Raw genomic sequence first — 56,983 nt, forward strand, 5'->3', positions numbered from 1 at the left:
CACACTCAAGCCAGCTTTCAAACACCTCTAAAAGAAAAACCCCGCCAAAATATGACGGGGTTTGTCAGCGGTCTGAAAGCCCCGGTCAATTTGCCGGGGCTTTTTTCGTTTACGGGTTTTGCTACAATGTCAGTTCCCGTGCCTCGCCCAGCAGCCAGTCACGAAACAGCTTCACCTGACCGCGCAGTTCCCGGTTTTTTGGATGCACCAGATAGTATCCCGAAGGAACGACCAGAACCTGTTCGGGGAACAGATGGACCAGCTTGCCTTCCATCACGTCTTCTTCGGCCAGCAATGGATTGGCCATTACCACACCCTGTCCGTGAATCGCGGCCTCGATTGCCATGGATGTCTGATCGATTTCAATGCGCTTGATTGCGGCAATCTCGCTTGGGTTCATCCTGGCAAACTGGCCAAGCCATTCTTCCCACCAGTCATGCAGAATGTCGTTTAACAAAGTCGCACGCGCCAGATCGGCTGGATGCTCAAACCCCATGCGGTCGCGATAGGCCGGCGAACAGAATGCCGCCGCCTGACCGCGATAGATCAGGACGGATTCAAGTTTGTCGTCATTGCCGTCAAAATACCGCACGGCAATATCGACCGGATCGCGATCAAAATCCGTAAATTGCACCGACGACCCGACATGAAGTGACGTTGACGGATAATCGATCAGGAACCGCGCCATCCGTTTGGAAAACCATTTCGCGGCAAAACTTGGCGGCATGACCACACGCACCGTATGTTCGCGCTGCCCGCGCAAATGCTGACTGGCATCGATGATCTGCAGCAAGGCGGGTGATATGCGCGCGGCATAATCAAGCCCGTCGGCTGTCGGTTTCACCTGCCGGACCGAGCGAACAAACAGTTCCACCCCTAGCCAGTCTTCAAGCTTTCTGATCTGCTGCCCGACGGCACCCGGCGTCACATTCAGCTCTTCCGCTGCACGAGAAAAACTATTCAATCGAATAGATGCCTCGAACGCACGCAAGGAATTGAGCGGCGGATATGAACTCATGATGCAAATTTTCTATTCCATAATCCAGATAACATGATTTGTACGCCGTTTGGACCGGACCTACAATCGCGACATGACCCCCACGAAAGTTCCGGCCATGAAGAACAACGCATACCTCGTCTTTGGCTTTCTTGCCCTGTGCTGGGGCATGACCTTTCTGTTCAACAAAACGGCAAGCAGCCTGATATCGCCAATGCAGGTCGTGACCGTGCGGGTCATCATGGGCTTTCTGCCGGTTCTGGCATTTGCGATGGTGTGCAAGGTACTGCATTGGCAACATCTGCGCCATATGCATCATTTCATCGTCATGTCACTTCTCGCGGCCACCGTCTATTACCTTGCCTTTGCCAAGGGCATCTCGCTTCTGCCATCCAGCGTTGCCGGGATGCTAAGCGGTGTGATCCCGATGTTTTCCTTTATCGCGGCGGCGATTTTCCTGCGCAGCGAACCGGTCAATATCCGATCCATCATCGGATTGCTGTTTGGCTTTGCTGGAGTTCTGATCATCGCAAAACCATGGGAATCCGGCGCGTTCGGTATTGATCTGATGGGGGGTGTTTATGTCGCCATCGGGTCGGGCTGTGTCGGGCTTTCATTTGTTTATGTTCGCAAATTCCTAAGCCCGCTTGGCATTTCGCCAATTGCACTTTGCACTTATCAGCTTGGTATTTCGGCGGTAACGCTTCTGCTGATTTGCGATTTTTCCGGTATGGATGCGATCTTTACCAACTGGAAAATCGCCACCGGCCTTTTCATCGGCCTTGGCATGTTTGGAACCGGCATTGCCTATATGTGTTATTACTTCCTGATCGGTAAACTGGGCGCTGTCAAAACCGCCGGGGTCACCTATATCCCGCCGGTCATCGGCCTTCTGACCGGCAGTCTGATTTTGGACGAACCGGTTTCCGCAACCGATATCGTTGCGACCGCAATGATCCTGTCGGGTGTCTTCATAATCCAGTCGGGCAGAACGCCGCCGTCATCTGCAAACACGACATCACCGAATGTCCGCGCACACAACCTGCCCGAACGTGCCTGAGACTCTTCGTCTCGTGGACGGCACCCCCGCGTTGATCACGGGGGTGCCCTTTTGAGTGGCTATTTTTCCGATGCAGCTTTGACAAAGGCCGTGATCAGCGGATGATTTTCACCGCGCAGGGCGGATCGTTCCGGCTGAAATGCCGTGCCGATAAAGAAACGATGATTGCGCAACTCCACCGCACGTGGATCACCATCTGCATCCCAGGCACTGATCTGCAATGCCTGCCCTGCCAGCAGCCCCGCATAATCACGATTAAACCCATAACTGCACCGATAGGTTTCAATCAGATGATCCGATCCGCAATAATCACGGATCAGGCTACCCACGGCCAGATCAATTCCGCCATCCTGATCAATCAATGCACAGGTTAGCGGCGCGATCAGCGGCAATTCCGCATCCGGATCAATTTCGGCATTCGCGGCATTGGAAAGCCCCAGAACATTACGCGCATATTCCAGAACCGCATGCTGATAGCCACCGCACGTGCCCAGAAAGGCAATATCGTTTTCACGCGCAAAGCGGATGGCGGCAAGGGCACCTTCAAGACTTTCATACGGACTGGCCGGAACACACCACATCCCGTCATAGCCAGACAGTATCTGCCCCGCACCACCATCAAAACACGGCGTTGCGATCCAGTCATATTCAACGGGAATACCGATTTCGGCAGCCGCGATTCCAATGGCCTTGGGGATAGCCTGATGGGCAGTAACGGCGGGATTATAATCCCCGACAAGGGCGATACGGATGGTCATTTTAGTTCCTCGTTTCAGGTGACATTACGAGGGGAGTAGCCCAAACCGCCAAAGAAAAACGGCCCGCGAAATCACGAGCCGGGTTTCGAGCGTCAGATAGCGCTGCCTTTGACAAGCTTACTACAAGTTTCCAGCGCGCGCCATATCTTCAAGTGCGATTTTTACCGCCTGTGCACGGTTGGACACATGCAGTTTGCGGTAAATGTTTTTCAGGTGATATTTCACCGTAATTTCGCGCAGATCAAGATGCCGCGCGATATCCTTGTTCGGCCGCCCTTCGGCCAAAAGCGCAAGAACTTCACGCTCCCGCGGTGTCAACCGGCTGAAATCGCCTTCGTTGCCAAATCCGCCAGCCATGCGCGGTTCGCCGTCGCTACCGCCGCCAAATCCGTCCCCCATGTCATTAAGGATAGAGGATGGCAGATATTTTTCGCCCGCCAGAACCAACTGGATCGCATTGGCAAGTGCCTGCCCGCGCAGTGTTTTGGGGATAAAGCCGTGTGCGCCATTTTCGATGGCATGACGTACATCTTCGCTGCGATAGGCACCGGAAAGCAAAACGACCGAGGTTGTTTTGGATGCCTTTTCAAGTGTGCGTTTAAGTCCCTCAAGCCCGTTCATGCCGGGCATGCGCAAATCCAGAAGCACCAGATCGAAATCATTCTGAGCTTCAATATGCTCCAGTGCCGGGTCAAGCGCCCCGGCTTCGACCACTTCACAACCTTCGAAATATTGCTGGAATAGCAGTGATAATGCTTCACGAACCAGATCGTGATCGTCTGCCAACAGGATACGCAAAGCCTTTACCCTTCTTTACCTGACCCACAACCATGCCCGAACATTAACAAGCAAAAAAACGCGTGGCTGCAACCAGAAATCTTTCTTGATCCGGGAACAGAATACGAAACCGGCTAATGGTTTGCAAATCCGAACTTTTTCTTATTTCGGGGAAACAACTATTCCTCGAGCACTTCGGCACGTGCGATTGGGCGTAACGCTTCGAGTTTACGGTTAAGTTCGCTGACCGTCATATCGATATTGTGCCGTCCGAAATCGGCCAGAATCACCGAAATCACCCCGTTTTCCTGAGGATTTGTAACAACATCGCCGATGACTTTTGCAGCATAGGCCTGACTTTCGGCCTCGGTCATACCCATTTTATCGCCGGCCCAAACGGCAAGCATTTTATAAAGGTGGGCCTCGATGCGGAAATTCTGTTCAAGATCAAAGCTGTATTTTGCCTCAAAACCGCGTTCGCGTTCGGTCAAATTCGTCATGTGCGCACTCCTCCATCTGATTTGTTTTTTGGCGGGACGTTTCCCCGTTGTCCTTTATTTATGGACTGTACCACGTCATGCCACCGTGGTGCTGTGATACTTTTGAATTTGACAAATGCCGGTCCATGTCGCTTTGATCTGGGTCATGTGTACATTTATCATTCTGCGCCGCCCCGACCATGAATGGCCGGTGATTATCGGCGCCAATCGCGACGAAATGAACAACCGCCCATGGAAGGCCCCTGCCCGCCATTGGGAGGATCGCCCCGATGTTATCGCCGGACTGGATGAAACCGGCGGCGGAACATGGCTTGGCATCAACGAAGATGGCGTGGTGGCAGCGGTCCTGAACCGGTTTGGCACACTTGGCCCCGCCGACGACAAGCGGTCCCGCGGGGAATTGCCGCTTGAAGCACTTGATCATGCCGATGCCATTGATGCCGCCCAGGCACTTGCCGAACTTGATGGCACAGCCTATCGACCGTTCAATATGGTGATTGCCGATAACCGCGATGCTTACTGGCTGGCCAATCGGGGGGATGGCAAAATTGAAATCACCGATATTCCCGAAGGATTGTCGATGATCACCGCCCATGACCTGAATGACAAGACCAACAGCGAACGCACCAAACGCAACCTTCCGCGTTTTTTAACGGCACCGCCCCCCAATCCCGAAGCCGATGACTGGTTTGCCTGGCAGGCGCTTCTGGCCGATACCGGCTTGATGGAACCCGATCCAGAACATCATGACATCCGTGCTGATGCCATGCTGGTGCGCAGCAATATCGGGTTCGAGACGATCTGTTCTTCCCTGATCGGCCTTCCGGCCATTCCGACTCAGAAAAACGAACTGCCGCGCCGACCGGTCTGGCTGTTCGCCAATGGCCAACCAGACAGGGTTCCGTTTCACCCGGTTGAGATTTAGGCACCCCACTAATTTCGCCTCGCAACGCCCGGATTTGGCGGGCCATTTGCGCTGCAACAACCTGTCAGACGGACAGTTGCAAAATCCTATTATCAAGTCTGCGTAAATAGACCTACACGGCAATTGAGTTTCTGCGTCAGCACTGCTATACGGGGGGCGCGATTTTCAGGGTGCTCGGGGACACTCCCCGCGAGCAAAGATGTGAAAGATCCCGCCAATGTCCAGAAAGCAGCCCATCTACGAGGGTAAAGCCAAGGTTTTGTACGAAGGTACCGAGCCCGGAACCATCATCCAGTATTTCAAGGACGATGCCACGGCGTTCAACGCACAGAAGCGCGGCACCATTGCCGGCAAAGGCGTCCTGAACAACATGATTACCGAATTCGTCATGACCCGTCTGGCGGAAATCGGTATCCCGACGCATTTCATTCGCCGCATCAACATGCGCGAACAGCTTTGCAAGAAATGCGAAATCGTTCCGATCGAAGTCGTGGTGCGCAATATTGTCGCCGGTTCGATGGCAAAACGTCTTGGCCTTGAAGAAGGCGAACGTCTGCCGCGCCCGATTGTCGAATTTTATTACAAAGACGACGCCCTTGGCGATCCGCTGGTTTCTGACGAGCATATCCTTGCCCTTGGCTGGGCAAGTGCCGAAGAGCTCGAAGAAATCGTTGGCATGACCCTTCGCGTCAATGATTACCTGTGCGGTCTTATGCGCGGCATCGGCATCAAACTGGTCGATTTCAAACTTGAATTTGGCCGGGTGTGGGAAGGCGACTTCATGCATCTGGTTCTCGCCGATGAATTCAGCCCGGACAACTGCCGCCTTTGGGACGCCGTCACCAACGAAAAGATGGACAAGGACCGGTTCCGCCGCGATCTTGGCGGGGTCGAAGAAGCCTATCAGGAAGTGGCGCGCCGTCTCGGCGTCCTGCCTGAGTCCGCAGATATAGAATCGCTGAACAAAGACAAATAATCCAAAGGCCGCGCTTGCGCGGCCTTTTCTTATCGACGCCGGAACCTTCGGAACCGGTACATTATTGTTTGCAAACAAGTATCGCCGTATGGCGAGTGCGCACTCAAAGGAGCTTCTCGTGAAAGCACGTGTCCACGTCACCCTGAAGAACGGTGTTCTTGACCCGCAGGGTAAAGCCGTTCACCACGCCCTTCAGGGTCTTGGTTTTGCCGGTGTCAATGATGTCCGTCAGGGCAAGTTCATCGAACTCGAACTGGATGGCAGCGACGTCGAAAAGGCACGCGCCGAGGTCAGGGAAATGTGCGAGAAGCTTCTCGCCAATACCGTGATCGAAGATTACAGCATCGAGCTGGCCTAACTGCCCGGGCGGGGCTTTGCCGTTGCAGGGCCTTTGTCTGTCGCGATCAAGTAACGGATATTAATCGAGAGACGGTATTTCATGAAATCCGCTGTCATCCTCTTCCCCGGCATTAACCGGGAGAATGACGCCATTGCAGCACTCGAACAGGCCACCGGCACCAAGCCAACCGTGGTTTGGCATGGCGAAACCGAACTGCCAAAGACCGACATCATCATGGTCCCGGGCGGTTTTTCCTATGGCGACTATCTGCGTTGTGGCGCCATGGCGGCCAAATCCCCGATCATGCGTGCGGTTGCCGAACGCGCCAAAGCCGGTGTGACCATCCTTGGCGTTTGTAACGGTTTCCAGATTCTGACAGAAGCAGGCCTGTTGCCCGGTGCGCTGATGCGCAATGCCAGCCTGAAATTCATCTGCAAGAACACGCATCTGAAGATCGAAAATACCAATACGCGCTTCACCAACCATTACAAAACCGGCGACGTTGTCGATTATCCGGTAGCCCATCATGACGGCAACTTCTTTGCCGATAGCGAAACGCTTGACCGCCTTGAAGGCGAAGGTCGCGTTGTTCTGCGCTATTGCGATGCCAATGGTGTTGTTGATCCGGCAACCAACCTGAACGGGTCGCAGCGCAATATTGCCGGCATCATCAACGAGGCGGGCAATGTCCTTGGCATGATGCCGCACCCGGAAAATGCGATTGATCCGCTCCATGGTGGCACCGATGGCCGCAATCTGTTCAAAAGCTTGGTGGAGGCAGCATCGTGAGTGCTAACGATTTCAACACCCCGATCACGCCGGAACTGGTCAAGGAACACGGGCTGAACGAGGAAGAGTACAAACTCGTCCTCGAAATCATGGGCCGCGAGCCCAATATCAACGAGCTTGGCATTTTTTCGGTAATGTGGTCGGAGCATTGCTCCTACAAATCATCGAAAAAATGGCTCAAAACCCTTCCGACCAAGGCAGACTGGGTCATTCAGGGGCCGGGCGAAAATGCCGGTGTTATTGACATTGGTGATGGTCAGGCCGCCGTTTTCAAGATGGAAAGCCATAACCACCCGTCCTTTATCGAACCCTATCAGGGTGCGGCAACCGGCGTTGGCGGCATCATGCGTGACGTATTCACCATGGGTGCCCGTCCGGTTGCAAATCTTAATGCGCTTCGCTTTGGCGAGCCGGATCACCCGAAAACCCGCCACCTGCTAAGCGGTGTGGTCGAAGGCATCGGCGGTTACGGCAATTGCATGGGTGTCCCGACCATCGGTGGGGAAACCAATTTCCATGCTTCCTATAACGGCAATATCCTGGTCAATGCGATGACCGTGGGTCTGGCCGATGCAGACAACATCTTCTATTCGGCAGCAGCCGGTATCGGAAACCCGGTTGTCTATGTCGGTTCGAAAACCGGCCGTGACGGTATCCATGGCGCGACCATGGCCTCGGCCGAGTTCGATGACGACAGCGATGAAAAGCGTCCTACCGTTCAGGTCGGCGATCCGTTCACCGAAAAGCTTCTGCTGGAAGCCTGCCTTGAACTGATGGCGACCGACATGATCGTCGCCATTCAGGATATGGGGGCGGCCGGTCTGACATCCTCCTCGTTCGAAATGGCGTCCAAGGGCGGCGTTGGTGTCGAACTGTGGCTCGATAAAGTCCCGATGCGCGAAGAAGGCATGACGCCCTACGAACTGATGCTTTCAGAATCGCAGGAACGCATGCTGATGGTCCTGAAACCCGGTTGCGAAGACGCCGCCAAGGCGATCTTTGACAAATGGGAACTCGACTTTGCCGTCATCGGTATCCTGACCGATACCAAACGCATGGTTCTGAAATGGCATGGCGAGGTTGCCGGTGATCTTCCGATCGATCCGCTGGCCGAAGCATCGCCGGAATATGACCGTCCGTGGGAACCGACCCCGAAGCAGGATCGTATCGATCCGGCCAGCATTTCGGGCAAGGTCAGCCATGTCGATGCGCTGAAAACCCTGATGGCGTCGCCGGATCTGGCATCGCGTCGCTGGATCTGGGAACAGTATGACCATCTGGTCATGGGCAACACGATTGTCCGTCCGGGGGGTGATGCCGGTGTCGTGCGCGTTTCAGGCACGAACAAGGGCATTGCAGCCACCACCGACTGCACCCCGCGCTATGTCATGGCCGATCCGGTCGAAGGCGGTAAACAGGCCGTTGCCGAAGCCTATCGCAATCTGGTTGCAACCGGTGCCAAACCGCTTGCGATCACGGACAATATGAATTTCGGCAACCCGGAACGCCCGCGCATCATGGGTCAGTTTGTTGGCGCATGTCAGGGAATTGCCGAGGCCTGCATCGCACTCGACTTCCCGGTCGTTTCGGGCAACGTGTCGCTGTATAACGAAACCAATGGCGTCGGTATCATGCCGACCCCGGCAATTGGCGGCGTCGGGGTGATTTCCGATCTGGGCCATCATGCCACCATCGCCATCAAACGCGATGACAGTGCATTGATCATGATCGGTGCCGCGACCGGTGAACTTGGCCAGTCACTGTATCTTAAAACCATTGAGGGCCGCGAAGAAGGCGCCCCGCCGCCGGTCGACCTGAATGCGGAAAAACGTGCCGGTACGCTGGTGCGCGAACTGATCGAGCTTGGTCTGGTACGTACCTGCCATGATATCGCCGATGGCGGTCTTCTGGTCGCGGTTGCCGAAATGTGCCTTGCCGGCAATATTGGTGCTGACCTGCACCTGCCCGAAGCCGGCAGCGAAGTCGCATGGCTGTTTGGCGAGGATCAGGGCCGTTACGTGATCGCTACCCGCGATCCGGACAAGGTCCTGAATGCCGCTAGCAGCGCCAATGTCGCCGCCGTCATCATCGGTCAGGCCGGTGGCGACGCGGTCACCATCGATGGTGGTGCCAAGGTATCCCTTGCCGAGCTGCGCGAACTGAACGAAGGCTGGATGCCGAACTTCATGGCAGAAGCCGTCCAGTAAGCCGTCTACACTACAAGCACAAAACCCCGTCAGAGAAATCTGGCGGGGTTTTGTGCTTTGGCCCGGTTCGGTTCAAATTAACGCAAATCGGCCGCCAGCCCCCGCAAAGTGGCCGCCGTTTGGGTGTCGGCTGGCAACAGGGTTTCGATGGCAAGTTCGGACAATGTGACTTCGACCGGAGTGCCAAAGACCGTGGTTGTGCTGACAAAACGCAATTCACCGGCGTCACTTTGCAAAACCAGCGGCACGACAAGGCCGGACAGATCCCCTGCCCCGTCAGCGGCACCGGGTTCGCCTGCATTTGCGGGCGCACGGTAACGGCTGACCTCGTCATAAAGGCCGCGCAGTTTCACATCGGCCGTCACTGCAATCTGGCGACGCAATCGATCCAGCAAATGGTTGCGCCATTCGACGTAATTCACGACCCGAGGTGCAAGCCCGTTTGGATGGAGGCTCAGCCGCAGGATATTGACCGGCAGCCTAAGAAATTCCGGGTCAACCCCGCCAATCAACAGGGGCACAATCCGGTTCGCCGCCACCATGTTCCAGTGCCGGTCCATTGCCAGCGCCGGATAGGGTTCATGTGCGGTAAGGATTCGATCCACCGCCGCCCGGATTGCAGCCGACTGTTCGGTGCCAAGATCATGTTCGGCATAGATGGGTGCAAATCCCCCGGCAATCAGCATTGCATTGCGTTCGCGCAGCGGCACATCAAGACATTCGGACAGATGCAAAACCATGTCGCGGCTGGGCCGGGCGCGACCGGTTTCAAGAAAGCTCAGATGCCGGGTCGATATGGCGGCCTCGCTTGCAAGGTCAAGCTGGCTCATACGACGCTGCTTGCGCCAGACCTTAAGCACATTGCCAAACAGATCGGGTTTTATCGCGCTCATCAGATCACCGTCATTATTGATGACGTAATCCTAACACCGATCAATTCGAACCAACATTACCTGTCAGGTAATCGTATTCTTTCCCACTTTTCGGCAAGGTTCGCGAACAACAATCAACCGAAAGGTCAAAAAGATGTCTATTGATGTGCCAAACAAAATGCTGAAAACCGTCCTGATGCTTGACGCGGTAGCCTGCCTTCTCTTCGGCCTGCTGCTGTGTATCGGCAATGCTTTCCTTGCGGGCCTGCTGGGCCTGCCTGCCAATTTGCTGTTTTATGCCGAGATCATCCTGTTTCCCTGTGCCATTTTGATGTTTGCCACCGGATGGCAAGCCCGTCCAAATGGCTTTTTTGTCCGGTTGATCGTTATGGGCAATCTGGGCTGGGTCCTTGCCAGTCTTGCGGTGCTGATTGCCCCTGTTGGCGTTCCTACAGCCATCGGATATGGCTTTGTCATCGTACAGGCACTGGGCGTTATGGGCATCGCGGCACTGGAATATCGCTTTGCAGCATCGCATTCCTTGTCGGCAGCATCCTGACGCCCCATGTCTTCTTTACGGTACAGAAGCATCATCAGGGGCCAGAATGACATTTCCGGCAAGATTATTTGCCCTATTGATACTCGTCGTCGGCATGGCCTTCGCGGTCCTGATGCCGGCGACGCAAAGCCATGCCGAAACCATTTATGTCGACGAAGCCAATCCGCCTTTTATGTATCGTGCCGGGAACGAAGCCGCGGGCATTTACCCGGCCCTGATCCGTGCGATTTTCAGACATGCCTGCATAAATGTCGATGTCGTTGCCGTCCCTTGGAAACGCGCCATTGAAAACCTTGATGCCAACAAGGGCGGTGTTGCCGGGATATACAAGAATCTTGAACGCCAGAAGAAATACGTCTTTTCCGAGCCGATCCATGTAGAACAGCTGATGCTGTATCAACGCCAGAGCACATTCAACAATCCAACCGATATTGATGCCCTGCGCGGCCAAACCGTTGGTGTCATTCGCGGATGGAGCTACGGGGATCAGATTGATGACGCGCGCAAACGCGGCGTGTTTAGCGCATCCGAAGCCACCGGGGACGAACAGAATTTTCAGATGCTGGCACTTGGCCGGGTCGATACCGTCATCGCGATTGGCGAGGCCGGGGATGTCTGGGTCAAACGGCTGGGACTAAGCGACAAGGTCGTCCGCAGCAAAACCCCGATCCGAGAAAACCCGACCTATATCGTATTCAACCGTGCATCATCGACAATATCGACGGTGACGATGATCAATCGATCCATCGAAGAACTGCGCGAAAACGGCACCCTGCAACGCATCGCTCAAGAAGTTTTGCAGGGTGCCAGCAATTATTAGGCGAAAGTCGGGCGACCTAACGGAAGCTGATTTTCGGGAACAGGCTTTTCTTCGGTGCGGTTTTCGGTCCGACGCGTTCGTCAATTGCCGCGGCGATCTTGTCGGCAATCGCGGCATAGGCCTTGGAATGTTCGCCGTCCGGATCGGTATGAATAATCGGTTTGCCCTCGTCCGCACCCAGACGGATTTTAAGGTCCAGCGGGATTTCGCCAAGGAATGGAACGCCCAGTTCATCGGCGGCCTTGCGTGCACCACCATGATCAAAGACATGATCGACATGGCCGCATTCCGGGCATTTGTAATAGCTCATATTCTCGATCAGGCCGAGCACCGGCACATTGACCTTACGGAACATATTAAGTCCCTTGCGCGCATCCAAAAGGGCAATGTCCTGCGGGGTGGAAACGATAACCGCCCCCGTGACCGGCACGCGCTGCGCCATCGAAAGCTGGATATCGCCGGTCCCCGGTGGCATGTCGACGACCAGAACATCGAGTTCGCCCCAATCGCTGTCGCGCAGAAGCTGTTCGAGCGCGCCCATCGCCATCGGTCCACGCCAGATCACCGGCTGTTCTTCATCGACCATAAACCCGATAGACATGATCCTGATGCCAAAGGCCGACGGCGGCACCATTTTGCCTTCCTTGTCGGAATGGGTTGGTTTGGCATCACGAAGGCCCATCATCCGTGGCAGGCTGGGGCCATAGATATCGGCATCGAGAAGACCGACCTTAAGCCCCTTGGCCGCCAGTGAAAGCGCCAGATTGACCGAAGTGGTGGATTTCCCCACCCCGCCCTTACCCGACGCAACCGTGACGATCGAGCGGACACCCGTCATTTCGAGCGGCTTTTGCCCTGCACCTTGCGGACGTTGCCCTGCTTGCGGTGCGCCCTGTTGCGCCCCATGTGTATGATCATGAGAATGGGGATGCGAATGACCACCTTGGGCCGGGGCAGAAGCCCCTTTGGGACGCTCTGCGGTAAGGGCCACACGAGCTGTTGTGACCCCGTTCACATTGGCAACGGCACGTTCGGCCGCAAGACGCAGATCTTCAAGAGAAGCCCCGCGTTGCGGGTCAACAGCGATTATGACGTTCACGGTTTCGTCATGAATATCAATGCCTTGTACCATACCCTTTTCAACGATAGTCTTGCCGTCAGCCGGATCGATAACACTTGAAAGGGCTTCAGTAATGCGTTCCCGGTTGGGCGAGGTCATATTGCAGTCTCCGAAAAATGGCTTAAGTCCGTGATCGTACAGAACCTGCAGGCGCGTATCGTTGTTTTGCAGGACAAGCTGTCATATAAGGCCTTAGGGCGTGGCCCCATTAATTACATGCAACTCTGCTTCGATAAAAGGATTGAGACGGTTCTTGATGCGCAAATAGGTCAGATGACCGCGATAAGCAAGTGAACAGGCATGTTATTGATGGGCTCATGTCCCAAGCTCGGTAAGCATAAATAAACACCGAACGGCAAGAAGAGGAAGACACTCGATGCCTTGGAATTCACAAGGGGGCGGCGGCCCCTGGGGTGGTGGCGGAAACAATGGCGGCGGCCGCAATCCTTGGGGACAGCGTCCTCAGGGTGGCGGCGGCGGTGGTAACACGCCCCCCGATTTTGATGAAATGATTCGTAAAGGCCAGGAACGCTTGAAGCGGCTGTTCCCCGGTGGTGGTGGCTATAAAGGCTTTGTCCTGATCGGTATTGCCATAATCGGGTTGTGGCTTTTGACAGGCTTCTATCGCGTCCAGCCGGGCGAACAGGGTGTTACACTTCTGTTTGGCAAATGGGTTGGCACGACCGGTCCGGGTCTGAATTATTTCCTGCCCGCCCCGATTGGCGAAGTCATCAAGCCGAACGTCGAACGCACCAACCAGATTGAAATCGGTTACCGTGGCAATGGCACCGGCACCGGTGGTGCCCGTGATGTCCCGGAAGAAAGCCTGATGCTGACCGGTGATCAGAACATTATCGACATTGATTATGTCGTTCAGTGGCGCATCAGCGATGCGGGTGCCTACTTGTTCAATGTTCGCGATCCGGAAAACACCATCAAGCTTGCAGCTGAAAGTTCGATCCGCGAAGTCATCGGCAAAACCAGTCTGGAAGAAGCCCTGACGGTTGGTCGTGTGCGCGTTGAAGAGCAGACACGCACCCTGCTGCAATCGATCATGGATGGCTATGCTTCGGGTATTTTCATTGCAGAAGTGAAAATGCAGAAGGTTGATCCGCCGCGTGACGTTATTGATGCGTTCAACGACGTGCAGCGTGCCCGTCAGGACCGTGATCGTTCCCAGAACGAAGCACTGGCATACCGTAACGACATCATCCCGCGTGCAAAAGGTGAAGCAGAACGTCTGGTTCTTGAAGCCCGCGCTTACAAGGATCAGGTTGTGAAGAATGCCCAGGGTGAAGCAGAACGCTTTATCTCGGTTTATAATTCCTACCTGACCGCGAAGGATGTCACCACGCGTCGTCTGTATCTTGAAACCATGCAGGATGTTCTGAAGAACTCCAACAAGGTCATTCTCGATCAGAAGGGTGAAGGTGCCAATGGCGTCGTTCCTTACCTGCCATTGCCCGAAATCCAGAAACGCTCGAACGCAGGAGGCAACAACTAATGGCAAGTCCTAAACTTATTGCCACCGGCGTCGTTGTCGTCATCGCGGCCGTGGTTGCATCCATGTGCATGTTTACCGTCCGTCAGGACCAGCAGGCACTGGTGCTTCAGTTCGGTAATCCGGTTCATGCGATTTCCGAACCGGGTCTGCATTTCAAACTGCCGATCCAGAATGTGGAATATTACGAACGCCGCATTCTTGAACTTGATCCGCCGGTGCAGCAGGTTCTTCTGTCGGACCAGAAACGTGTCAATGTCGACAGTTTTGCCCGCTGGAAAATCGTTGATCCGTTGCAGTTCCGTCAGCGCGCAACCAACTCGGCGAACTTTGTTCAGCTGTTTGGCCAGCGTCTGAACTCGGTCATTCGTGGCGAACTTGCACAAGCCCCGCTTGTCGCCCTGCTGTCGGACAACCGGTCACAGATCATGGAGAAAATCCAGGCGACCCTGATCGAACCGGCCAAGGAATTCGGTGTCGAACTGATCGATGTCCGTATCGGTCGTACCGACCTTCCGCAGGAAACGTCGCAGGCGGTGTATAACCGTATGCGTTCTTCGCGTATCGCCGAAGCCGCACAGCTTCGCGCCGAGGGTGAAGAGCTTAAGGCGAAAATTCAGGCCGAAGCAGATCGTGAACGGGTTGGCATTCTTGCCGAAGCCCGCCGTCAGGCCGAAGTCCTGCGCGGTGAAGGCGATGGCGAGCGAAACATCGTTCTGGGTGAAGCCTATGGCAAGGATGCCGGCTTCTTCGAGTTCTATCGTTCGCTTGAAGCCTACCGCGAGGCTCTTTCGGATGGCTCGACCATGGTGATTTCACCAGATTCCGAGTTCTTCCAGTACTTTAATAACTCCACGCCTGGCGCAACGCGCTAGACAAACGGGTGCTGGACAAAGCACTAGGGCGACCGGCATAGTGTGCCGGTCGCCCTTTTTTGTTTGAAAATAATGTCCTGTTGATAGTTATATCGCACACAGGTTCATAGAAACGCCGGAACGTCCACGCCCATGAAGGAACTCGCCACAGCTATTCTCCTGGCCATCGCGCTGGAGGGAATGTTTTATTCGCTGTTCCCGGGCGGGGCGAAACGTGTGATGGAGCTAATGCAGGAAATCCCCGAATCCCAGCTTCGGATCGGTGGCCTTGTTGCCGCGATTGCCGCCATTGCTGCGATCTGGGGTATGCGGGTCTGGCTTTGAGGGCAAAGTTTCAAGGCATTTCGCGCTTATTTGCGCCTTCTTGTGTGAAAACACAGAAAAACCCGAGCTCTTCCTTGATTTTTCTCAAGCCTGCCAAATTTCTGACAAACTCGGCGCTAACTTGGCTAGTTAAGCGGTGCATGAACTATCCAAAAGAACAGCATCGCGTGCTGCAAAAATTCAATACCGTGAACGCGGCAACGAACAGGATCAGACACATGCTAAAAGCATTATACAACCCGGCGCGAAGCAGATTTACGGCTGCGCTGGTGATTGTTCTTCTTGGCGTGACCAGCGTCTCGCAGATTGCGAACGCTCGCCCCGCTCCTGAAAGTTTCGCAGACCTGGCCGAAAAGCTTCTGCCCAGTGTGGTAAATATCTCGACCAGTCAGATGGTGGCCGAACGTCAGGGACCGGACTTCCAGTTCCCTCCCGGCTCGCCGTTTGAGGATCTTTTCAAGGACTTTATGGATCGCAACGGACAAGGCGGGCAAGGTCAGGGCCAGACTCCGCAACAGCGCCGTGCGACCGCACTTGGTTCGGGCTTTATCATTTCGGCTGACGGTTACATCGTGACCAACAACCATGTGATCGATGGTGCCGACGAAATCACGGTGCGCCTGCATGATGGCGATACCCTTCCGGCAAAACTGATTGGCCGCGACCCGAAAACGGATGTCGCACTTCTGAAAGTCGAACCGGAAGAAGACCTGCCCTTCGTCAATTGGGGAGACTCCGATCATTCCCGCATTGGTGACTGGGCCATGGCGATCGGTAACCCGTTTGGCCTTGGTGGCACGGTGACAGCCGGGATCATTTCCGCGCGCAACCGCGACATCAATCAGGGTCCGTATGATGATTTCATTCAGACGGATGCATCGATCAACCGTGGCAACTCGGGCGGGCCTTTGTTTAACCTTGATGGCGATGTTATAGGTATCAACAGTGCAATCTATTCGCCGTCGGGCGGTTCGGTTGGTATCGGCTTTGCCATTCCCTCGGCAATTGCACAGTCGGTTGTTGATCAGCTCAAGGAATATGGCCGGACCCGTCGTGGCTGGCTGGGTGTCCACATCCAGACCGTGACCGACGATATCGCAGACTCGGTCGGACTTGATAAATCGACCGGCGCAATGGTTGCCGGTGTATCCGATGATGGCCCGGCAAAAGCAGCTGGCATCAAACAGGGCGACGTCATCCTGTCGTTTGACGGCAAGGAAGTCGAAAGCATGCGCCGCCTGCCACGTATCGTTGCCGAAACCAAAATCGGCAAGGATGTCGATGTTGTGATATGGCGTGACGGAGAAAAGAAAACCGTTCAGGTTGAACTTGGCGAACTTGAAGAAGACGTTGTCGCAACATCTGCGGAACCGGGCGAAGAACAGGCACCGGTCGCAATTGCCGAAGCCGAAATCAAGCCGCTGGGCATGAAGATTGCCAATGTCGATGATGAACTGCGCCGCCGCTATAACCTGGCCGAAGGCACCGAGGGTGTCATCGTGACCGAAGTCAATGGTGATAGCTATGCCGCCGAAAAGGGTGTTCGCCCGGGCGACATCATTATCGAGGCATCGCACAGCTCGGTTTCCACGGTCGAGGAAGTTTCAGACGCGGTCAAAAAGGCAATGGATGATGACAAACGCACCATCCTGATGCTGATTGAAACCTCGGCGGGACCTCGTTATTTCGGCCTGACGCTGAATAAGGAAGATTAAGACCTTCGGGTTTTACTCTCCCAAAATCAAAGAGGGCGGCCTTTGCGGGTCGCCCTCTTTGCATTCCGGCTTATGATTGCCGCTATCAGCTCGAAAAATCGGATTTTGCATATCCTTGCAGATACAGCAATGCGGTCAGATCACCATGATTGATGCAGATGCGCGCCTGTTCCTGAACCGATGGTTTGGCATGAAACGCCACACCAGTCCCGGCCAGTGAAATCATCTGAAGATCATTGGCACCATCGCCAACCGCAATGGCGTCCTCAACCCCGACACCCTGCTGGGCGGACAGTTTTTCAAGCGCATCGACCTTTGCCTGACGGTCAAGCACCGGTTTCTGAACCTTGCCCGTCAATGTGCCGTCTTTGGTAATCAGCACATTGGCCTGATCAAAATCAAAACCCAGTTCACGACGCACGGCACCGGTAAAGAAATCAAACCCGCCCGACACAAGGGCAGCGTAGGCACCATTGGCCTTCATGGTCGCCACCAGCGTTTTGGCCCCGCCGGTATATTCAACGGTCTTCCATGCCTCAGCCAGCATGTCGGTCGACATGCCATCCAGCAACCCGACCCGTTCATCTAGGGCGGCCTCGAAATCCAGTTCACCATTCATCGCACGCGCGGTTATCGCCGCAACCCGGTCCTTGACCCCGGCAAAGGCCGCCAGCTCATCAAGCGTTTCACCGGTGACCATGGTGCTGTCCATATCGGCAATCAGCAATTTCTTGCGGCGCGTTTTGGCAGTCTGGGTCACCGCATCGACACCAAGAGCGGCATCGCGAAGAGCCGTATCGGCAATATCGAGGCTGAGCCCGCCAAAGCCGATATCGCAGGCCTCACCCGCCGCCAGCCACGAAACATCCCCGACACGCGCCCCAGCCCCGGCCAGAACGGTTTTGGCGCGCGCGACAATATCGTCACCTAGCGCGTTCGAATTGGGGGCAGCGATCAGGGTCAGGACCAGATCCATGGATTGCGGGCTCCTTGACGGGACACAGGTAAATCAGATTTTCGTCTTTATCCGTATTGCGGGACGCGATGACAAGAAAAGTTTGATACATAACCGTTACAGACCGATATTCTGTCAAGCCGGGTTTCAAACAAGGGAGGTTAAGGAATGTCAGAAAACACAACAAGCAACGAGCGTAAGAAGACAAAATCTGCTTCCGAAGCTACCTGCGATATTGTCGATCAGCTTGCCATGGCGGAGATTGCGAATATCTTGTTTGAGCCCCAGCAAATCAAATTTTTCATACGACCGGCAAACCTAGAAGAATGAATAACAAGACCTTCCAACCCGTCCTGATCGTTGCTGGACCGACCGCCAGCGGCAAGTCCGCCTTGGCACTTGATCTGGCGGATGCGTTTGACGGTGTGGTGATCAATGCCGACAGCATGCAGGTTTATAAAGAACTGCGTGTGTTGAGCGCGCGGCCCGATGACCGCGAGATCGCGCGCGCGCCGCATCGGCTTTATGGCGTGCTATCCGGGCGCGAAGCATGTTCGGCCGGAAAATGGCGCGATATGGCGATGGCGGAAATTGCCGAATGTCATGCAAGCGGCAAGCTTTCGATCATTACCGGGGGTACGGGCATGTATCTGAATGCCCTGACCGAGGGGATCGCGCCGATTCCCGATATTCCTGCCGGGATTCGTGCCCAAGTGACAGCCAAGCTTGAAAAAGACGGGCATCAGGCCTTTTTTGAAGCATTTGCCAAACGCGATCCCGACACCGCCGCCACCCTTGATCCGTCAAATACCCAGCGCCTGATTCGTGCGGCCGAAGTTCTGGCGGGCACGGGGCGCGGGGTGGCGGCATGGCACCGCGAACCAATGGTAACCCCGCCCGACAGAATGGTTTTCAAAAAGCTGTGTTACATGCCACCGCGCGACATTCTTTATGATCGCTGCAACCGGCGTTTCGATTTGATGATCGAACAGGGCGCGATTGAGGAAGTCAGGAGGCTTTTGGCTGAAAACCTGCCGGAAACAGCGCCCGTGATGAAGGCCGTCGGCGTGCGCGAGATTGCAGCCTACCTTGCCGGCGAGATCGATCTTGAGACCGCCAAAGAGAAATCACAGCGCGAAACCCGGCGTTATGCCAAGCGTCAATTAACGTGGTTTCGCCATCAGATGAGTGACAAGGAGATCATCGACACGCAATATTCGGAAAGTTTGGCAGACAAATTGCGTAATGATGTTCACCAATTTCTGTTGACCACGCCAAAGTGAGGCGATAGGTTGGCCCTACCGCCGTCGAAATGGCGGAAAACCGCCGTTTCGGCGGATTTTTCAACTCCAGTTCAAGGGTAATTGGATCATGTATCAACCACGCGGTTATCACGCGACACGTTGTTGTCGCTAAGGAAGAGGCTCGAAAAACATGGCAGAACGTATTTTAAGCGGTTCGGAAGTAGTGTTGCAGGCCCTGGTCGATCAGGGTGTGGAAGTCGTGTTCGGCTATCCCGGCGGCGCCGTCCTACCGCTATATGACGAGATATTTAAGCAAAACAGGATTCGTCATATCCTAGTACGCCATGAACAAGCAGCCGTGCATGCCGCCGAAGGTTACGCACGTTCGACCGGAAAGGTCGGCGTTGTTCTGGTAACCAGTGGTCCGGGTGCAACGAATGCCGTTACCGGCCTTACCGACGCGTTGATGGATTCGATTCCCATCGTCTGCCTGACCGGCCAGGTACCGACCCACCTGATCGGCAATGACGCCTTTCAGGAAGCCGACACCACCGGCATCACCCGCCCCTGCACCAAGCATAACTATCTGGTCAAGGATAGTGCGAAGCTTGCACGCACGATGCATGAAGCATTCCACGTTGCGTCAAGCGGCCGCCCGGGTCCGGTCGTGATCGACCTGCCGAAAGATATTCTGGTTGCCAAGGCACCGTATCTCGAACCGTCACAGGTTCAGCACCGCACCTATAACCCGGTTGTCAAAGGCGACCGTGGTCAGATCGAGGAAGCACTCGAACTGCTGGCATCGGCGAAAAAGCCGATCCTGTATTGCGGTGGTGGCGTCATCAATTCCGGCAGCCAGGCCTGCAAGGTCCTGACGGAATTCACCCGTCTGACCGGTATTCCGATCACGCTGACGCTGATGGGGCTTGGTGCCTATCCGGCTTCGGATAAACAGTATCTTGGCATGCTGGGCATGCATGGTACGTACGAAGCGAACATGGCCATGCACGATTGCGATGTGATGATTGCGGTTGGTGCACGATTTGATGACCGCGTGACCGGCAACCTTGATTTCTTCTCGCCGGGTTCGCAGAAAGTCCAGATCGATATTGATCAAAGCTCGATCAACAAAAACGTTCCGGTCGATATCGGGATTGTCGGCGATGTCGGTCATGTCCTTGAAGACATGATGAAAATCTGGAAAGCCAAACAGCACAAGATCGAAGCCAAGGCGCTTGATAGCTGGTGGGACGAGATCGAAGGCTGGCGGGGCAAGCATTGCCTGTCCTACAAGCAGCCCAAGGATATCATCAAGCCGCAGCATGTGATCCGTCGCGTTCATGCACTCACGCGTGATCGCAAGACATACATTACCACCGATGTCGGCCAGCACCAGATGTGGGCGGCCCAGCATTTCGGCTTTGAACATCCGCATGAATGGATGACGTCGGGCGGGCTTGGCACCATGGGTTATGGCATGCCAGCGGCCCTTGGCGTTCAGGTTGCCCACCCGGATGCCACCGTTGTCTGCTTTACCGGTGATGCATCGATCATGATGAATATTCAGGAATGCGCGACGCTGACCCAGTATCGCCTGCCGGTGAAAACCGTCATCCTGAACAACCGTTACATGGGCATGGTCCGCCAATGGCAGCAATTGCTGCACGGGTCGCGCTATTCGGAAAGTTACAGCGAATCCCTTCCGGATTTCGTGAAACTGTCCGAGGCATTCGGCTTTACCGGTCTTACCTGCAACAACCCGGCCGATCTGGACGATACGCTTAAGCAGATGCTTGAGATTGATGGTCCGGTGATCCTTGATGTGGCCGTGGATGACAAGGAAAACTGCTATCCGATGATTCCGTCGGGCAAGCCGCATAATGAAATGCTGCTTGGCGCGGAAACCACCGGTGACGAAGCCATTGATTCCGACGAAGGGATGGTTCTGGTCTGATCCGCGAAACCCGTTCGCGTCAAGACATCATCAAAACCAAAATCAAAGGCCGGGCCGGGCTGCACATTGAATGCGCCCGCCCGCGCCCTAGCGGAGCAAGACCCGTGAGAGAAACCGAAATTTCGAAACACACGATATCCGTTCTGGTGGATAACGAAGCAGGCGTTCTGGCCCGTGTCATCGGCCTGTTTTCGGGCCGTGGCTATAACATCGAAAGCCTGACCGTGGCAGAGGTTGACGCCAGTTCCCACCAGTCGCGCATCACTGTTGTCACCTCGGGTACGCCCATGGTGATCGAACAGATCAAGGCACAGCTTTCACGTCTGGTGCCGGTTCACAAGGTCAGTGATCTGACCCTTTCGGGACCGTGCGTTGAACGTGAACTTGCCCTGATCAAGGTGATTGCATCGGGTGAAAAGCGCGTCGAGTCCCTGCGTATTGCCGATATCTTCAAGGCCCGCGCAGTCGATGCGACCAACAGTTCCTTCGTCTTCGAAATCATCGGAAGCCCGGAAAAAATTGACGCTTTCATCAAATTGATGGAGCCGTTGGGGCTTTCGGAAACTTCGCGCACGGGTGTCGCAGCAATTTCGCGCGGCACGCTGACGATGTGAGTTCGCCTGGGGTGCCTTGGCAGTCCCGCTTTAACAATTTGATCCATCCGCCACGCAAAGAAAAATCGCGTGGTCCAACGTCCAGAGGTATCGAAAGATGCGTGTTTATTACGACCGCGATGCAGATGTTAATCTGATCAAGACCAAAAAAGTTGCCATCATCGGTTACGGTTCGCAGGGCCATGCCCATGCACTGAACCTTCATGATTCCGGTGTCAAAGACGTTGTTGTCGGCCTTCGTGAAGGTTCCAGCTCGCGCAAAAAGGCTGAAAATGCCGGCCTGAAAACCATGACCCCGGCCGAAGCCGCCGCATGGGCAGATGTTGTCATGATCCTGACCCCGGATGAACATCAGGCTGCGATCTATGCCAACGAACTGCGCGACAACCTGAAAGACGGTGCCGCCCTTCTGTTCGCACACGGCCTTAACGTTCATTTCGGCCTGATCGAGCCGCGTGCTGATCTTGACGTCATGATGATCGCACCTAAAGGCCCGGGCCACACGGTTCGTTCCGAATACAAACGTGGCGGTGGTGTGCCTTGCCTCGTTGCCATCGAACAGAACGCGTCGGGCAACGCGCTTGAACTCGCACTTTCCTATGCATCGGCAATCGGTGGCGGCCGTTCGGGCGTGATCGAAACCAGCTTCCGCGAAGAATGCGAAACCGACCTGTTCGGCGAACAGGCTGTTCTTTGTGGCGGCCTGACCCAGCTGATCAAATACGGTTTTGAGACTCTGACCGAAGCCGGTTATGCACCGGAAATGGCCTATTTCGAATGCCTGCACGAAGTGAAGCTGATCGTCGATCTGATGTATGAAGGCGGCATGGCTAACATGCGTTACTCGATCTCGAACACCGCGGAATACGGCGACTATGTCACCGGCCCGCGCGTGATCGACGCATCGGTCAAAGAACGCATGAAAGAAGTTCTTGCCGACATTCAGGAAGGCAAATTCGTTCGTGACTTCGTTCAGGAAATGCATTGCGGCCAGCCGATGTTCAAGGCAACCCGTCGCCTGAACGCCGAACACGAAATCGAAGAAGTCGGCACCAAACTGCGCGCGATGATGCCGTGGATTGCGGCCAACCAGCTCGTCGACAAAGAAAAGAACTAAGCTTTACGCTTTGTTTTGCAAAACGGCCGTCCCGATGGGCGGCCGTTTTTGTTTGTCCACACACAACAGTCATGATGTGTTTGGGGTGGATTTTACAGGCCGATCCGCGTAATCCTGACCTTTAAAACTTTAACTCAACCATGAGCATTCTGAATGTCGGACTTTATCGATATCGCCCCGGAAGTCGCCGAAGCCCTTGCGGTGGGCAAGCCGGTTGTAGCCCTTGAATCCACCATCATCTCGCACGGGATGCCCTATCCGCAGAACCTTGAAACCGCGCAAGCGGTTGAGCAGGATGTGCGTGATAATGGCGCGATCCCGGCCACCATCGCGGTGATTGGCGGGCGTTGCAAAATCGGCCTGTCGCCGTCGGAACTGGAATATTTTGCCAAGAGCACCGACATTCTGAAACTGTCGCGCCGTGATATTCCTTATTGCATCGCCAAAAAACGCGATGGTGCCACCACCGTTTCAGCAACCATGATTCTGGCGGAAAAGGCCGGTATCAAGGTCTTTGCCACCGGCGGCATTGGCGGGGTTCACCGCGAACTGGCGGCAAGTTTCGATATCTCGGCCGATCTGACCGAACTTGGCAAAACCAGCGTTGCCGTCGTCTGCGCCGGTGCCAAGGCGATCCTTGATATTCCGATGACGCTTGAACATCTTGAAACGCTGGGTGTGCCGGTGATTGCATATGGCACCGATGAATTCCCGGCCTTCTATACCGTCAAGAGCGGCCAGAAAGCCCCGATCCGCCTTGATAGCCCGATCGAGATTGCCGAATTCCTGAAATCGAAATGGGACTTTGGTCTTGAAGGGGGTGCTGTGATCGGCAACCCGCCGCCTGCGGACAAGGCACTGGAGCTTGATGCGATCGAACATGCGATTGACAGCGCGCTGATCGAAGCCAAGGGCCTTAACATCCATGGTCGCGAAGTCACGCCCTTCCTTCTGGAACGCGTGACCCAGCATACCAAGGGCAAAAGCCTTGAAGCCAATATTGCGCTGGTGCGCAACAATGCGGTCCTTGGCGCAAAAATCGCGGTTGCGCTGGCGGGTTAAAGCCCGACCTGTTTCGATTTAAAAGGCAGTCATCGGGCTGCCTTTTTGTTTATTCCGGTGCTTTGGCAACCGGTCCGGAATAGGCCGGATCAAGGCGGGTATCTGCCACCGGCTCGCCCCAGATATTCTTGCAGGGTAAAACCCCGGCCCAGACCGGCAGACTGTAATCCTCCTCGTCATCGACAGGATCACCGGTGCGGACCTTGGCCGATACCTCGTTCAGGTCAAAACCAAGGAACATGGTGGCCTTGAGCTCCTGTTCACTGGGGTGACGGATCTGGTCCCAGCGGCCTTTGGACAACTTTTCAACAAACAGCCGGGAATGTTCCATTTTGCCTTCCGGATCGGCCACGATTTCGCCCCTGCCGTAAATTACCACCGAACGGTAATTGGCCGAGTGATGAAAGGCCGAACGTGCCATGACCAGACCATCCAGATGGGTGATGCACAGGCAGGCTTCCTCGCCATTGGCGATGGCGGCCAGAATGCGGTTCTTGGATGCACTATGGATATAAATCCGTTCGCCCACGCGCCAATGCGCGGTCGGGATCATCGACGGGCGACCATTCACAACTGTTCCGACATGGCAGATCAGGGCATCATCGATAATGCCATGCACAAGTTTACGGTCGTAACTCGCACGTTTGGGGCCGCGCACGATTTTGGTTGATGGATAGACTTCGTATTGGTCGGGAAGGTCGATGGTATCCGGCATTTTCTATTTCTCTGTAACTTCTGGTGGCGCGACGGGCTGGCGTCATCATCGGCATAATTGGACTTTATCAAAGGTCCGTTATAATAATTTTGATAGGACCAATTTTACTGACCCTGATTTTCGATAGGGCACAATGCGCAGCGACTTTACCTGGATCTATCCCAGCCATGCAGCCACGGCAGGCGATGAGAACGGCGATACGGCTTATCGCCGGCTTTATCTTGGCATCCGCCAGGCCATTCTGGACGGGCGACTGCATCCGGGTGAAAAGCTGCCTGCCAGCCGTGATCTGGCCAAAAGCCTTGGCATTTCGCGCAATACGGTGGTGACGAGTTTCGATCTACTGGTATCCGAAGGTTATCTTGAAACCCGGATCGGGGCCGGAAGCTTCGTTGCCAGTAGTCTGCCCGACCGGGAAATGACGGCAACCATCCTGCCCGCATCGGCCGATCAGGCCCGTAAATCCGCAAACCTTCCACGGCTTAGCCAAAGTGCGACCCGCATGCTGGCCTATGACCGGCGCTTTCCACGGTTTCGCGTGGCGCGTCCGTTTAACCCGGCAACCCCCGATCTTGATGCCTTTCCATTTGATCTTTGGGCCCGGTTACTGCGCCGAAGCTGGCGGGCCCCCACCCTTGACCTCACCATGCCGGTTGATCCGCTGGGCATGCCTTCATTGCGCGACGAGGTTGCCAAGTGGCTTCGCCAGTCCCGCGGGGTCAAATGCGATGCCGATCAGGTGATGATTGTTTCAGGCGCCCAGCAGGCGCTCGACCTGATTGCGCGTGCGCTTGTTGATCCGGGTGACGTGATCGCGACCGAGGACCCGGGTTATGAAGGTATTCGCGGGGTCCTTGCCGCCAGTGGTGCGACGTTGCTTCCGATCCCGGTCGATGAAGATGGATTGCAGGTCGACAGGCTTGATCAGGGTCCCCCGGCGCGCATTGTGGTCACGACGCCATCGCGCAATTATCCACTGGGCACGACATTGTCGCTTGCCCGTCGTCTTGCCCTTTTGGCATGGGCGGATGCCCATGATGCGTGGATCGTCGAAGACGATTATGACAGCGATTATCGCTATGACGGGCCGCCGTTATCGTCCCTTCAGGGGTTGGACCGGCAAAATCGCGTGCTTTATGTCGGCACGTTTTCGCGCGTCCTATTTCCCGGTATCCGGCTTGGATATCTGGTTTTGCCACCCGCCCTGATCCCGGTATTTCGCGGGATGCGCGGCTTTGCCGATGGCGTGCCCGCCCCAACGGCACAGGCCGCATTGGCCGCATTTTTTGCCGAGGGGCACTTTGGCGGCCATGTCCGCAAGATGCGGCTGAGTTATGGTGAGCGCCGGGCGCATCTGCGTGACCTGATCGAGACACGCGCCAGCGATATTTTGCAGGTCCTGCCATCGGATGGGGGATTGCATCTTTGCACGCGCCTTATCGGTGACCAGGACGATGCGGAATTGCAGGACCAGATGGTCAAGGCGCAGCTCGACTGCCGGGCGCTTTCATCCTACTATCATGATAAATCGACACAAAATCGCAGCAACCTGCCCCACGGACTGGTGCTTGGATTTGCCGGATGGAAAAAGAATGTGATTTCGCAAAGTTTCGATGAACTGATCAATCTGGTCCGCCGTACATGATGATGTACCCCGAGCCAGAGAGAGCGCATCGACATCCCTCTATGCTGTCACAGTCGATGTGCTCTCTCACCCTTTTGCCCCCTCCCTCCCCCAAGGTACGAGTTCCCGGATGCCTTCTGCTTCTGCCGCACCGATTGCCATCATGTGGTTTCGCAATGACCTTCGTCTTGCCGACAACCCGGCATTGAACGCCAGCGTAAAGTGGGCTCAGCAAAATAACGGCATCGTGCTTCCGGTATTTATCCTTGATCGGGTGATTGATGCCCAATTGGGCGGGGCGACGCGCTGGTGGCTGGAAAAAACCCTGACGCGTCTTGATGAAAGCCTTGCAACAGTGGCCGGAAAAAAGGCCCCCTGTCTGCGGGTTTTCAGATCGGATGCGCGGGACGTTTTCAATCAGTTGCAAACTGATCACAAAATCGGCGCGCTTTTCTGGAACCGGCTTTATGACAAGGCGTCCATCGCGCGCGATGCTGATATCAAATCATCCTTGCGCGATCAGAATATCGAATGCGAAAGCTTCAATGGTCAATTGCTGTATGAACCATGGGAAGTCAAAACCGGGGCCGGATCGGACTTCAAGGTTTTCAGTCCGTTCTGGCGGGCGTGTTTGAAACTGCCACCCCCGGCAGAACCCAAAAAAGCCCCTGAAAGCATCCCGCTTGGCGATCTGCAACTGAGCGATGAAGCAGATATTGCCGGGCTTGATCTGTCGCCCAAGCCGTTTGACTGGGCCACCGGCTTTGCCGATCGGTTCACGCCGGGTGAACAGGGCGCGATGGATCAGCTACATGACTTTATTGATGGCAGGCTTTCTGATTACGCCGACCTGCGCGACCGACCCGATCATCGGGTGACGTCGGAACTGTCCCCGCATCTGCGGTTTGGCGAGATCAGCCCGCGGCAGGTGTGGCACGCGGCAAACCATTACGCCGACGCCCATCCCGGCCAAGGCAAAACCGCATCAAAATTCATGGCCGAACTGGGTTGGCGGGAATTTGCCCATCACATCCTGTTTCATGCCAGGGATTTGAAATCCGTGCCGCTTCAGGGGCAATTCACCGATTTCCCGTGGGATGATGATCCAAAGGCGCTTGAACGCTGGCAACGCGGGCAAACCGGTTTTCCGATTGTCGATGCCGGAATGCGGGAACTTTGGCATACCGGTTATATGCATAACCGGGTGCGGATGATTGTCGGATCGGTACTGGTCAAACACCTTCTGATCCATTGGCGCGAAGGTCTGGCATGGTTTGACGATACGCTTGTCGATGCCTGCCCGGCCAATAATCCGTTTTCCTGGCAATGGATTGGGGGATGTGGTGCCGATGCCGCCCCCTATTTCCGGATTTTCAATCCGGTCCTGCAAGGCGAGAAATTTGACCCGGACGGCCGTTACGTCCGGCAATGGGTCCCGGAACTTGCCGATATGCCCGCGCAATATATCCATAAGCCGTGGGAAGCATCCCCGCTGATCCTGAAGGCCGCAGGGGTGGATTTGGGGCAGAGCTATCCCGAGCCCCTGATCGGGGTCAAAGAAGGCCGTGAGCGGGCGCTGGCGGCTTATCAGGATATGAAACGGGCAGCGACCTAGCCGCCGCCCGGTTTCGATTTGCCGGGCGGGCTACTTCCAGAACAGCTTCTGCTTTTCGAATTTCTTCCATGCCTTATCAAGCCCCTGAAGGCGATGATCGGCGCGTGCGCCGAACCAGCCGGAAATCAGGCCAATGGCGATCATGCCGTCTTTGGAAAGCTGCGGCCGCAAGGCCATCAGGCGGGATTCTGCCACGGCAACATCATTCAGCCAGCCAAGAATTTCCTGCAAACCCGTCAGTTCCTTGCGGAATTTATTGACCGGTTTGGCCGCATAAACCTCGCCAAAGAAATCGCTGCCATAGCGCATCTGTTTGACATCCAGACGCAAGGCGTGAAGTTGTGGCACCGTAAGCTTACCAACGTCGTCGCCGCGTTTGGTCACGCGTTTATAGGCCCGGCTCAACAGCGGTTCTGCCAGTTTTGTGACAGGTGCAGACATCGCCTTCATCTGGGTGGCATCCGCCCCCGATGCCCAGCGCGAATAACTCGACCATGCGCCAAGCAACAGCAAAAGCTGCTGATACTCGAAACTTTCAAGCATTTCGCGCGCGGTCACCAAGGCCGCTTCGCGCTGCTTGGCGGCAGCCTTGCGCAGATCGGCGACGCCGGGATGATCGGGAAAGCGTTCCTCGACCATCGGCAGGGTTTCGGTCAGGAAAACATCCCAGTCGCGCAGGCCATCAAGCGCCTTGGTGCAATGTTTCAGCAGGCGGCGGATCAGGACAGCCTCGCCCTGCGGCAGGTTTTTCTTAAACAGGTTGAACGCCACCCGAAGGCGACGCATGCCAACCCGCATCTGATGGCAGCCTTCGATATGAAGGTCATCACGCACGCAAATCTCGTTACCAAGGATCATCCGAAGCCCTTGCGCAAGAACCGCCCGAAACGAAATTTCGGCCGACATATCGGCAGCAAGCCCGACCGGAGGGGCCTTATAGAAGCCAGGTGTCTCGTTAAGATAAAGCGCCCGTCCGCGCGATGCCTTTGAGCGCAGGCTCAGGAACAGGGGTACGGTGCGTTGCAGTTCAAGTGCCAGATCAAACAGGGCGGCGGGATGGCCTTCCTTCAGCTCCAGCTCCACCTCGGACAGGGGTGATTCTTTCTCCGCGGTGCGCACCACGCCCTGATCGATTGCCAGTTCCATGATCGCGTCGCGATAGGTCAGATCAACCGCACTGCGTTTCAGATCGGTTTCAAAAATCCGTTCGATCTTCTTCTTTTTAACGTGCTTATCAAGCAGTCCGACGACGTCTTCATCGGTGAATTTATCCAGATCAAGAACGCCATCGGGCAGTTCGACATTCCATTCATGACGTTCCGGCAGGGCTTCGCGAAGTCCGTTTGATGCCTTGACGGTCTGCTCCCACCCGTTCGTTCCCTTCTTGCGCACACGCAGGGCCAGCCCCTTGCGGGCCAGCGAAAGCTTGGGCGTGTCGTGATAGATGGACACAAGATGGGTGGTCAGAAGACGACGGCCTTCCTTGACCTCGCGCAGGACGGGTGCCTGCTTCAAACGCGATACATGTTTCGGATCGATACGGAGCTTCAGTTCGATCTCGATCTGCTTTTCGGCCATCAGGGTCCCCTGGATGTTTGTTATTGCAGCGCAGAACACGCTGTCTGCCATAACGTCATAGCCCGATTTGTGTTTCAGCAGTTTGAAACCAGCCGCCAGACATCATGGTAACGGGATGTAAAATTTCCGCAACATTCCTGACATAACTGTCTCTTTTCAAGCGTTAATGTTGCGGCTGACATCTTGCGCGCACGGTTGTTTTCATTTGAAAAGCGAACCGACGCGATACGTTCGTTTGAGCAGCAAAGGTATGAGGAATCATCAAAACACCCGGACGAATCCCAAATTTGTCGAGGATGAAAAGCTGCCGTTGCCCGCGATTCCCTCCCCTTTTCTGACGGCATATAAAGTTTTTCAAAAAAGTTCTTGATTTGTTCTTTTATTTATGGCATAAGATAAAAGTCAACGGGATAAATGCCCCCGGACCGAACCCCGCAAAGCCTTGTGCTTTGCGGGGTTTTGCGTTTGGGGCCGGATCAAAGAGGTGATCAGGATGCAGCGGCAAAGACACAGACAGGGCGGCGGGGTAATCCGCAGGATATGGGTCGGTGGATGGCGGAGCCATTACGGCGGCATTTCGCGCCGGGTCTAACAGGTTTCGAATACGCTTGTTTGTCATGACGGGAGAGGTGCGTCTTATCGGGAAAGGTATCCCGATTTGCCGGAGGCGGCAGCAATGGCAGCAGTGGGCTTTGGCCCGCCGATGGTGGACAGGTGGGGCCGTGCGCCCTAAGTCCGTCTTTGGCGAAAATGACCGACGCCCGAAGTGTGTCCGGGCCGAACCGGTTGCCGGAAATGCCATCAGGGCCGAGAGTGATCAGAGCGGGCCAGAAGCCCGAGAGCCGTCGGTTGGCAGGAATGGCGAAGGCCCGAAGTTTGTCTGGATGTCGGGGTGGCAGGTTGGCACCGTGACCGGAAGATGATCGAAGTGGGCAACGAGCCCGTGGACCGTCTGTAGGTGGTCCGTCGGCGAGGTTGCTGGAGGCCCGAGGTTTGTTCGGGGTTCATCAGTGACGCGCATGAAGCGATGGTCCTGCGAAACACTGGGGAAGTGCCGAAGGTGGTGTCTGACATGCCGGAGATCGGATCGACACACGAGATTCAGGACATTGCGAAACTGGTTTCGCAACGCAGCGCCAGACCGCTCCTTTTTGGATTAGGCACTATGCAAAATAGAGCGCCAAACTATGCAAAAAGCCACGCGCTGCTTTAGAATGTTTGGACTTCTTCAAGATGGGGGATATCAAAAAAATGAAACGCGACTTTCGTTCGCGCACAAAAAAACCCGGCCAATGGCCGGGTCATTTTGGGCTACCTAAAGATGGTGCCCGGGGGCGGATTCGAACCACCGACACGCGGATTTTCAGTCCACTGCTCTACCAACTGAGCTACCCGGGCATTCTTTAAGCGTCTCCGTTTCCGGAGCGTTCCCTGCGGAACGAGCGGGGTTATACAAACTCCTTCGGGGCTTGTCCAGCCTCAAATCGCATTTTTTTTATGCGCGAAAATCTTCTTCATCTTCAAGGTCTTCAAGATACTCTGGCGGTTCGGTCGCGGGGACGGCATAGCTTTCATTGAGCCATTTGCCGAGGTCGAGATCAGCGCAGCGTTTCGAGCAGAACGGCCTGTATTTTTCCACCACCGGCTTGCCGCACATGGCACAGCCCGAGCCTGCTGTTTTAACTGTGTTTTTTTCAACCATATCAGAGTTTCTCCAGCCTGTAGTCAGCGCGCGAAAGGCTTTCGTCGGCGGCCAGTTCCGGCGCCATCCCCATCGCACGTTCAAGAATTTGTTGCCCGTGGCTTCCCGGCACAAGGTCCGCGACAAGGTCCTTTGACAGATAAAGCCTGTATCGCCCGCCCTGCCCGCTGCGCATATCGCGAATCACGGAACGCAGCACAAAGTTCAATGCTGCCGTTCGCGTCGGCATCGGATCAGGCAGCCTGCCTTGCATCAGTTCACCAAGGGCAATGCCGCCGCGCTGCCGGGTCAATTCAAACAGGCCCAGCCGGGTAAAACCGCCAAACTGGACCGCACCGCTCATTTCCGGGCCAAAGGCATCACGAAGGGCGGCTTCGAACCGGTCGCGCGATGCCTTGCCCGCCATGCGAAGCGGATCAATCACCACCAGACCGCCAATATTGCGCAACTGCAATTGGCGGACAATTTCGGGTGCTGCGCGCAAGTTGACCTGCTCTGCCCGCCTTGCCTGATCATTGTCGGAATCCGATCCGCCTGCATTGACATCAATCGCACAAAGTGCGGTCGTCTGTTCGATGGCGATCCAGCCACCGCCCGGAAGCGGCACACGCGGTTGCAGGGCGGTTGCGATATCGTCTTCGATATCCTGATCATCAAACAGCAGGCGCGTGCCGTCATGACGGATCAGGTGCGCATCATCCAAACCACGTGCGCGCAACAATCCACGCAAACGCACAAATTCGTCCGAACCATCAACAATGCATTCGCCGCCCGCCATCACGTGGCGTTCGATCAGCTGATCGGCATCCGACAATGCCTTGAAAACCACAACCGGCTTTGCCGGTGATGCAAGGGCCGCCTGGGCGCGTTTCCACACAGCCCGAAGCTGTCCAAGTTCGCCTGCCAATGCGCCGTCATCCCAATCGATTGCCAGACTGCGCAGCGTGATGCCCTCTTCGCGGGCGATCAGCCCCTTGAACAGGGTCATGAGCACCGCACGCCGGTTTTCGTCCTTGAGCTTGCGGGGGAGTTCCACCAGACCGCCGCGCTTTGCGTCGGTGGGATGCTCGTTCGGGCGCAGGATCATGCCCAGCCCCTCTATCGCGATGCGGCCGGTCAGTTTCGGGCCTTTATCCTCGAACCCGAGGCGGGAAATCTGCACGATGACCCATTGGCCTTCATGAAGCGGGCCGTCAATGCGATCAAACGGCAGCAGACCATCGGCAACGCCATCAAGAACCACCATGGCCGCAGCCATTTCAGGAAGAATTTTCGAAACACGGCCCAGATGAATGTCAAAGCGCGCCGGGCCACCACGATCAATCCATAAACGCGCCAGCCGGTCATTGCGGATCAGGGCAATGCGCCGTTCGCATGCGACGGCATCAATCAGCAGGCGGTCTGTTTCTGTTCCGCCAGCCACCATGATCACATCCCCTGTTTGAAACCAAGACCGCGCAGCATACCGTCAGCCTCGCACAGCGACAGGCCAACGACATTGGAATAGGACCCGGTGATGCTTTTAACAAACGTTGCGGCATATCCCTGAATGGCATAAGCGCCTGCCTTGCCCTGCCACTCGTCATGGGCCAGATAGCGCGCAAGATCGTCATCGCCAAGGCGGCGGAAAATCACCTGTGTTTCGATCACGCGCGCGCGGGTCGTACCATCGGGTGCAACCACGCAAAGACCACCATAAACACGGTGACGTCGACCGGAAAGCAGCGAGAGGAATTTGCGGGCCTCGTTCGTATCGGTCGCCTTGCCCAAGGCGCGACGGCCACAGGCCACAACCGTGTCGGCGGCAAGAACAAAACATCCCGCATGGTCGGCGGCAATCGCACGTGCCTTTTCCTCGGCCAGGCGCAAGGCAAGCCGACGCGGACTTTCATCATCATGCGGAGTTTCGTCGATATCAGCAGGGATAACCTGATCTGGCACAATTCCGATCTGTGCCAGCAGCTCAAGACGCCGCGGCGATGCAGAGGCCAAAATCAGTTTCGACAAGTCGCGGCTCCCCACAGACATCCAAAGCCAAACCAGAAGGGTTGTAGACACAGCAAAACGCAACCTTGCGCGCAAACCTAAACTGCGCGCCCGGCAACGTCAATTTTTGCGGTATTACAGGTTCCGGATTACTTGAAACGGAAGGTAATACGACCCTTGGTCAGGTCATAAGGCGTCATTTCGACGCTGACGCGGTCACCAGCAAGAACACGAATGCGGTTCTTGCGCATCTTGCCCGAGGTATGAGCAAGAATTTCGTGATCATTGTCCAGCTTCACGCGAAACATCGCATTGGGCAGAAGTTCGACAACAGTGCCCTGAAACTCGATAACGTCTTCTTTAGCCATGAGACTCCTAGCTTTCGTATTGCAATACCAATTACCGGTGGCCCGCAAACTGCTCCGAACGCGCAAAAAGGTCAAGCCCTTTCACGCAAGGCACAAAGCGGCCCAGCACTGCATTTCAATCATGCCCTGCGTGATGGCATAAACCTGCACCGGGAAATCATGTTGTTTCCCACGACCAATCCCCTTTATGGTTCCAAGGCCCCCATCAAGGACCCTGACCATGACCGCCAATCATCCCCATCCCGTCAACCCGCCCCAAATCCGGCCCGCCACCGCACAGGATGTTGACGATATCCATGCCATGCTGTTTGAAATTGCCCGTGCCACCGGGTGCGAGGATAAATTCAAAAGCACAGCGGAAGATCTGGCGCGTGATGGGTTTGGCCCCAACCCGGCGTTCGAGGCCCTGATTGCGCATGACGGGGATACACCGGTCGCACTTTGCCTTTATTTTCCGAGCTATTCGACATTTCGTGGCAAGGCCGGGATTTACATTCAGGACCTGTTTGTCGCCCCGGAATATCGCGGGGGCGGTTTTGCCCGTCATCTGATTGCAAAGGTTGCCGAACGGGCCCGAACACGTGGCCAGCATTATATCCGCCTGTCGGTCGATGCCGAAAACGTCATCGGGCAGCGGTTTTATGCCCGTATCGGCATGCGGCATGCCCATGATGAAAGAATATACGTGCTGGACGGGGATGCGTTTGACGCGCTGATTGACGGCCCGTACGGGGCGTGTGTTTAAACCTTGGGGGCGGGACCGACCGGGAAGCGTTCAAGGATGCGTTTTTTGATCTGGTCGCGGACCTGTCGATAGGCTTCAAGGCGGATTTCGCGTGAACCTTCGACAATCGTGGCGTCGAAGGTATTCCAGAATTCGACATCACAGGCCATGGTGCGGGTCATTTCGACCGCCCTGTGCTGGGCTTCTGGTGACAGGGTGATGATCAGGTCAAAGAACCCGTCTTCAAGTTCGTCAAATGTCTTGGATTTATAGGTCGAGATATCCAGCCCGATTTCTTCCATGACCGCGACGGCAAAACCATCAAGATCACCGGCACGCAAGCCGCAGCATTCAACATACACCTTCGTTCCGTGATAGTGACGCATAAGCGCAGCCGCCATCACGGATCTTACAGCATTGAAGCTACAGGCAAAAAGAACCGAACCGGGGAGTTCTTCTGCCACCGTGCCCTAACCCCGGATATGAAGGACGCAGATCAGGGTAAACAGGCGACGCGCGGTGTTTTCATCAATCGTCACCTTTTCCGACAGCAGTTCACGAAGCTGTTCGGATCCTTCGTTATGCAGGCCGCGGCGCGCCATATCGATGGTTTCGATCTGTGCGGCACTCGCCTTTTTGATCGCGTCGTAATAGCTTTCGCAGATCATGAAGTAATCCTTCACGATCCGGCGGAACGGGGTTAACGGCACGACAATGGTGGTCAGGTTTTCGGTATCGTCATCGCCGCGCACATCCATATAGATGCGGTTATCCTCGATGCGCATGTGAACCGAATACGGACCTTCGAAGCCGCCCTTGGGCACGAAATGGTTATCTTCGAGAAGGTCATAGATGGCCACCGCCTGCTCGTGCTCGACCTCGGGGCGGCGACGCACCTTGTATTTCTCGTCGAGATAGATACCGGCAATGCATTGGTTGTCTGCAATTTCTGCCATCTTAGTCTCCCTGCGATCCCTCGGCGCTGCACTGCAACAGCTTACATGCGGTTGGACCGGATCGCCACAGAAAGTCCGTGTGCCTGCAAACCTTCGCTTTCGGCCAGTGCAATCGCCGCCGGGCCGATTTTGGCCAGACTTTCGGGCGTGCATTTGATCAATGACGACCGCTTGATGAAATCAAGCACACCCAGACCCGACGAGAAACGCGCCGAACGGGCGGTTGGCAGAACATGGTTTGGCCCGGCAACATAATCGCCAATCGCCTCGGGCGTGTAACGGCCCAGGAAAATGGCACCGGCATGATGAATGTCTTCGGCAAGCGCGTCCGGGTCATCCACAGCCAGTTCAAGATGTTCCGGTGCGATCCGATCAACCAAGGCCGGAGCCTGCGTCAGATTTTCGACCAAGACAATTGCACCAAAGTCGCGCCAGCTTGCCCCGGCGATTTCCGCACGCGGCAGTTTTTCAAGATGCGCATCAATGGCGTCCTGAACACGATCGGCAAAAGCCGCATCATCGGTAATCAGGATCGACTGTGCGACCGGATCATGTTCGGCCTGCGACAGCAGATCAGCCGCGACCCAGCTTGGATCATTGCTGCCATCGGCAACCACAAGGATTTCCGACGGACCGGCGATCATGTCAATCCCGACCTGCCCGAAAACACGACGCTTTGCGGCCGCGACAAAGGCATTGCCCGGACCAACGATCTTGTCGACCGGCTTGATGGTTTGCGTCCCATAGGCCAATGCTGCAATCGCCTGTGCCCCGCCAATCCGGTAAATTTCGTCAACACCGGCAATCCATGCGGCGGCCAGAACCAGCGGGTTCATTTTATTGTCAGGGGTGGGTACGACCATCACCAGACGTTCCACACCGGCAACCTTGGCCGGAATGGCGTTCATCAGCACCGAAGACGGATAGGATGCCAGCCCACCGGGCACATAAAGCCCGGCAGCCGATACCGGACGCCAGCGCCAACCGAGTTCGACCCCGGTTGCATCGGTATAACGTTCGTCAGAAGGCATTTGCCGATCATGGTAGGAACGAATGCGTTCAGCGGCCAGTTTCAGCGATTTCAGGAGATCAGCATCGATTGCGCCAACGGCGGCATCGACTTCGTCCTTTGTCACAACCATGCCAGCCGCATCAATATTCAGGCGGTCGAACTTGTTGGTGTAATCACACACCGCTTCGTCTCCGCGTGCGCGGACATCGGCAATGATATCGGCAACCGCAGCATCAACATCGGCATCCGATTCCCGCTTCATGCCAAGCAGTTTGACAAAGCCTTCTTCGAAATCGGCATCGGTGATCGAAAGTTTAATCGGCATTGCGCACCTCGGAGAAACGGTCAATCCAGGGCTGAACATCGGTCGGGCGGGTTTTAAGTGCGGCCCGGTTGACGATCAGGCGCGAGGTGACATCGGCAATATGTTCAATTTCGCGAAGGCCGTTGGCCTTAAGCGTGTTGCCGGTCGACACAAGGTCAACGATACGACGGCACAGGCCAAGGGTTGGTGCCAGTTCCATCGCCCCGTTCAGCTTGATGCATTCGGCCTGTACCCCGCGCGCGGCAAAATGATTGCGGGTGACGTTGGGATATTTGGTGGCAACACGGACATGCGACCAGCGCGACGGATCATCGCCATCAATCATTTCTTCGGGTTCGGCCACGGCAAGGCGGCAATGCCCGATATCGAGATCAAGCGGGGCATAAATTTCGGAATAATCGAATTCCATCAGGACGTCATTGCCGCAGACACCGATATGGGCCGCCCCAAAGGCAACAAATGTTGCAACGTCAAAGCTGCGCACACGGATGATATCGATATGCGGATGATTGGTGGCGAAACGCAGGGCCCGGGATTTCGGATCGTCAAATGCGGCTTCCGGTTCGATCCCGGCTGCGCGCACCAGCGGCATTACCTCGTCTAGAATGCGCCCCTTTGGCAGGGCCAGCACCAGCTTTTCGTCACTCATCAATCAGTCGCCTTACGCGTTTATCTGTCTGTCCCGGCCTGCTGGCCGATAGCCCATGTCATTATGCAGGGTAATTATGCAGGAACACGGACACGTTCGATCTGCGCCCCGCAGGCGCCAAGTTTTTCTTCCAGCCGCTCATAACCGCGGTCCAGATGATAGACACGGTTAATAATCGTCTCGCCCTCGGCTGCCAAGCCTGCAAGTACCATCGATACCGATGCGCGCAGATCGGTCGCCATGACTTCGGCCCCCGACAGTTTGGCACTGCCGCGCACGATGGCGGACCGGCCATGCACGTTGACATCAGCGCCCATGCGGCTCAGTTCCGGGACATGCATGAAACGGTTTTCAAAAATCGTTTCGGTGATCATGGATGCGCCATTGGCGACTGCCATCAGGGCCATGAATTGCGCCTGCATGTCGGTCGGGAAGCCGGGATAGGGTTCGGTCATGACATCAACCCCCTTAAGGGCGGCGCGATTGCCGCGCACGATCATGCCGTCTTTGGTTTCCTCGATCTCGACACCGGCCTTGCGCATCGACACGATCAGGCTTTCGATCAGTTCGGCCTTTGTTCCGACCAGCTCGATCTCGCCGCCGGTAATGGCGGCGGCAATGGCATAGGTACCGGTTTCAATGCGGTCCGGCACGACGGAATGTTCCGCACCATGCAGGCGCGGCTTGCCGGTGACCTTGAGCGTATCGGTCCCGATGCCTTCAATTTCGGCCCCCATCGCGACAAGGCAATGGGCCAGATCGGTGACTTCGGGTTCGCGGGCCGCATTGGCGATTGTGACCACACCATCGGCAAGGGACGCCGCCATCAGGGCGTTTTCGGTCGCACCAACCGATACCTGCGGGAACAGGATATGCCCGCCCTTGAGCCCTTCTGGGGCGCGGGCTTCGATATAGCCCTCGGTCAGGTGGATTTCAGCACCCATCGCCTCAAGCGCCTTCAGATGCAGGTCAACCGGACGGTTACCAATCGCACAGCCACCGGGCAGCGACACACGTGCCACACCACACCGCGCCACCAGCGGCCCCAGCACCAGAACCGATGCCCGCATTTTGCGGACCAGATCATAGGGTGCGGTTGTCGATGCGATTTCCTTGGCCGTCATTTCCAGAACCCGACCGGTATGGCCGCCATTGGGCGCATGGCCGTTCAGATGCAACGCGACACCATGCTGCCCCAACAGGTTGGCCATCGATGTGATATCGGCCAGATGCGGCAGGTTGGAAAGGGTCAGCGTCTCATCGGTCAGAAGGGCTGCTGCCATCAGCGGAAGGGCCGCATTCTTGGCACCGCCAATTGCAATTTTGCCCTGCAAGCGGCGACCGCCGGAAATCTTGATCTTGTCCATTCAATCCTCGTATGCCCATGCCGATTGCGACATGGCGGTTACTCGTGTCTTTGGCGATGCCGCCTTTATGGCATTGCCTTTATCACAGGCGTGGCAGCGTGACACCTTTTTGGCCCATATATTTTCCTGCGCGATCCGCATAGGAGGTATCGCATTCGCTTTCGGCTTTCAGGAAAATGAACTGGCAGGCCCCTTCGTTGGCGTAAATGCGGGCCGGAAGTGGCGTGGTATTGGAAAATTCAAGGGTGACGTGCCCTTCCCATTCCGGTTCCAGCGGGGTGACATTGACGATGATGCCGCACCGCGCATAGGTCGACTTGCCAAGGCAGATCACCAGCGTATCGCGCGGGATACGGAAATATTCGACCGTACGCGCCAGGGCGAAACTGTTGGGCGGGATCACACAGACATCGGTCTGACGATTGACAAACCCTGCGTCGGAAAATTCCTTGGGATCGACAATGGCCGAGTCGACATTGGTGAAAATCTTGAATTCGTCGGCAACCCGGGCGTCATAGCCATAGGAACTGACCCCATAGGAAATGACACCATCGCGCTTGAAACCGTCGACAAACGGTTCGATCATGCCTTTTTCCTGCGCCATCTGGCGTATCCAGTGATCCGGTCTTACCGACATATCGCCACCCCTGTTGTGCAAATTGGCATTGTGCCATTGGTTTTACCCGTGCGGGGCATGCAAGATCAACCGGGTGATGCGGGCGACGGGGCCAATTTGGTATTTTTCTTGAAATGGAGCTCCGAAACCGGTGGGAAGCGGACTAATCCTTGCCCGAACCGTCCGAACCGCTGCCCTGATCGTTGGCATCGGTATCCTGTTCCACGGCTTTGCGCGAACGTTGCTGCTGTTTTCGGCGCGCCAGATTGGCACGCAGGGCTTCGGCTTCACGTTTTTTGCGCTCTTCGTTGGTCGCGGGATATTGCTTGCTTTGCTGTTCTGTCATCTTGCCAATACGTTTCTGGTTCCAAAGGTCCGGCTTTTATAGAATATTCCGAGGCAGAATGCAGCCTTGACCAACAAAATTGCACCATCCGCGCAAGATCAAAAATCTTCGCATAATTCGGGCTTGACCAATTGCCAGCCAGTGGCCTATAACCCGCCCGCACCGCAAGGGCTCGATGCTGCTGTAGCTCAGGGGTAGAGCACTCCCTTGGTAAGGGAGAGGCCGGGAGTTCAAATCTCCCCAGCAGCACCATTGCCCGACGATCAGCCTTTTAAGGGCTGCTGTAGCTCAGGGGTAGAGCACTCCCTTGGTAAGGGAGAGGCCGGGAGTTCAAATCTCCCCAGCAGCACCATTTTCCAGACATTTACGACCTGCCCTGACAGACGCACAACCCGACTGTGCAATGGTGTTTTTTTTCCGCCCAAGATGCAATTTCTGCCTATCCCTTTGATGTGGGCGGCACTCTTTTGCATAGCCACTGGTCAAATCCTCCGCTCCAAACGGCAACTTTTGCGTGTAAATCCCGGCATATTAATTGCTTGGATTGTTTCCTCAATTGCATGGGGAACGCATCATGACCATCCTGACAAACACATATAGTGCCAGCTCCGCAAATGCTGCCTATGCGTCTTCGACGCAATCTTCAAACGGGTCGCATCCGACCTTTAGCGAGGAAATGTATTCCGATCCGGAAATGCGCCCTTATCTCGAACAATATTACGAGAAAGCCTATGCCCCGATGCGCGAACGCATCGCCGCCATGCGCGAGGATGGATATACGCCCAAAACCATCCAGACCGAAGACGGTGGCATTGCGCAGGAAATTTCGGCGGATCAATATGAAGCCATGATACCGGATTTCGACAAATGGCTTGAAGGTCAGAAAACCATCATTCCGGGGATTCGTGACTCTGTCGACATATTCCGCGAAGGTGCGCAAAGGCATGTTGATTATCTGGAAAAAAATCATCCGGACAGTCAATCGGACGTCCGGGCCGTATTTTCCAATGGCGATCAGATTCTGGGATATCTGTATGAAAACGGGGGAATGGTGACGCACGATAGAGGCAGCCATCTGCGGACATATAGCGATCAGGCAGACAAGCTGGGTTTGAGAGGTCAGGCGCGTGTTGATTATATCGCCGATGCCATATCGCGCGATTATTCCAGCATCGATGTTTCGCGCTATGACGACCAGAATGCGCCAACACGACGTGAATTTTCAGAACGCTGGTATCCTGATCACGATGTGGACCAGTCATATCAGGCCAGCCTGCAAGAGGCACGGTCACAGCTTGCGGCAGCAGAAGAACGCTATCGCCAACAGCAGAGCAACATCACCGAGATGCATAGCTATCTTCTTGGCCTGATGGAACAGGAACATTTCAGCTGATTACTTCGGAAACTTTTACTCATAAAGTATCAGGTCCGACCCGATAATCGGCCAACGCCAGCTTCAAACTATATCACTTATAAAGCACGTTCGAGTGATATAAAGACACGTTATCTCTGAAGCAAAAAGCGTAAAGAAAAAATCGTCGTATCAATACCCAGAGCTTTATAGCAAATAACGGCAAGCAGAAGAGGGTAACCTGCTGTAGAAATGGCAGCGACCAAAACGCCCCCAGAGATTCCATACACAGTCATAGAAATCAATAATCCACATAAGACAAGGCAAGTCCAAAGCATCATAATTCGTGAAGTTACCTTATGGAGACCGGATATATTCAGAAGAGAAATACTAGGACCAGCAGCAACATGAACAACATATGCACAGAGCATTATTCGCAAAAAGGGAACCGCTTTAAGATAATCCGCTCCGAATGCAGAAAGAAGAAAAGGTGAGAATAAATAGAAAACAATACAAACTGGAACCGCAATAAATATAGAAAAAGCCATCGCCCTTGTAACAATTGACTGAACTTCCATTTTATCGCCAACAATTATCGCGCGAGATAAAAAAGGTGTAATTATTGAATTTACAGCGGTTAGAGCAAATGACACGAGCATTGCCAACCTACTAACTGCACCAATCTCTCCCGCATCAAATGCAGATAAAATAATCCCAGCTACAATTACGGGTGATTGATTAATTAAAGATATCGAAATATTTGAGAAGACAACGCTCGCACCAACATTCAACCACAGTCGAATATCTTTAAATCCAATTCTGGATTCAAAATTCCAATCAACATACCTCTTCTTAATGATGACAATGAAAGCAAAAAAATTAGAAAAAATTAGAGCAATCGCATAAGAAAAAACAATAGAAATGAGGCTTAACGTCTCCATGCGGGCAAAGAGAAAAACTGATATACAAATAGAAAAAATCAAAGGCCGAACAATTGCCTCTGGCATCACAGCGATAGAAACATTTTCATTCGCTCGAATGATTCCTTGGGAGACGACTAAAACAACTGAAAGCGGCAGGCATACTCCTGTAGAAATCCCGATTCCCCAATCGTATCCTCTAAAGTTGACGAGTAAAACTGCCAGCCCGAGCCCACCCAAAAGTGAAATTGAACCAGAGAAAAACAAAACAAAGCGCTGTATTCTACTTACAAGGCTTCCCCTCCCCTCACTCCGATATACTGGCAAAAACCTTACAATGGCAGCATCCATACCAAATGTCGCAACAGGTGTTGCGGCAACAATCAATCCAAGTATGACACTGAAAAAGCCAAATATCTCCTTTCCACCATAGCGAGAAATAAGCAAGCTGATGAGAAACATCATGCCCGCAGAAAAGGCATTGGCAAAAAGAACAAAAATTGCAGCAAATTTCAATTCAGGTTACTCGTAAAAGAATCGGAACCATTCGACAAAGCGGCCAATCCCGGTTTCAATCGAGGTTTCCGGCTTGAAACCGACGGCATCGGTCAGGGCATCGACATCGGCATAGGTCGCCGGAACATCGCCGGCCTGCATCGGCAGCATGTTTTTATCAGCCGTCTTGCCCAGTGCCTTTTCGAGCGTTTCGATCATGTGCATCAGTTCGACCGGGCTGTTGTTGCCGATATTGAACACGCGATAGGGTGCCGAACTGGTTGCCGGGTCCGGTTTGGCCGGGTTCCAGTCGGGATTAGGGGCAGCAACGGTTGAAATGCAGCGATGAACACCTTCGACGATATCGTCGATATAGGTGAAGTCACGGCGCATTTTTCCTTCGTTAAAGACGTCAATCGGTCGTCCTTCCAGAATGGCCTTGGTAAACAGGAACAACGCCATATCAGGCCGACCCCAAGGACCATACACCGTAAAGAAACGAAGGCCCGTGGTCGGCAAGCGGTAAAGATGGCTGTAGGTATGCGCCATCAGTTCGTTGGCTTTTTTCGATGCGGCATAAAGACTGATCGGGTGATCGACATTGTGATGCACCGAAAATGGCATTTCGGTATTCATGCCATAAACCGAACTGCTTGAGGCATAGACCAGATGCTTCACACCGTTATGGCGGCAGCCTTCAAGGATATTGGTAAAACCGACAAGGTTGGCATCAATATAGGCATGCGGGTTTTCAAGCGAATAGCGAACGCCAGCCTGGGCCGCAAGGTTGACGACATAGGTCGGCTTTTCGGTTGCGAACAGATCAGCAATACCATCGCGATCTTCCAGATTCATGCGGACAAATTTAAAGCCGTCCCGCCCTTCAAGCCGTGCAAGCCGGGCTTCTTTCAGCGTGACGTCATAATAATCGTTGACGTTATCAAGCCCGATTACGGTGCTGCCCTGATCCAGCAGCTTCTGGCAAAGATGCGATCCGATAAAACCGGCAGCCCCGGTAACCAGAACCGTTTCATTTGCGGGAATGACAAAGTCGGACATCACGATCAGTTTTCCTGTCTTGAAAGGCTATTGCCCAAGAATTGGGGGCATCCAAAATCCAGACTTTCCTGTAACAGCCTATACTTTGGCACGCAAGACAGCATGCTTTATGCAAGGCACCAAAGGTATAGACACCGGGCGAGACTCCTGCGAATTTTCCTGCTATCCTTACGTATCGATTTTGTATCGCCACGGAAAACCATTTCGATCCGATGATTACGACCGGTCAAACCATAACGAACCCCGCTGGTGGTGGATTGGGCATCGTCCTGAATGTCAGGCAGATTGCGCAAACCGCTGATGGCAGTGTTTTGGCCGAATACGAAGCGATAGAAGTTAAGTCTGGCGAGAAGTCAGGGCTGTCGCAAGGACCTTATGGTATTGGAGGCGAAGCAGGCAACGGACTTCGCACCCGTATTGTAGACCCCAGAACGCTGACCGAAGCACAGGCCGTTGCCAATGGCCCCAGCCGAAGCGAGTATCGCGAAGCCCTTGAAGCAAGCGACAACAAGGCGGACAGTAATAATTCCGGCGCAAAAACTTCTGGTGAGCTGAGTGCGACGGAAAAAGCTGACATATCGCGATTGCAAGCCCGCGATTCTGCCGTAAAGCAGGAAGAAAAAGCGCATGCTGCCGCGGCAGGGCCTTATGGCTCTGCCCCGCAATATGAATACCAGATCGGACCAGACGGAAAGGCATATGCCATTGGTGGACATGTTGATGTCGGCGTCAGCCTTTCGGGTAGCGCAGAAGATAAGGAACGCGCGCTTGCGACCCTTCAGAATGCAGCGCTTGCTCCCAACGCACCATCAGGCGCGGATATGGCGGCATTCCGACAGGCAAGCCTGCAACGTGCAACGATTGGTGGCGATCAGCCAAAATCGATCCCGGGTTACGGACAACCGCAGAACGACGCGAACGACATTTTTTCGATTTATGCCTGATTAAAGAATCCAGACACCTTAGAATCCGGTCAGTTTCACTATGCAATATGCGACAATATTTTTATCATCCTTAAACAAATACTATCCTCACGGATAATTCCGCCCCCTGAAATCCATCCTGCAGTTTGACAGGACATCAGAATTATTTAATGCTGCGCTCGCGTCCGGGGGGACGCGAAATTTGGAAGATGACAACTTTGCGTGTTTCCGTATGTTTGGGTGCGGGACGCGATACCGGTACCGCCTTTTGCGGGAGACGGCTAAAAACGGGTACGGCACAATAACATGAACATCCTGCTAGCGGACGACCATGACCTCGTTAGAGACGGGATCACATCCTTTCTGAAAACGGCGGCGCCAGAAGTCGAAATTGCCCAGGCAAAAGACTTTGCCGAAGCACTTTCCATCGTCGATGGCGATACGCCGGTCGAACTGACGATCCTAGATCTCAACATGCCGGGCATGAACGGGCTTTCGGGCCTGACCGTAATGCGGCAGAAACATCCGGAAATTCCGGTCGTCATTTTGTCGGGATCGGTCAAACGCAGCGATGTGCTCAATGCACTTGAACATGGTGCGTCGGGCTATTTGCCCAAAACCCTGTCTGGCAAGTCGCTGATCAATGCGCTCCGCCTGATCATGTCAGGGGAAAAATACATTCCGTCGGCACTTCTGGAAGATGATGGCAGCAACACGCGTCCGGGTGAAATTGATCTGGATGGGCTTGCTCCTGACAATCCCCTGCGTCAACTGACCAATCGGGAACGTGAAGTTCTGGCCCTGCTGACCAAAGGTCTGTCCAACAAGGAAATCGCCAAACAGCTTACGGTCCGCGAAATCACGGTGAAGGTTCACCTGACCGGTATTTTCAAAAAGCTTGGTGCCGCGAACCGTACACAGGCGGTTAAAATAGCCATGCAGCTTGGCTGGGAAGCCTGATTTTCCCGCATCAAGCCGAAGCTTTCAAAACCCGGCCCCTTGGCCGGGTTTTTTGTATTTCAGCCCGCAACGACTTCGGAAATTTCATCAAGGGTTGCCAGAAGCTCTTTTAAATCAAGCGGCTTTGCCATCACCATGACCGGCGCATCATCCCCATCCTCTGTCGGCCTGTCGGCATCCCCCGGATGACCGGTCATAACGATCACCGGCAAGGCGGGATTGCGTGAACGCAGTTCCCGAACCAGACTATTGCCATCCATCTGTGGCATCCGGATATCGGTGATCAGAATGTCGGGCTGCACAACACCGGCCAGAGCAAGCGCATCTTCGCCGTCGCTTGCCGCCGAAACCGAGAATCCCTGCGCTTCGAGATAGGCTGCGATGATCTCCATCGCATCGATTTCATCATCGACAACCATGATCCGCAAATCGCGCGACCTTGCCTCCGGAACTTTTTCCTGCTGAGGCAATAACGGGGCATCATCAGACGGATCATTTTCATCCCCCTGCGTTTCGCCGATATGCGTCGCAGGCAGAACAATCTCGAAACAGGCACCGTCTCCTTCATTGCGAACATCAATATGCCCGCCCATTCCCTCGACGATGCCATAGCTTACCGAAAGGCCAAGCCCCGTTCCCTTTCCGACATCCTTGGTCGTAAAGAACGGATGGAAAATAAGACCAATGGCGTCCTCGGGAATGCCGCCGCCATTGTCATTAATCGCAATTCGAAGCACTTCCTGATCGGGATCAAGCATGGCTGTTAATCGAATGAGCCCGCCAATCCCGCCGGTATCATCGCCGTTTTCCGTAATCGCATCGCGTGCATTGGTCAACATATTGACCAGAACCTGTTCAAGCTGGACCTGTCGCCCAAGCACCTGGCAACTTTGTGCCGATGGAACGACATCCACCACGATCCCCGCCAAACGGCAATCATGCTCGATCATGTCCACCGCACGGGTGACCGCCCGCATCGGGTCGAAAAGCTCGAAATCGTCCTCGTCCGGCCGACTGTATATCTGCAAATGTCGAATAATTTCGGCCATGCGCTGGGTTTGCCCGCTGATCAGGGACAGTCGCTCTCTCTGAAACGAGGGTTGAACCTTTTCAAGTTCATATTGAAGCGCGCAGGTATCAGCCGCCATCCGAATGACATTAAGCGGCTGGTTCATTTCATGGGCGACGGATGCGGCCATCTCGCCAAGGGTCGCCAGCTTGGAAGTCTGAACCAGTTGCCGTTCGATTTTGCGCTTTTCCGTCACATCCTCGGCCAGCATCAGCATGGCTGGCGCGCCTTCGTGGGTGAAGGCGATGGCGGACACTTCAAGTTCGAGATTTTCGCCGTCGCCCCGTCGGCAGATGATGACAAAATCCGCCCGGCCCGTATAACCGCCAGCGTAACGGGCAATATATTCGCTCATGATTTCGCGGCTGTCGGGATGGACCATCTCCATAAAGCTGCGCCCGACCAGTTCGGAACTGTCGTTACCATGCAGAATGGCAACGCCCTGCTGGTTGATATAGGTAATTTCCTCACCGCTCAGCACCGAAATCAGTTCCGGTGCCAGTTCCACCAGCTTGCGATACCGTTCTTCGCTTTCCTTCAAAGCCTGCTCGGCACGCGACCGTTCAATCGCATAACGGATGGATCGGCGAATGGTCCTGCCGTCGGGGAATTCTTTGGTCAGGTAATCTTCTGCGCCGTGCTGAAGGGCTTCAAAGGCAAGTTCTTCGTCCTTGTGCCCGGTCAGGACAACAACCGGTGCACTATGCGCGCAACCGCGAATTCGGCGGATGGTCTCAACCCCCGATGAATCGGGCAGCGTCAAATCCAGCAGGACAACATCAAACTGCCCATCAGGTGATGGATCATTCAGCAGGGCCATGGCCGAAGCAAGATCGGACCGATGTTCGATTTCGAACCGCTCACCGGTTTCCTCCAGCAATGTTTTTACAAGAAACGCATCGCCGGGATTATCTTCGACCAGAAGGATGCGAAACCGGTTTTCGGTCATATGGCACGGCCCATTCATTTCAGAATTTCAGGATTGGCAGCTCGGATCAGACTGATTCTGCATATATTTGCCTCTGCTAGCAATCCTGCACATCAATCAGCAAACGCCCCCGAACCTGCCCTTTGAGGATTTTTTCGCCCCACGGCAGGATATCACGAAGTCCAACCTTTGTTGTCACAGCATCCAGTTGATCCATGGGTAATTCCTGTGTCAGACGTTTCCAGGCTGTAACGCGCTTTTCATAGGGGCACATCACGGAATCAATTCCGATCAACCGGACCCCGCGCAGCAAAAACGGGAGAACCGTTGCAGGCAAATCCGGCCCGCCAGCCAACCCACAAGCAGCAACCACGCCATGATACTTCATTTCCGATAAGACATGCGCCAATGTCGTGCTGCCGACACTGTCAACAGCCCCCAGCCAACGCTCGCTCAGCAAGGGCTTGCTTGCCTCGCTTAACTCTGATCGATCCAGAATTGAATGCGCACCAAGGCTTCGAAGATAGTCATGCGTGTCAGCACGCCCGGTCGAGGCGGCAACACGATAACCAAGATTGGAAAGAAGACCTACCGCGACCGAACCAACACCGCCCGCCGCCCCGGTAACGAGGATTTCGCCATCCTGATCGGGTGATACGCCCTGCTCTTCAAGGGCCATCACGGCAAGCATGGATGTAAAGCCCGCGGTACCGATGGCCATGGCGTGCGCACCATCAAGCCCATCTGGCATTGGCACCAGCCAATCGGCTTTGACGCGGGCATACTCGGCATATCCGCCCCAATGGGCTTCGCCAACCCGCCATCCGGTCAGGATGACCTGATCGCCGGGCGCATAACGCGGATCATCCGATGAAATCACTTCGCCCGCAAAATCGACACCGGGCACATGCGGGTATTGCCGGACAAGGCGCCCAAGCCCGTTCAGGATCATGCCGTCCTTGTAATTCAGGGTCGACCATCGTACCCGAACCAGCACATCGCCGTCAGGCAGATCATCAAGTGTCAGATTTTGAAAATCGGCCTGAACTGATTTTTCCTGCTGGCGCAGAACCAAACCACGAAATGTATCTGCCATGGTCGTATCCCCGTTTCATGATGGAATTGCATCCAAGCTTAAAAGGGCGGGGCAAAGACTGTCAAAGGCGCAAAAGTCGTGTCTTAACCAGCAGACGGTGTTTTCAGGAAGCTATCATCGGGCCCTGTGAGCATAACAATGCCAATCAGAGCCAGGATCAAAATCAGAAGATACAACCATTTACGAGACTTTGTCGGCGTCTCAAGATTGTCGGATGCCATATCCGATTTTATGGATGGCGGCAGGCTTTTATATGAAAGCCATCCCAACAGGGGCACGATAACAAGATCATCAATCCAGCCAATACCGGCAATGACATCGGGCAACAGGTCAATTGGACTGACGAGGTAAATGATTCCGGCCAGCAACAGGAACTTGCTTCGCAGTGGCACATCCGGTCGAAACAGGCTGCGCAACAAATTGGGAATAATCGCCCAGACAGTCGGTTTGGCCATTGGATACTCCAGACATTAACCCTGCATTACCAACGCGTCAGGTCGGCTTGGCGATATCAGCGACGCGCCGTATCCAGAGGAAGGCTTACCTGCATATATGCGCCACCTATTGAACTGGCCTTTTCCAGATCAAATGCATCGCACAGACTGCCACAAGATGCGTTATCGGCATTCCCATAACGGATGGCATACATTTCAAACCCGGATTTGTAGGCAGGAACCGGCACAAGATTGAGCTGGGTTCTCTGTTCCCCCACAGCCACCTGAAGCCACGCCATGGAAACGGCAAACAGCAACACCACGATCATTGTCAGATGCTCGGTACGGATCATCTTTCTGGTCCGGAACAGTTGAAACAAAATTCACATGATAAGCAAATGCATTAGCATGCGAATTGTTCCCCGTTCATTCCAAACAAGATTGTCCCGACCGTGAGACTCCTAACATAAAGCCGCGAGCCTATTCGTCATCGTAACGCGCTTTAAGGTAGGACAGTAACGGGAACAATGCGGCAAACAAAGCAATCAGAAACCCCATTCCCTTTTCCTTGTAACCCTTGCGGGAAACAAAGCAGCGGAAGAACCGGGAAAAGATGCGGCGAAAATTGTTTGCAAAACTGCCTATGTTGCCGCTTGCCCGCAAATCGGCGGCACGGGCGGTGGTATAGCTATCGAGCCTTTTGATCATGTCGGAAATATTCCTGTCGACATAATGCAAAAGAGCACCATCAAGCCTCGGCCCGGTACGCCCGATCAATTCAAAAGAAGGGTGGACGCGCTGAAGTCCCCAGGTCTTTCGCCCCGCGCGAAACAGACGTCTTACAGCGGAGGTTCCATAGGATGCCCCCCATCCATACCGGACCAGTCGTTCGCCAATATAATTGTGGACAGAAATTACAAAGCAATCGAACTCGGTATCGACGATGGCGTTGCGGATCGATTTGCCGAGTTCTTCGTTCACATGCTCGTCAGCATCGACTTCGAAAATCCAGTCGCCGGTTGCTTCCTGAAGCACCCGGTTGCGTCGTTCACCTTCAATATCCCAACTGCCAACAATCGTCTTTGCGCCAAACTCGCGCGCGATTTCTTCCGTGCGATCCGTGCATTTATCGCACAGAACAATGATCTCATCGGCAAAGCCAAGATGCGCAAGACACGATGGAAGACGCTCTTCCTCGTTATGAGCACACATAACAACTGAAAGACGCGGCACTTTGTCAGCCATTCTGCTTTTCCTCTTTCCGATAATCTTCCAGAAGCACTCTGGTCGCAGAGACAACCTTTTCGACCGGTAAGGTATCCATCAAAACTTCTTTGGATAACGGGCTTGAACGATTTTCAATGATTTTATCATAGGACCAATCGGTACGAACGGCCCGGCCCCACTTTGAGTACGGACGATAATGTTCATCACGCGATGGGCCAAACAATCCTATGGTCGGGTTACCTGTCGCGGCCGCCATATGCATAAGCCCCGAATCATTTCCCAGATACAGGCTGGCGCGACGCAGACAGGCCATGACCGTCAGAAGATGTTCGGTGCCAAAAATCTCGGTCCGTCTATTTTCTGGAATGGACGCAATCACCGGCTCGGATGCCGCCCGTTCGTTCGGGGCCCCGACAAGCAACACATTGGCATCTTCAAGGGGCCCGCCAACGGCTCTTAGTTCGGCAATCGCCTCGGCAAAACGTTCGGGACGCCAGGTTTTGCCAATCCAGTTGGCACTTGGCCCAACGACCAGAAGCAGCCGCCCGTCATCGGGAAGAATTTCCGAAGCACGATTTTCATGCTCAGGCGCGGTCCAGACGAATGGCTCGGGTGCGGGATCAACACCAATTAATTGGCCCAGCTGTTCAACCCGGTGCATTTCATCGTCATTTCCCGGCAGGACCACCCGCTTCCAGCCCGGCAACACATAAGCCGTCGCACTGCCGCGCAGATCGACGATGATGTCCCACCAGCGAAACGCGACCGATTTCCAAAGCTTCCACCAATGACCACCGCGTTTCTGCTTTGGCATTTCGATGAGACGTTCAAGCCCCGGCACCGCTTCAAAAATCGGGGCGGCGACAGGGCCGCAGGCAACCGTTACCTTGATGCCAGGATAGGTTTCGACATAGTGGCGCAGCACCGATGTCGAAAGAACGGCATCGCCCAGCCGGTTCGAGGTGATGAACAGTAACCGCACGGTTTAAAGTTTCTCCAGCTCGCCAGCGACATTAAGCCATTCACGGCGGCTGTTGCGGGCCGCTTCGGACTGGCTGGCAAAAATCTGCCGGTCGGCCAGCAACTGCATCACCAGATTGCCATAGGCGGTTTCATCGGGAACGATATAGCCGGTCTTGCCATTTTCAACCCGCGCCTTGGCAATGCCGCCATAGGACACAACCGGTGTTGCCGCGGCCAGCGCATCGTAAATCCATTGGCCGACCTGATCATTGCCGTATTTGCCGTGATGCAGGAAGGCACGCGCGGTTGCAATACGTTCGGCCATGTCGGCCTCGGGCATCGGGTGACAAACGCGGACACCCTTGTCGATGTTATCACGCACCATATCGACGAGTTCTTCGGAAACATCGTCATTTTCGCCCGCCATCGCCGAGAACAGGTCGGAAGCATAGATTTCCAGAATGGCACCGGGCACCTTGGGCGCGACATAAGCCGACCAGATGCGGATGATCTGGGCAATGCCGGTTTTGCTGTTGGCGACCGTCACGGCAAGGTTTTCGCGGCTCTCGAACGCCCAGTGCATGTTTGATGCCATGGCAAAGGCCGGACACGCCCCCGGCGCAATCACAATCGGGCATTTGGCGATATCGCCATCAAATGCCTTGCCATGATCTTCATGGGTGAAAATCACCTGCGCACCGGTTTCAAGCAATGCCAGACGTGCCTTATCCGCGTTCAGATCGGACACCATGCCATCAAACCAAAGCCAGCAATCGCTACCTTCGGGAATGGACGGATGACGCAGCAGCTCCGCATCGCGCCATACCAGAACCCGATCCACCGGATCCCCGCCAAAGGGCGGCATGGCACTGTCAAGCTGACGCCAGGCAACGCCATGATGATCAAGGTCAATGCCACCGTTCCGGCGGGCTTCAACCTTGTGGCCACGGGCAACAAGGGCCTCGGCCAGCGCGATAAATCCGCGTTGGCGCGCGCCCAGCGGGCGGGCTTCACGATCCTTGGGATCAAAGCCGATGGAACGATCAAGCATCAATATTTTCATACATTGCGTTCTATCGGTTCCCGCGCAATTTATGAAGGCTTTTCTTGTGGCAGGTTGCTTTTGCCTTTGCCAAACCACCCCTTGCCAAATGCCCCCCATTGCCCCACATTTCGGCCAACAATTCCGATAAACCGGAGTCATAAGAATTATGAGTGAGACTTTATACGCCCCCCTGCCTGACCGGGCCGTTATCCGGATCAGCGGGCCTGATCGCGTCAGCTTCCTTCAGGGGCTGGTGTCGAACAATATCGAAAAAATCACCGCCGATCATTCCGGCTATGGCGCCCTTCTGACGCCGCAGGGCAAATTCCTGTTTGATTTCTTTGTCTATCAGCAGGACGAGGACAGCCTTCTGATTGAGTGCGAACGCGGCGAAGATGGTGCGCGTGCGGCCGAGCTGTTCAAAAAACTGCGCATGTATAAATTGCGCGCCAAGGCGGAACTGAGCGACGTCACCGAAAGCTATGACGTCGTTGCCGTCTTCGGCGATGGTGCGCTTGCCGCACTTGACCTGCCCGATACGACCGGTGCGACCGCACCGTTTGCCGACGGGATCAAGGCGGTTGATCCGCGGCTGAGTGCGATGGGTGCGCGCGTGTTGCTGCCCAAAAACGAACTGGTACAGATGGCCGCCATCGGTGCCACCGAAAGCGATGAAAGCACCTATCATCAGCACCGCGTGCTGCTGGGCCTGCCCAATGGCAGCGAGGAAATGGAAATTGACCGCGCCATCCTGCTTGAAAACGGGTTCGAGGAACTGGGCGGCGTTGATTTCAAAAAGGGCTGCTATATGGGGCAGGAACTGACCGCGCGTACCAAATATCGCGGGCTGGTGCGCAAACGCTTGCTGCCGATCACGATCACCGGCCCAGCCCCGGAAATCGGCAGCCTGATCATGAATGGCGACAAAGAAGCCGGCACCATCCGCAGCATCCATGGCAACGCAGGCCTTGCCCTGATCCGGCTGGAGCGGATCGGCGATGATACCGATCTGACGGCGGGGGATGCCAAAATTTCGGTCAAGGTTCCCGACTGGGTCAAGTTGCCCGAAACGGCGGCCTGATCCGCCAATCATCGCTTCATCAAACACAAACGGCGGCAGAAATTCTGCCGCCGTTTGCTTTATCAGTGCTGCCCGTCAGCAGCCTTATTTCTTGAGCGCAGCCTGTGCGGCCGCCAAACGCGCAATCGGCACGCGATAGGGCGAGCACGAGACGTAATCCAGCCCCTGTGCCTCGCAAAACGCGATGGATGCCGGATCGCCGCCATGTTCGCCGCAAATGCCAAGCTTGATGTCAGAACGCGTTTTACGGCCACGTTCAGCCGCAATGCTGACCAGCTCGCCCACCCCTTCCTGATCCAGCGATACGAACGGATCACCGGCAAAGATATCCTTGGAAATATAGGTATCCAGGAACCGGGATGCGTCATCACGCGAAAGACCAAAGGTCGTCTGGGTCAGATCGTTGGTTCCGAAGCTGAAAAATTCGGCTTCTTCGGCGATTTCACCGGCCCGAAGGGCGGCCCGCGGCAATTCGATCATCGTGCCGACAAGGAATTCCAGCTTGGCCGATTTTTCGGTTTCGACTTCGCCTGCGACCTTGATGATCACGGCCTTGAGGATTTCAAGTTCCTTCTTGCCAACAATCAGCGGGATCATGATTTCCGGTATCACCGGATCGCCGCCATCCTTTGAAACCTCGATCGCGGCTTCGAATATCGCACGTGCCTGCATTTCATAGATTTCGGGATAGCTGATGCCAAGACGGCAGCCGCGATGCCCCAGCATCGGGTTGGCTTCCGACAGTTCCAGCAACCGGCGACGCACGACGACCTCTGCCACACCTGCGGCATTGGCGACCTCGGCGATTTCGTTGTCACCGTGCGGCAGGAATTCATGCAATGGCGGGTCCAGCAGACGGATCGTCACCGGAAGGCCCTTCATGATCCGGAACAGGTCAATAAAGTCCTGCCGTTGATAGGGCAGAAGTTTATCAAGTGCCGCACGACGGCCCTTTTCCGTGTCCGCCAGGATCATTTCGCGCATGGAAATGATGCGTGCCGGGTCAAAGAACATGTGTTCGGTCCGGCAAAGGCCGATCCCCTCCGCCCCGAAACCGCGTGCGGTTGCCGCGTCATCAGGTGTTTCGGCGTTGGTGCGGACCTTAAGACGGCGCACACCATCCGCCCATTCCATCAATTGGGAAAAATCACCCGACAGGTCGGGTTTCAGTGTCGCGACCTCGCCCAGCATCACCTCGCCCTTCGCACCGTCAAGGGTGATGACATCGCCTTCGTTGAGCGTCACGCCGCCCGACGTCATGGTCTTGCTGGTATAGTCAATCTTGATCTGACCGGCCCCGCACACGCACGGCGTCCCCATGCCGCGCGCCACCACCGCCGCGTGGCTGGTCATGCCGCCGCGTGATGTCAGAATGCCTTCGGCAGCATGCATGCCGGCAATGTCCTCGGGGCTGGTTTCTATGCGCACCAGAATGACCTTGCGGCCCCGGTTATGCACCCAGTCCTCGGCGACCTCGGCCGAGAAAACAATCTGCCCGGATGCCGCACCGGGCGATGCCGGAAGCCCCATGCCAATCACCTTGCGTTCCGCATCGGGATCAAGGGTCGGGTGCAGCAACTGGTCAAGCTGTGCGGGATCAACACGGCGAAGGGCATCTTCGCGCGTGATCACATTGGCCTGACACATTTCGACCGCGATGCGAAGGGCGGCCTTGGCTGTGCGTTTGCCCGCACGGGTCTGCAGCATGTAAAGCTTGCCGGACTCGACGGTGAATTCCATGTCCTGCATGTCGCGATAATGGGATTCAAGCCTGTCACGAATATCACAAAGCTCGCCAAAGACGCCGGGCATGGCTTCTTCCATCGACAGAAGGTCGGAACCGGACTCTTCGCGTTCGATTTTGGTCAGCGGTGCCGGGGTACGAATACCCGCCACGACGTCCTCGCCCTGCGCATTGATCAGATATTCGCCATAGAAACGGTCTTCGCCGGTCGACGGATTGCGCGAGAAGCAGACACCGGTGGCACAATCATCGCCCATATTGCCAAAGACCATGGCCTGAACATTGACAGCCGTGCCCCAGCTTGCCGGGATGTTGTGCAGGCGACGGTATGTATTGGCGCGTGCATTCATCCAGCTTCCGAAAACCGCACCGATGGCACCCCAAAGCTGTTCGCGCGGGTCCTGCGGGAAGGGACGCCCGAGTTCGGCATCGACCTTTTTCTTGAAGCCCTGGACAATCGCCTGCCAGTCATCGGCATCCATATCGGTATCAAGGACATAGCCCTTGTCTTCCTTGTGGATTTCAAGGATTTCCTCGAAATGGTAATGATCGACGCCAAGGACCACATCGCCATACATCTGAATGAAACGACGGTAGCTGTCATACGCAAAACGGCGGTCACCAGAGACCGCCACCAAACCTTCAACCGTTTCGTCATTCAGGCCGAGATTAAGAACCGTGTCCATCATGCCCGGCATCGAAGCACGTGCGCCGGAACGGACCGAAACCAGCAACGGGTCTTTGGGGTCGCCAAATTTGCGCCCGACCAGGGCTTCGACAGCAGCAAGCGACTTTTCGACTTCGGCTTCAAGACCATCCGGGTACGCACGGTCATTGTCATAAAATGCCGTGCAGACTTCGGTCGTGATGGTAAAGCCGGGCGGGACCGGAAGGCCGAGATTGCTCATCTCGGCAAGGTTGGCACCTTTGCCGCCCAAAAGCTCGCGCATATCGGAACGTCCTTCGGCGCTACCGCCACCGAAGCCGTAAACCCATTTGGTCATCTTGCCTTTTCCTCATCTGGTCAAGGCGTTCCGGAATTCCGGGCGACCCCGACCTTATTTATGACTCGATCTTCGAGAAATCGGCAATGTCATGCAAGGCAGTGCGAATTTGCGCCAGCAGCTTAAGCCGGTTGGCACGTTCTTCTGCCTTGTCACTATTTACCGTGACCCCTTCGAAGAATGCATCGACCGGTCCGCGCAGATGTGCGAATTCGGCCATAGCCGCGGCATAATTCTCGGCCCGCAGAAGCGGCAAAGCCTTATGCCGGACATTGATGAGCGCCTCATAGAGCTTGCGTTCCTCGTCCTGCGTCAGAAGATCGGCGGACACATCCGCATCATAGGATTTTTCATCCTTCTTCTCTTCGATACGCAGGATATTGGACGCGCGCTTGTACCCGGCCATAAGGTTAACGCCGCTTTCACCCGATACAAAATCGGCAAGCGCATCAACACGGGCCAGAAGGCGGACAAGATCGTCCTCGCCATCCAGGGCAAACACGGCGGACACCAGATCATGGCGCACGCCCTGTTCACGCAGATGGACTTTCAGGCGGTCGGCAAAGAATGCCAGAAGTTCGTCAACCGCCTCGTCACGACGAATGGAGGCCGGATATTGGGAAACGGCAAAGGCAAATGCACGCCGCAGCGGCACACGCAAACCGTTTTCCAGAACCAGCCGGATGACACCCAATGCCGCACGACGCAGCGCGAACGGGTCTTTTGAACCGGTCGGCTTTTCATCGATGGTAAAGAACCCGGCAAGGGTATCGAGCTTCTCGGCCAAGGCAACAGCCACCGAAACAGGCGCGGTCGGACACATATCCGACGGACCGGCCGGTGCATAATGCTGTGCAATGGCGTTGGCGACTTCGGGGGCTTCGCCGTCATTCTCGGCGTAGTATTTCCCCATCAGTCCCTGAAGTTCGGTAAATTCGAACACCATGTTCGACACCAGATCGGCCTTGGCAATTTCCGCCGCCCGATCAGCAAGTTTGACATCGCAGCCCGGTATATCGGCTGAAAGTTCGCGTGCCAGT

General features: G+C 55.1%; 57 protein-coding genes and 3 tRNA genes (1 of these 60 cut by a window edge). 28 read left to right on the plus strand and 32 right to left on the minus strand.

Translation table 11 applies throughout. The features are described from left to right. Nucleotides 1–121: 121 nt before the first annotated feature. Complete coding sequence (locus tag BC440_RS02045; RefSeq protein ID WP_037989877.1) at nucleotides 122–1,018, minus strand: LysR substrate-binding domain-containing protein; 897 nt, start codon at nucleotides 1,016–1,018, stop codon at nucleotides 122–124. A 97-nt stretch (nucleotides 1,019–1,115) separates the two neighbouring features. On the opposite strand from BC440_RS02045, the gene BC440_RS02050 reads away from it, so the two are divergent. Further along, on the plus strand, nucleotides 1,116–2,057 hold the full coding sequence (locus tag BC440_RS02050; RefSeq protein WP_063092662.1) for a DMT family transporter: 942 nt from the start codon (nucleotides 1,116–1,118) through the stop codon (nucleotides 2,055–2,057). Between the two features lie 59 nt (nucleotides 2,058–2,116). Here BC440_RS02050 and BC440_RS02055 read toward each other — a convergent pair whose 3' ends face one another. The 3 genes from BC440_RS02055 to BC440_RS02065 form a co-directional block, all read right to left on the minus strand. After that, entirely contained in the window at nucleotides 2,117–2,815 is a 699-nt protein-coding gene (locus BC440_RS02055) for a hypothetical protein (protein ID WP_037989875.1), read from the minus strand. Nucleotides 2,816–2,935: 120 nt separating this feature from the next. Beyond that, nucleotides 2,936–3,613: a response regulator transcription factor gene (locus BC440_RS02060; RefSeq protein WP_007092026.1), complete on the minus strand. Its 678-nt coding sequence runs from the start codon at nucleotides 3,611–3,613 to the stop codon at nucleotides 2,936–2,938. Between the two features lie 158 nt (nucleotides 3,614–3,771). Next, entirely contained in the window at nucleotides 3,772–4,092 is a 321-nt protein-coding gene (locus tag BC440_RS02065) for a DUF1476 domain-containing protein (RefSeq protein WP_063092658.1), read from the minus strand. Nucleotides 4,093–4,237: 145 nt separating this feature from the next. On the opposite strand from BC440_RS02065, the gene BC440_RS02070 reads away from it, so the two are divergent. The 5 genes from BC440_RS02070 (at nucleotide 4,238) to purL (ending at nucleotide 9,329) form a co-directional block, all read left to right on the plus strand. Next, a complete protein-coding gene (locus BC440_RS02070; RefSeq protein ID WP_063092661.1) occupies nucleotides 4,238–5,017 on the plus strand; it encodes an NRDE family protein in 780 nt (259 codons plus the stop codon). Between the two features lie 217 nt (nucleotides 5,018–5,234). Next, a complete protein-coding gene (gene purC / locus BC440_RS02075; RefSeq protein WP_007092029.1) occupies nucleotides 5,235–5,993 on the plus strand; it encodes a phosphoribosylaminoimidazolesuccinocarboxamide synthase in 759 nt (252 codons plus the stop codon). A 118-nt stretch (nucleotides 5,994–6,111) separates the two neighbouring features. Next, entirely contained in the window at nucleotides 6,112–6,351 is a 240-nt protein-coding gene (purS, locus tag BC440_RS02080; RefSeq protein WP_063092657.1) for a phosphoribosylformylglycinamidine synthase subunit PurS, read from the plus strand. An 81-nt stretch (nucleotides 6,352–6,432) separates the two neighbouring features. Then, nucleotides 6,433–7,122: a phosphoribosylformylglycinamidine synthase subunit PurQ gene (gene purQ / locus BC440_RS02085; protein WP_063092656.1), complete on the plus strand. Its 690-nt coding sequence runs from the start codon at nucleotides 6,433–6,435 to the stop codon at nucleotides 7,120–7,122. Beyond that, a complete protein-coding gene (gene purL, locus BC440_RS02090; RefSeq protein WP_007092032.1) occupies nucleotides 7,119–9,329 on the plus strand; it encodes a phosphoribosylformylglycinamidine synthase subunit PurL in 2,211 nt (736 codons plus the stop codon). The genes purQ and purL overlap by 4 nt, the downstream gene beginning before the upstream one ends. 77 nt (nucleotides 9,330–9,406) lie before the next feature. Here purL and BC440_RS02095 read toward each other — a convergent pair whose 3' ends face one another. Then, nucleotides 9,407–10,222, minus strand: a complete 816-nt coding sequence (locus BC440_RS02095; protein WP_063092655.1) for a helix-turn-helix transcriptional regulator — start codon at nucleotides 10,220–10,222, stop codon at nucleotides 9,407–9,409. Nucleotides 10,223–10,355: 133 nt separating this feature from the next. Between BC440_RS02095 and BC440_RS02100 the strand changes: the two genes are divergently transcribed. Together BC440_RS02100 and BC440_RS02105 are read left to right on the plus strand one after the other, a co-directional pair. Then, complete coding sequence (locus BC440_RS02100) at nucleotides 10,356–10,760, plus strand: hypothetical protein (protein WP_063092654.1); 405 nt, start codon at nucleotides 10,356–10,358, stop codon at nucleotides 10,758–10,760. A gap of 46 nt (nucleotides 10,761–10,806) precedes the next feature. Then, the gene (locus BC440_RS02105; RefSeq protein WP_063092653.1) at nucleotides 10,807–11,580 is read left to right on the plus strand and encodes a transporter substrate-binding domain-containing protein; all 774 of its coding nucleotides are present in this window, start codon (nucleotides 10,807–10,809) and stop codon (nucleotides 11,578–11,580) included. A gap of 16 nt (nucleotides 11,581–11,596) precedes the next feature. Here BC440_RS02105 and BC440_RS02110 read toward each other — a convergent pair whose 3' ends face one another. Beyond that, a complete protein-coding gene (locus tag BC440_RS02110) occupies nucleotides 11,597–12,799 on the minus strand; it encodes an Mrp/NBP35 family ATP-binding protein (protein ID WP_063092652.1) in 1,203 nt (400 codons plus the stop codon). Nucleotides 12,800–13,076: 277 nt separating this feature from the next. Between BC440_RS02110 and hflK the strand changes: the two genes are divergently transcribed. From hflK to BC440_RS02130, 4 genes are all read left to right on the plus strand, one after another. Then, on the plus strand, nucleotides 13,077–14,204 hold the full coding sequence (gene hflK, locus BC440_RS02115) for an FtsH protease activity modulator HflK (protein WP_063092651.1): 1,128 nt from the start codon (nucleotides 13,077–13,079) through the stop codon (nucleotides 14,202–14,204). Continuing rightward, on the plus strand, nucleotides 14,204–15,076 hold the full coding sequence (locus tag BC440_RS02120) for a protease modulator HflC (RefSeq protein ID WP_063092650.1): 873 nt from the start codon (nucleotides 14,204–14,206) through the stop codon (nucleotides 15,074–15,076). The genes hflK and BC440_RS02120 overlap by 1 nt, the downstream gene beginning before the upstream one ends. Nucleotides 15,077–15,208: 132 nt before the next feature. Beyond that, on the plus strand, nucleotides 15,209–15,400 hold the full coding sequence (locus BC440_RS02125; protein WP_007092039.1) for a DUF2065 domain-containing protein: 192 nt from the start codon (nucleotides 15,209–15,211) through the stop codon (nucleotides 15,398–15,400). 218 nt (nucleotides 15,401–15,618) lie between these two features. Beyond that, on the plus strand, nucleotides 15,619–17,115 hold the full coding sequence (locus BC440_RS02130) for a DegQ family serine endoprotease (protein ID WP_063092649.1): 1,497 nt from the start codon (nucleotides 15,619–15,621) through the stop codon (nucleotides 17,113–17,115). 85 nt (nucleotides 17,116–17,200) lie between these two features. Here the strand turns inward: BC440_RS02130 and serB are convergent, their stop codons facing one another. Continuing rightward, nucleotides 17,201–18,091 carry a phosphoserine phosphatase SerB gene (gene serB, locus BC440_RS02135; protein WP_063092648.1) on the minus strand — a complete coding sequence of 297 codons (891 nt, stop codon included), beginning with the start codon at nucleotides 18,089–18,091 and terminating at the stop codon, nucleotides 17,201–17,203. A 147-nt stretch (nucleotides 18,092–18,238) separates the two neighbouring features. Between serB and BC440_RS23040 the strand changes: the two genes are divergently transcribed. The 6 genes from BC440_RS23040 (at nucleotide 18,239) to BC440_RS02160 (ending at nucleotide 24,061) form a co-directional block, all read left to right on the plus strand. Then, nucleotides 18,239–18,400 (plus strand): hypothetical protein, encoded by a 162-nt coding sequence (locus BC440_RS23040; protein ID WP_156487983.1) that lies wholly within the window; start codon nucleotides 18,239–18,241, stop codon nucleotides 18,398–18,400. Beyond that, on the plus strand, nucleotides 18,397–19,353 hold the full coding sequence (gene miaA / locus BC440_RS02140) for a tRNA (adenosine(37)-N6)-dimethylallyltransferase MiaA (RefSeq protein ID WP_063092647.1): 957 nt from the start codon (nucleotides 18,397–18,399) through the stop codon (nucleotides 19,351–19,353). Before BC440_RS23040 ends, miaA begins: the two co-directional genes overlap by 4 nt. A 151-nt stretch (nucleotides 19,354–19,504) precedes the next feature. Further along, nucleotides 19,505–21,268: an acetolactate synthase 3 large subunit gene (locus BC440_RS02145; protein WP_007092046.1), complete on the plus strand. Its 1,764-nt coding sequence runs from the start codon at nucleotides 19,505–19,507 to the stop codon at nucleotides 21,266–21,268. Between the two features lie 104 nt (nucleotides 21,269–21,372). Continuing rightward, nucleotides 21,373–21,882, plus strand: coding sequence for an acetolactate synthase small subunit (ilvN, locus tag BC440_RS02150; RefSeq protein WP_063092646.1), 510 nt, complete (start codon nucleotides 21,373–21,375; stop codon nucleotides 21,880–21,882). A gap of 97 nt (nucleotides 21,883–21,979) precedes the next feature. Continuing rightward, a complete protein-coding gene (gene ilvC / locus BC440_RS02155) occupies nucleotides 21,980–22,999 on the plus strand; it encodes a ketol-acid reductoisomerase (RefSeq protein ID WP_063092645.1) in 1,020 nt (339 codons plus the stop codon). A 153-nt stretch (nucleotides 23,000–23,152) separates the two neighbouring features. After that, nucleotides 23,153–24,061, plus strand: coding sequence for a pseudouridine-5'-phosphate glycosidase (locus BC440_RS02160; protein WP_063092644.1), 909 nt, complete (start codon nucleotides 23,153–23,155; stop codon nucleotides 24,059–24,061). A 49-nt stretch (nucleotides 24,062–24,110) separates the two neighbouring features. Here BC440_RS02160 and BC440_RS02165 read toward each other — a convergent pair whose 3' ends face one another. Next, on the minus strand, nucleotides 24,111–24,776 hold the full coding sequence (locus tag BC440_RS02165; protein WP_063092643.1) for a pyridoxamine 5'-phosphate oxidase family protein: 666 nt from the start codon (nucleotides 24,774–24,776) through the stop codon (nucleotides 24,111–24,113). A gap of 133 nt (nucleotides 24,777–24,909) precedes the next feature. On the opposite strand from BC440_RS02165, the gene BC440_RS02170 reads away from it, so the two are divergent. Both BC440_RS02170 and BC440_RS02175 read left to right on the plus strand, forming a co-directional pair. Further along, the gene (locus BC440_RS02170; RefSeq protein ID WP_063092642.1) at nucleotides 24,910–26,421 is read left to right on the plus strand and encodes a PLP-dependent aminotransferase family protein; all 1,512 of its coding nucleotides are present in this window, start codon (nucleotides 24,910–24,912) and stop codon (nucleotides 26,419–26,421) included. Between the two features lie 109 nt (nucleotides 26,422–26,530). Next, a complete protein-coding gene (locus BC440_RS02175) occupies nucleotides 26,531–28,015 on the plus strand; it encodes a deoxyribodipyrimidine photo-lyase (RefSeq protein ID WP_063092641.1) in 1,485 nt (494 codons plus the stop codon). A 30-nt stretch (nucleotides 28,016–28,045) separates the two neighbouring features. Here the strand turns inward: BC440_RS02175 and BC440_RS02180 are convergent, their stop codons facing one another. Continuing rightward, nucleotides 28,046–29,593, minus strand: coding sequence for a CYTH and CHAD domain-containing protein (locus tag BC440_RS02180; RefSeq protein WP_223305201.1), 1,548 nt, complete (start codon nucleotides 29,591–29,593; stop codon nucleotides 28,046–28,048). A gap of 722 nt (nucleotides 29,594–30,315) precedes the next feature. On the opposite strand from BC440_RS02180, the gene BC440_RS22550 reads away from it, so the two are divergent. Continuing rightward, nucleotides 30,316–30,516, plus strand: coding sequence for a hypothetical protein (locus tag BC440_RS22550; RefSeq protein ID WP_139190042.1), 201 nt, complete (start codon nucleotides 30,316–30,318; stop codon nucleotides 30,514–30,516). A 399-nt stretch (nucleotides 30,517–30,915) separates the two neighbouring features. On the opposite strand, the gene BC440_RS02190 is transcribed toward BC440_RS22550, so the two are convergent. From BC440_RS02190 to infA, 5 genes are all read right to left on the minus strand, one after another. Further along, nucleotides 30,916–30,991: transfer RNA gene (locus BC440_RS02190), tRNA-Phe, on the minus strand. A 97-nt stretch (nucleotides 30,992–31,088) separates the two neighbouring features. After that, a complete protein-coding gene (yacG, locus tag BC440_RS02195; RefSeq protein WP_007092056.1) occupies nucleotides 31,089–31,295 on the minus strand; it encodes a DNA gyrase inhibitor YacG in 207 nt (68 codons plus the stop codon). Between the two features lies 1 nt (nucleotide 31,296). Beyond that, nucleotides 31,297–32,721 carry a ribonuclease E/G gene (locus tag BC440_RS02200; RefSeq protein WP_063092638.1) on the minus strand — a complete coding sequence of 475 codons (1,425 nt, stop codon included), beginning with the start codon at nucleotides 32,719–32,721 and terminating at the stop codon, nucleotides 31,297–31,299. 2 nt (nucleotides 32,722–32,723) lie between these two features. Continuing rightward, nucleotides 32,724–33,302 (minus strand): nucleoside triphosphate pyrophosphatase, encoded by a 579-nt coding sequence (locus BC440_RS02205; protein WP_037989898.1) that lies wholly within the window; start codon nucleotides 33,300–33,302, stop codon nucleotides 32,724–32,726. Between the two features lie 128 nt (nucleotides 33,303–33,430). Continuing rightward, nucleotides 33,431–33,649 carry a translation initiation factor IF-1 gene (infA, locus tag BC440_RS02210; protein ID WP_007092059.1) on the minus strand — a complete coding sequence of 73 codons (219 nt, stop codon included), beginning with the start codon at nucleotides 33,647–33,649 and terminating at the stop codon, nucleotides 33,431–33,433. Between the two features lie 220 nt (nucleotides 33,650–33,869). On the opposite strand from infA, the gene BC440_RS02215 reads away from it, so the two are divergent. Next, nucleotides 33,870–34,394, plus strand: coding sequence for a GNAT family N-acetyltransferase (locus BC440_RS02215; protein WP_071239491.1), 525 nt, complete (start codon nucleotides 33,870–33,872; stop codon nucleotides 34,392–34,394). On the opposite strand, the gene BC440_RS02220 is transcribed toward BC440_RS02215, so the two are convergent. The 7 genes from BC440_RS02220 to BC440_RS02250 form a co-directional block, all read right to left on the minus strand. Next, nucleotides 34,391–34,837, minus strand: a complete 447-nt coding sequence (locus BC440_RS02220) for an arsenate reductase ArsC (RefSeq protein WP_007092061.1) — start codon at nucleotides 34,835–34,837, stop codon at nucleotides 34,391–34,393. The genes BC440_RS02215 and BC440_RS02220 overlap by 4 nt on opposite strands. Nucleotides 34,838–34,843: 6 nt before the next feature. Further along, nucleotides 34,844–35,320, minus strand: a complete 477-nt coding sequence (locus BC440_RS02225) for a UPF0262 family protein (protein ID WP_110252823.1) — start codon at nucleotides 35,318–35,320, stop codon at nucleotides 34,844–34,846. A gap of 50 nt (nucleotides 35,321–35,370) precedes the next feature. Continuing rightward, nucleotides 35,371–36,666, minus strand: a complete 1,296-nt coding sequence (gene hisD, locus BC440_RS02230) for a histidinol dehydrogenase (RefSeq protein WP_063092636.1) — start codon at nucleotides 36,664–36,666, stop codon at nucleotides 35,371–35,373. Next, the gene (hisG, locus tag BC440_RS02235) at nucleotides 36,656–37,315 is read right to left on the minus strand and encodes an ATP phosphoribosyltransferase (RefSeq protein ID WP_007092064.1); all 660 of its coding nucleotides are present in this window, start codon (nucleotides 37,313–37,315) and stop codon (nucleotides 36,656–36,658) included. The genes hisD and hisG overlap by 11 nt, the downstream gene beginning before the upstream one ends. 74 nt (nucleotides 37,316–37,389) lie before the next feature. Beyond that, a complete protein-coding gene (murA, locus tag BC440_RS02240; RefSeq protein WP_063092635.1) occupies nucleotides 37,390–38,682 on the minus strand; it encodes a UDP-N-acetylglucosamine 1-carboxyvinyltransferase in 1,293 nt (430 codons plus the stop codon). Between the two features lie 82 nt (nucleotides 38,683–38,764). Next, entirely contained in the window at nucleotides 38,765–39,319 is a 555-nt protein-coding gene (gene dcd, locus BC440_RS02245; protein ID WP_037989813.1) for a dCTP deaminase, read from the minus strand. Nucleotides 39,320–39,461: 142 nt separating this feature from the next. Beyond that, nucleotides 39,462–39,644, minus strand: a complete 183-nt coding sequence (locus BC440_RS02250; RefSeq protein WP_063092634.1) for a hypothetical protein — start codon at nucleotides 39,642–39,644, stop codon at nucleotides 39,462–39,464. Between the two features lie 177 nt (nucleotides 39,645–39,821). Here BC440_RS02250 and BC440_RS02255 point away from each other — a divergent pair. From BC440_RS02255 to BC440_RS02265, 3 genes are all read left to right on the plus strand, one after another. Then, nucleotides 39,822–39,896, plus strand: a tRNA-Thr gene (locus BC440_RS02255). 25 nt (nucleotides 39,897–39,921) lie between these two features. Continuing rightward, a tRNA-Thr gene (locus tag BC440_RS02260) sits at nucleotides 39,922–39,996 on the plus strand. 222 nt (nucleotides 39,997–40,218) lie between these two features. After that, a complete protein-coding gene (locus tag BC440_RS02265; RefSeq protein WP_063092633.1) occupies nucleotides 40,219–41,037 on the plus strand; it encodes a hypothetical protein in 819 nt (272 codons plus the stop codon). A 110-nt stretch (nucleotides 41,038–41,147) separates the two neighbouring features. Here BC440_RS02265 and BC440_RS02270 read toward each other — a convergent pair whose 3' ends face one another. Both BC440_RS02270 and BC440_RS02275 read right to left on the minus strand, forming a co-directional pair. Then, the gene (locus BC440_RS02270) at nucleotides 41,148–42,431 is read right to left on the minus strand and encodes an oligosaccharide flippase family protein (protein WP_063092632.1); all 1,284 of its coding nucleotides are present in this window, start codon (nucleotides 42,429–42,431) and stop codon (nucleotides 41,148–41,150) included. 6 nt (nucleotides 42,432–42,437) lie between these two features. Continuing rightward, complete coding sequence (locus BC440_RS02275) at nucleotides 42,438–43,469, minus strand: NAD-dependent epimerase (protein WP_063092631.1); 1,032 nt, start codon at nucleotides 43,467–43,469, stop codon at nucleotides 42,438–42,440. 212 nt (nucleotides 43,470–43,681) lie between these two features. Between BC440_RS02275 and BC440_RS02280 the strand changes: the two genes are divergently transcribed. Continuing rightward, nucleotides 43,682–44,413: a putative metalloprotease CJM1_0395 family protein gene (locus BC440_RS02280; protein WP_063092630.1), complete on the plus strand. Its 732-nt coding sequence runs from the start codon at nucleotides 43,682–43,684 to the stop codon at nucleotides 44,411–44,413. A gap of 285 nt (nucleotides 44,414–44,698) precedes the next feature. After that, nucleotides 44,699–45,352 (plus strand): response regulator transcription factor, encoded by a 654-nt coding sequence (locus BC440_RS02285; RefSeq protein ID WP_007092070.1) that lies wholly within the window; start codon nucleotides 44,699–44,701, stop codon nucleotides 45,350–45,352. A gap of 59 nt (nucleotides 45,353–45,411) precedes the next feature. Here the strand turns inward: BC440_RS02285 and BC440_RS02290 are convergent, their stop codons facing one another. The 7 genes from BC440_RS02290 to BC440_RS02320 all read right to left on the minus strand — a co-directional run bounded on the left by BC440_RS02290 (nucleotide 45,412) and on the right by BC440_RS02320 (nucleotide 52,120). After that, nucleotides 45,412–47,370 carry a response regulator gene (locus tag BC440_RS02290; protein ID WP_223305203.1) on the minus strand — a complete coding sequence of 653 codons (1,959 nt, stop codon included), beginning with the start codon at nucleotides 47,368–47,370 and terminating at the stop codon, nucleotides 45,412–45,414. A gap of 76 nt (nucleotides 47,371–47,446) precedes the next feature. After that, nucleotides 47,447–48,445, minus strand: a complete 999-nt coding sequence (locus tag BC440_RS02295; RefSeq protein WP_063092628.1) for an MDR family oxidoreductase — start codon at nucleotides 48,443–48,445, stop codon at nucleotides 47,447–47,449. Between the two features lie 83 nt (nucleotides 48,446–48,528). Beyond that, nucleotides 48,529–48,900, minus strand: coding sequence for a DUF1232 domain-containing protein (locus BC440_RS02300; RefSeq protein ID WP_063092627.1), 372 nt, complete (start codon nucleotides 48,898–48,900; stop codon nucleotides 48,529–48,531). 56 nt (nucleotides 48,901–48,956) lie between these two features. Beyond that, nucleotides 48,957–49,232 carry a hypothetical protein gene (locus tag BC440_RS02305; protein ID WP_063092626.1) on the minus strand — a complete coding sequence of 92 codons (276 nt, stop codon included), beginning with the start codon at nucleotides 49,230–49,232 and terminating at the stop codon, nucleotides 48,957–48,959. A gap of 127 nt (nucleotides 49,233–49,359) precedes the next feature. After that, nucleotides 49,360–50,124 (minus strand): glycosyltransferase family 2 protein, encoded by a 765-nt coding sequence (locus BC440_RS02310; protein WP_063092625.1) that lies wholly within the window; start codon nucleotides 50,122–50,124, stop codon nucleotides 49,360–49,362. Continuing rightward, entirely contained in the window at nucleotides 50,117–51,088 is a 972-nt protein-coding gene (locus BC440_RS02315) for a glycosyltransferase family 9 protein (protein WP_063092624.1), read from the minus strand. The genes BC440_RS02310 and BC440_RS02315 overlap by 8 nt, the downstream gene beginning before the upstream one ends. A gap of 3 nt (nucleotides 51,089–51,091) precedes the next feature. After that, nucleotides 51,092–52,120, minus strand: a complete 1,029-nt coding sequence (locus BC440_RS02320; protein WP_223305205.1) for a glycosyltransferase — start codon at nucleotides 52,118–52,120, stop codon at nucleotides 51,092–51,094. 160 nt (nucleotides 52,121–52,280) lie between these two features. On the opposite strand from BC440_RS02320, the gene BC440_RS02325 reads away from it, so the two are divergent. Further along, nucleotides 52,281–53,195 (plus strand): folate-binding protein YgfZ, encoded by a 915-nt coding sequence (locus tag BC440_RS02325; RefSeq protein WP_063092622.1) that lies wholly within the window; start codon nucleotides 52,281–52,283, stop codon nucleotides 53,193–53,195. Nucleotides 53,196–53,279: 84 nt separating this feature from the next. Here the strand turns inward: BC440_RS02325 and ppdK are convergent, their stop codons facing one another. Both ppdK and glyS read right to left on the minus strand, forming a co-directional pair. After that, nucleotides 53,280–55,943 (minus strand): pyruvate, phosphate dikinase, encoded by a 2,664-nt coding sequence (gene ppdK / locus BC440_RS02330; protein ID WP_063092621.1) that lies wholly within the window; start codon nucleotides 55,941–55,943, stop codon nucleotides 53,280–53,282. A 58-nt stretch (nucleotides 55,944–56,001) separates the two neighbouring features. Continuing rightward, a protein-coding gene (glyS, locus tag BC440_RS02335) for a glycine--tRNA ligase subunit beta (protein WP_063092620.1) crosses the window boundary here: on the minus strand, nucleotides 56,002–56,983 show its 3' end. 1,082 nt of this gene lie beyond the right edge of the window; only the last 982 of its 2,064 coding nucleotides appear in the window; its start codon lies beyond the right edge, outside the window; the stop codon is at nucleotides 56,002–56,004.

Source organism: Thalassospira sp. MIT1004 (assembly GCF_001858545.1).
GTDB classification, from domain to species: Bacteria; Pseudomonadota; Alphaproteobacteria; order Rhodospirillales; family Thalassospiraceae; genus Thalassospira; species Thalassospira xiamenensis.

Excerpts from the sequence above, each read along its gene's own strand:
- BC440_RS02125 (WP_007092039.1), top strand. The coding sequence starts at position 15,209 with ATGAAGGAACTCGCCACAGCTATTCTCCTGGCCATCGCGCTGGAGGGA.
- BC440_RS02095 (WP_063092655.1), bottom strand. The coding sequence starts at position 10,222 with ATGAGCGCGATAAAACCCGATCTGTTTGGCAATGTGCTTAAGGTCTGG.
- BC440_RS02130 (WP_063092649.1), top strand. The coding sequence starts at position 15,619 with ATGCTAAAAGCATTATACAACCCGGCGCGAAGCAGATTTACGGCTGCG.
- dcd (WP_037989813.1), bottom strand. The coding sequence starts at position 39,319 with ATGTCGGTAAGACCGGATCACTGGATACGCCAGATGGCGCAGGAAAAA.
- BC440_RS02325 (WP_063092622.1), top strand. The coding sequence starts at position 52,281 with ATGAGTGAGACTTTATACGCCCCCCTGCCTGACCGGGCCGTTATCCGG.
- BC440_RS02280 (WP_063092630.1), top strand. The coding sequence starts at position 43,682 with ATGATTACGACCGGTCAAACCATAACGAACCCCGCTGGTGGTGGATTG.
- BC440_RS02300 (WP_063092627.1), bottom strand. The coding sequence starts at position 48,900 with ATGGCCAAACCGACTGTCTGGGCGATTATTCCCAATTTGTTGCGCAGC.
- BC440_RS02055 (WP_037989875.1), bottom strand. The coding sequence starts at position 2,815 with ATGACCATCCGTATCGCCCTTGTCGGGGATTATAATCCCGCCGTTACT.
- BC440_RS02265 (WP_063092633.1), top strand. The coding sequence starts at position 40,219 with ATGACCATCCTGACAAACACATATAGTGCCAGCTCCGCAAATGCTGCC.
- BC440_RS02145 (WP_007092046.1), top strand. The coding sequence starts at position 19,505 with ATGGCAGAACGTATTTTAAGCGGTTCGGAAGTAGTGTTGCAGGCCCTG.
- BC440_RS02310 (WP_063092625.1), bottom strand. The coding sequence starts at position 50,124 with ATGGCTGACAAAGTGCCGCGTCTTTCAGTTGTTATGTGTGCTCATAAC.
- BC440_RS02285 (WP_007092070.1), top strand. The coding sequence starts at position 44,699 with ATGAACATCCTGCTAGCGGACGACCATGACCTCGTTAGAGACGGGATC.
- BC440_RS02175 (WP_063092641.1), top strand. The coding sequence starts at position 26,531 with ATGCCTTCTGCTTCTGCCGCACCGATTGCCATCATGTGGTTTCGCAAT.
- hisD (WP_063092636.1), bottom strand. The coding sequence starts at position 36,666 with ATGCCGATTAAACTTTCGATCACCGATGCCGATTTCGAAGAAGGCTTT.
- BC440_RS02050 (WP_063092662.1), top strand. The coding sequence starts at position 1,116 with ATGAAGAACAACGCATACCTCGTCTTTGGCTTTCTTGCCCTGTGCTGG.
- purQ (WP_063092656.1), top strand. The coding sequence starts at position 6,433 with ATGAAATCCGCTGTCATCCTCTTCCCCGGCATTAACCGGGAGAATGAC.
- ilvC (WP_063092645.1), top strand. The coding sequence starts at position 21,980 with ATGCGTGTTTATTACGACCGCGATGCAGATGTTAATCTGATCAAGACC.
- BC440_RS02100 (WP_063092654.1), top strand. The coding sequence starts at position 10,356 with ATGTCTATTGATGTGCCAAACAAAATGCTGAAAACCGTCCTGATGCTT.
- BC440_RS23040 (WP_156487983.1), top strand. The coding sequence starts at position 18,239 with ATGTCAGAAAACACAACAAGCAACGAGCGTAAGAAGACAAAATCTGCT.
- hisG (WP_007092064.1), bottom strand. The coding sequence starts at position 37,315 with ATGAGTGACGAAAAGCTGGTGCTGGCCCTGCCAAAGGGGCGCATTCTA.
- BC440_RS02105 (WP_063092653.1), top strand. The coding sequence starts at position 10,807 with ATGACATTTCCGGCAAGATTATTTGCCCTATTGATACTCGTCGTCGGC.
- BC440_RS02320 (WP_223305205.1), bottom strand. The coding sequence starts at position 52,120 with ATGCTTGATCGTTCCATCGGCTTTGATCCCAAGGATCGTGAAGCCCGC.
- BC440_RS02290 (WP_223305203.1), bottom strand. The coding sequence starts at position 47,370 with ATGACCGAAAACCGGTTTCGCATCCTTCTGGTCGAAGATAATCCCGGC.
- BC440_RS02305 (WP_063092626.1), bottom strand. The coding sequence starts at position 49,232 with ATGATCCGTACCGAGCATCTGACAATGATCGTGGTGTTGCTGTTTGCC.
- BC440_RS02160 (WP_063092644.1), top strand. The coding sequence starts at position 23,153 with ATGTCGGACTTTATCGATATCGCCCCGGAAGTCGCCGAAGCCCTTGCG.
- yacG (WP_007092056.1), bottom strand. The coding sequence starts at position 31,295 with ATGGTTGAAAAAAACACAGTTAAAACAGCAGGCTCGGGCTGTGCCATG.
- BC440_RS02045 (WP_037989877.1), bottom strand. The coding sequence starts at position 1,018 with ATGAGTTCATATCCGCCGCTCAATTCCTTGCGTGCGTTCGAGGCATCT.
- hflK (WP_063092651.1), top strand. The coding sequence starts at position 13,077 with ATGCCTTGGAATTCACAAGGGGGCGGCGGCCCCTGGGGTGGTGGCGGA.
- BC440_RS02110 (WP_063092652.1), bottom strand. The coding sequence starts at position 12,799 with ATGACCTCGCCCAACCGGGAACGCATTACTGAAGCCCTTTCAAGTGTT.
- ppdK (WP_063092621.1), bottom strand. The coding sequence starts at position 55,943 with ATGACCAAATGGGTTTACGGCTTCGGTGGCGGTAGCGCCGAAGGACGT.
- BC440_RS02065 (WP_063092658.1), bottom strand. The coding sequence starts at position 4,092 with ATGACGAATTTGACCGAACGCGAACGCGGTTTTGAGGCAAAATACAGC.
- murA (WP_063092635.1), bottom strand. The coding sequence starts at position 38,682 with ATGGACAAGATCAAGATTTCCGGCGGTCGCCGCTTGCAGGGCAAAATT.
- BC440_RS02170 (WP_063092642.1), top strand. The coding sequence starts at position 24,910 with ATGCGCAGCGACTTTACCTGGATCTATCCCAGCCATGCAGCCACGGCA.
- BC440_RS02250 (WP_063092634.1), bottom strand. The coding sequence starts at position 39,644 with ATGACAGAACAGCAAAGCAAGCAATATCCCGCGACCAACGAAGAGCGC.
- BC440_RS02070 (WP_063092661.1), top strand. The coding sequence starts at position 4,238 with ATGTGTACATTTATCATTCTGCGCCGCCCCGACCATGAATGGCCGGTG.
- BC440_RS02275 (WP_063092631.1), bottom strand. The coding sequence starts at position 43,469 with ATGTCCGACTTTGTCATTCCCGCAAATGAAACGGTTCTGGTTACCGGG.
- BC440_RS02295 (WP_063092628.1), bottom strand. The coding sequence starts at position 48,445 with ATGGCAGATACATTTCGTGGTTTGGTTCTGCGCCAGCAGGAAAAATCA.
- infA (WP_007092059.1), bottom strand. The coding sequence starts at position 33,649 with ATGGCTAAAGAAGACGTTATCGAGTTTCAGGGCACTGTTGTCGAACTT.
- purC (WP_007092029.1), top strand. The coding sequence starts at position 5,235 with ATGTCCAGAAAGCAGCCCATCTACGAGGGTAAAGCCAAGGTTTTGTAC.
- BC440_RS02165 (WP_063092643.1), bottom strand. The coding sequence starts at position 24,776 with ATGCCGGATACCATCGACCTTCCCGACCAATACGAAGTCTATCCATCA.
- serB (WP_063092648.1), bottom strand. The coding sequence starts at position 18,091 with ATGGATCTGGTCCTGACCCTGATCGCTGCCCCCAATTCGAACGCGCTA.
- miaA (WP_063092647.1), top strand. The coding sequence starts at position 18,397 with ATGAATAACAAGACCTTCCAACCCGTCCTGATCGTTGCTGGACCGACC.
- BC440_RS02120 (WP_063092650.1), top strand. The coding sequence starts at position 14,204 with ATGGCAAGTCCTAAACTTATTGCCACCGGCGTCGTTGTCGTCATCGCG.
- BC440_RS02200 (WP_063092638.1), bottom strand. The coding sequence starts at position 32,721 with ATGGTGGCTGGCGGAACAGAAACAGACCGCCTGCTGATTGATGCCGTC.
- BC440_RS02215 (WP_071239491.1), top strand. The coding sequence starts at position 33,870 with ATGACCGCCAATCATCCCCATCCCGTCAACCCGCCCCAAATCCGGCCC.
- BC440_RS02180 (WP_223305201.1), bottom strand. The coding sequence starts at position 29,593 with ATGGCCGAAAAGCAGATCGAGATCGAACTGAAGCTCCGTATCGATCCG.